58 protein-coding genes and 2 pseudogenes (1 of these 60 cut by a window edge) are annotated in these 55111 nt (G+C 65.2%); 22 read left to right on the forward strand and 38 right to left on the reverse strand.

Going from position 1 to position 55111, the window contains the following annotated elements; translation table 11 throughout:
* From HAPAU_RS03560 to HAPAU_RS22170, 7 genes are all read right to left on the reverse strand, one after another.
* Positions 1–1371, reverse strand: a 1371-nt coding sequence (locus tag HAPAU_RS03560) for a signal recognition particle protein Srp54 (protein WP_066379708.1), incomplete at its 3' end; no start/stop codon positions are given.
* Between the two features lie 46 nt (positions 1372–1417).
* Entirely contained in the window at positions 1418–2989 is a 1572-nt protein-coding gene (locus HAPAU_RS03565; RefSeq protein ID WP_066379712.1) for a Coenzyme F420 hydrogenase/dehydrogenase, beta subunit C-terminal domain, read from the reverse strand.
* The gene (locus tag HAPAU_RS03570; RefSeq protein WP_066380310.1) at positions 2982–4679 is read right to left on the reverse strand and encodes a nitrite/sulfite reductase; all 1698 of its coding nucleotides are present in this window, start codon (positions 4677–4679) and stop codon (positions 2982–2984) included. Before HAPAU_RS03570 ends, HAPAU_RS03565 begins: the two co-directional genes overlap by 8 nt.
* A gap of 188 nt (positions 4680–4867) precedes the next feature.
* Complete coding sequence (locus HAPAU_RS03575; RefSeq protein ID WP_066379716.1) at positions 4868–6790, reverse strand: hypothetical protein; 1923 nt, start codon at positions 6788–6790, stop codon at positions 4868–4870.
* Positions 6791–7028: 238 nt separating this feature from the next.
* Positions 7029–7769 (reverse strand): hypothetical protein, encoded by a 741-nt coding sequence (locus tag HAPAU_RS22160; protein ID WP_084383657.1) that lies wholly within the window; start codon positions 7767–7769, stop codon positions 7029–7031.
* Complete coding sequence (locus tag HAPAU_RS22165) at positions 7730–8104, reverse strand: hypothetical protein (RefSeq protein WP_084383658.1); 375 nt, start codon at positions 8102–8104, stop codon at positions 7730–7732. Before HAPAU_RS22165 ends, HAPAU_RS22160 begins: the two co-directional genes overlap by 40 nt.
* A gap of 29 nt (positions 8105–8133) precedes the next feature.
* Positions 8134–8307 carry a hypothetical protein gene (locus HAPAU_RS22170; protein ID WP_157078413.1) on the reverse strand — a complete coding sequence of 58 codons (174 nt, stop codon included), beginning with the start codon at positions 8305–8307 and terminating at the stop codon, positions 8134–8136.
* Between the two features lie 198 nt (positions 8308–8505).
* Between HAPAU_RS22170 and hpt the strand changes: the two genes are divergently transcribed.
* A complete protein-coding gene (gene hpt, locus HAPAU_RS03585; RefSeq protein WP_066379719.1) occupies positions 8506–9057 on the forward strand; it encodes a hypoxanthine/guanine phosphoribosyltransferase in 552 nt (183 codons plus the stop codon).
* Here hpt and HAPAU_RS03590 read toward each other — a convergent pair.
* The 8 genes from HAPAU_RS03590 to thpR all read right to left on the reverse strand — a co-directional run bounded on the left by HAPAU_RS03590 (position 9054) and on the right by thpR (position 14447).
* Positions 9054–10580 (reverse strand): flippase, encoded by a 1527-nt coding sequence (locus HAPAU_RS03590; protein WP_066379722.1) that lies wholly within the window; start codon positions 10578–10580, stop codon positions 9054–9056. The genes hpt and HAPAU_RS03590 overlap by 4 nt on opposite strands.
* Before the next feature lie 63 nt (positions 10581–10643).
* Positions 10644–11828: a signal recognition particle-docking protein FtsY gene (gene ftsY / locus HAPAU_RS03595; protein WP_066379725.1), complete on the reverse strand. Its 1185-nt coding sequence runs from the start codon at positions 11826–11828 to the stop codon at positions 10644–10646.
* Position 11829: 1 nt separating this feature from the next.
* The gene (gene pfdA / locus HAPAU_RS03600; protein ID WP_066379727.1) at positions 11830–12285 is read right to left on the reverse strand and encodes a prefoldin subunit alpha; all 456 of its coding nucleotides are present in this window, start codon (positions 12283–12285) and stop codon (positions 11830–11832) included.
* Positions 12286–12361: 76 nt separating this feature from the next.
* Positions 12362–13027 carry a translation initiation factor IF-6 gene (locus HAPAU_RS03605; RefSeq protein ID WP_066379728.1) on the reverse strand — a complete coding sequence of 222 codons (666 nt, stop codon included), beginning with the start codon at positions 13025–13027 and terminating at the stop codon, positions 12362–12364.
* Positions 13027–13305, reverse strand: a complete 279-nt coding sequence (locus HAPAU_RS03610) for a 50S ribosomal protein L31e (RefSeq protein WP_066379729.1) — start codon at positions 13303–13305, stop codon at positions 13027–13029. The genes HAPAU_RS03605 and HAPAU_RS03610 overlap by 1 nt, the downstream gene beginning before the upstream one ends.
* Positions 13305–13457: a 50S ribosomal protein L39e gene (locus HAPAU_RS03615; protein ID WP_066379730.1), complete on the reverse strand. Its 153-nt coding sequence runs from the start codon at positions 13455–13457 to the stop codon at positions 13305–13307. Before HAPAU_RS03615 ends, HAPAU_RS03610 begins: the two co-directional genes overlap by 1 nt.
* A gap of 43 nt (positions 13458–13500) precedes the next feature.
* The gene (locus tag HAPAU_RS03620) at positions 13501–13806 is read right to left on the reverse strand and encodes a DUF7563 family protein (RefSeq protein ID WP_066379731.1); all 306 of its coding nucleotides are present in this window, start codon (positions 13804–13806) and stop codon (positions 13501–13503) included.
* 80 nt (positions 13807–13886) lie between these two features.
* The gene (thpR, locus tag HAPAU_RS03625) at positions 13887–14447 is read right to left on the reverse strand and encodes an RNA 2',3'-cyclic phosphodiesterase (protein ID WP_066379734.1); all 561 of its coding nucleotides are present in this window, start codon (positions 14445–14447) and stop codon (positions 13887–13889) included.
* A gap of 330 nt (positions 14448–14777) precedes the next feature.
* On the opposite strand from thpR, the gene HAPAU_RS03630 reads away from it, so the two are divergent.
* Both HAPAU_RS03630 and HAPAU_RS03635 read left to right on the forward strand, forming a co-directional pair.
* Positions 14778–15515 carry a tetratricopeptide repeat protein gene (locus HAPAU_RS03630; RefSeq protein WP_066379737.1) on the forward strand — a complete coding sequence of 246 codons (738 nt, stop codon included), beginning with the start codon at positions 14778–14780 and terminating at the stop codon, positions 15513–15515.
* Positions 15512–15802: a DUF424 domain-containing protein gene (locus tag HAPAU_RS03635; protein ID WP_066379739.1), complete on the forward strand. Its 291-nt coding sequence runs from the start codon at positions 15512–15514 to the stop codon at positions 15800–15802. The genes HAPAU_RS03630 and HAPAU_RS03635 overlap by 4 nt, the downstream gene beginning before the upstream one ends.
* On the opposite strand, the gene HAPAU_RS03640 is transcribed toward HAPAU_RS03635, so the two are convergent.
* Complete coding sequence (locus HAPAU_RS03640; RefSeq protein ID WP_066379741.1) at positions 15803–16771, reverse strand: TatD family hydrolase; 969 nt, start codon at positions 16769–16771, stop codon at positions 15803–15805. It abuts the gene before it with no gap.
* 145 nt (positions 16772–16916) lie between these two features.
* On the opposite strand from HAPAU_RS03640, the gene HAPAU_RS03645 reads away from it, so the two are divergent.
* Positions 16917–18164 (forward strand): aminotransferase class V-fold PLP-dependent enzyme, encoded by a 1248-nt coding sequence (locus HAPAU_RS03645; RefSeq protein ID WP_066379748.1) that lies wholly within the window; start codon positions 16917–16919, stop codon positions 18162–18164.
* Positions 18165–18277: 113 nt separating this feature from the next.
* Here HAPAU_RS03645 and HAPAU_RS03650 read toward each other — a convergent pair whose 3' ends face one another.
* Positions 18278–18472, reverse strand: coding sequence for a hypothetical protein (locus HAPAU_RS03650; protein ID WP_066379750.1), 195 nt, complete (start codon positions 18470–18472; stop codon positions 18278–18280).
* A 96-nt stretch (positions 18473–18568) separates the two neighbouring features.
* Between HAPAU_RS03650 and HAPAU_RS03655 the strand changes: the two genes are divergently transcribed.
* Both HAPAU_RS03655 and HAPAU_RS03660 read left to right on the forward strand, forming a co-directional pair.
* The gene (locus tag HAPAU_RS03655; protein ID WP_066379752.1) at positions 18569–19783 is read left to right on the forward strand and encodes an outer membrane protein assembly factor BamB family protein; all 1215 of its coding nucleotides are present in this window, start codon (positions 18569–18571) and stop codon (positions 19781–19783) included.
* A gap of 45 nt (positions 19784–19828) precedes the next feature.
* Complete coding sequence (locus tag HAPAU_RS03660; protein WP_066379754.1) at positions 19829–20248, forward strand: iron-sulfur cluster assembly scaffold protein; 420 nt, start codon at positions 19829–19831, stop codon at positions 20246–20248.
* Here HAPAU_RS03660 and HAPAU_RS03665 read toward each other — a convergent pair.
* The 4 genes from HAPAU_RS03665 to htpX form a co-directional block, all read right to left on the reverse strand.
* Positions 20245–20562, reverse strand: a complete 318-nt coding sequence (locus HAPAU_RS03665) for a 2Fe-2S iron-sulfur cluster-binding protein (protein ID WP_066379756.1) — start codon at positions 20560–20562, stop codon at positions 20245–20247. The genes HAPAU_RS03660 and HAPAU_RS03665 overlap by 4 nt on opposite strands.
* Before the next feature lie 66 nt (positions 20563–20628).
* The gene (gene radA, locus HAPAU_RS03670) at positions 20629–21663 is read right to left on the reverse strand and encodes a DNA repair and recombination protein RadA (protein WP_066379759.1); all 1035 of its coding nucleotides are present in this window, start codon (positions 21661–21663) and stop codon (positions 20629–20631) included.
* Between the two features lie 109 nt (positions 21664–21772).
* A complete protein-coding gene (pspAB, locus tag HAPAU_RS03675) occupies positions 21773–22378 on the reverse strand; it encodes a PspA-associated protein PspAB (RefSeq protein WP_066379761.1) in 606 nt (201 codons plus the stop codon).
* 60 nt (positions 22379–22438) lie between these two features.
* Entirely contained in the window at positions 22439–23314 is an 876-nt protein-coding gene (gene htpX, locus HAPAU_RS03680; RefSeq protein ID WP_066379763.1) for a zinc metalloprotease HtpX, read from the reverse strand.
* Between the two features lie 121 nt (positions 23315–23435).
* Here htpX and HAPAU_RS03685 point away from each other — a divergent pair, with 121 nt between their 5' ends.
* Positions 23436–24551: a 60S ribosomal export protein NMD3 gene (locus HAPAU_RS03685; RefSeq protein ID WP_066379766.1), complete on the forward strand. Its 1116-nt coding sequence runs from the start codon at positions 23436–23438 to the stop codon at positions 24549–24551.
* Positions 24548–25564 carry a class I SAM-dependent methyltransferase gene (locus tag HAPAU_RS03690; RefSeq protein ID WP_066379769.1) on the forward strand — a complete coding sequence of 339 codons (1017 nt, stop codon included), beginning with the start codon at positions 24548–24550 and terminating at the stop codon, positions 25562–25564. Before HAPAU_RS03685 ends, HAPAU_RS03690 begins: the two co-directional genes overlap by 4 nt.
* 101 nt (positions 25565–25665) lie before the next feature.
* Here the strand turns inward: HAPAU_RS03690 and HAPAU_RS03695 are convergent, their stop codons facing one another.
* Both HAPAU_RS03695 and HAPAU_RS03700 read right to left on the reverse strand, forming a co-directional pair.
* Positions 25666–27447: a helicase C-terminal domain-containing protein gene (locus tag HAPAU_RS03695; RefSeq protein ID WP_066379770.1), complete on the reverse strand. Its 1782-nt coding sequence runs from the start codon at positions 27445–27447 to the stop codon at positions 25666–25668.
* Between the two features lie 39 nt (positions 27448–27486).
* Positions 27487–27690 carry a DUF7561 family protein gene (locus HAPAU_RS03700; RefSeq protein ID WP_066379772.1) on the reverse strand — a complete coding sequence of 68 codons (204 nt, stop codon included), beginning with the start codon at positions 27688–27690 and terminating at the stop codon, positions 27487–27489.
* A gap of 427 nt (positions 27691–28117) precedes the next feature.
* On the opposite strand from HAPAU_RS03700, the gene HAPAU_RS03705 reads away from it, so the two are divergent.
* From HAPAU_RS03705 to HAPAU_RS22730, 5 genes are all read left to right on the forward strand, one after another.
* Positions 28118–29734: an ABC transporter substrate-binding protein gene (locus HAPAU_RS03705; RefSeq protein ID WP_066379774.1), complete on the forward strand. Its 1617-nt coding sequence runs from the start codon at positions 28118–28120 to the stop codon at positions 29732–29734.
* A gap of 117 nt (positions 29735–29851) precedes the next feature.
* On the forward strand, positions 29852–30847 hold the full coding sequence (locus HAPAU_RS03710; RefSeq protein WP_084383659.1) for an ABC transporter permease: 996 nt from the start codon (positions 29852–29854) through the stop codon (positions 30845–30847).
* Positions 30847–31836 carry an ABC transporter permease gene (locus tag HAPAU_RS03715; protein ID WP_066379777.1) on the forward strand — a complete coding sequence of 330 codons (990 nt, stop codon included), beginning with the start codon at positions 30847–30849 and terminating at the stop codon, positions 31834–31836. Before HAPAU_RS03710 ends, HAPAU_RS03715 begins: the two co-directional genes overlap by 1 nt.
* Positions 31837–31838: 2 nt before the next feature.
* Positions 31839–32990, forward strand: coding sequence for an ABC transporter ATP-binding protein (locus HAPAU_RS03720; protein WP_066379780.1), 1152 nt, complete (start codon positions 31839–31841; stop codon positions 32988–32990).
* A complete protein-coding gene (locus tag HAPAU_RS22730) occupies positions 32987–34360 on the forward strand; it encodes an ABC transporter ATP-binding protein (RefSeq protein ID WP_066379784.1) in 1374 nt (457 codons plus the stop codon). The genes HAPAU_RS03720 and HAPAU_RS22730 overlap by 4 nt, the downstream gene beginning before the upstream one ends.
* Before the next feature lie 42 nt (positions 34361–34402).
* Here HAPAU_RS22730 and HAPAU_RS03730 read toward each other — a convergent pair whose 3' ends face one another.
* Both HAPAU_RS03730 and HAPAU_RS03735 read right to left on the reverse strand, forming a co-directional pair.
* Positions 34403–34897 carry a hypothetical protein gene (locus tag HAPAU_RS03730; protein ID WP_066379787.1) on the reverse strand — a complete coding sequence of 165 codons (495 nt, stop codon included), beginning with the start codon at positions 34895–34897 and terminating at the stop codon, positions 34403–34405.
* Positions 34898–35070: 173 nt separating this feature from the next.
* Positions 35071–36831 carry a nitrite/sulfite reductase gene (locus tag HAPAU_RS03735; RefSeq protein WP_066379797.1) on the reverse strand — a complete coding sequence of 587 codons (1761 nt, stop codon included), beginning with the start codon at positions 36829–36831 and terminating at the stop codon, positions 35071–35073.
* Between the two features lie 503 nt (positions 36832–37334).
* Here HAPAU_RS03735 and HAPAU_RS03740 point away from each other — a divergent pair.
* Complete coding sequence (locus tag HAPAU_RS03740) at positions 37335–38657, forward strand: MFS transporter (protein ID WP_066379802.1); 1323 nt, start codon at positions 37335–37337, stop codon at positions 38655–38657.
* Positions 38658–38976: 319 nt separating this feature from the next.
* Here the strand turns inward: HAPAU_RS03740 and nasA are convergent, their stop codons facing one another.
* The 3 genes from nasA to HAPAU_RS03755 all read right to left on the reverse strand — a co-directional run bounded on the left by nasA (position 38977) and on the right by HAPAU_RS03755 (position 42175).
* Positions 38977–41046, reverse strand: coding sequence for an assimilatory nitrate reductase NasA (gene nasA, locus HAPAU_RS03745; RefSeq protein WP_066379805.1), 2070 nt, complete (start codon positions 41044–41046; stop codon positions 38977–38979).
* Positions 41047–41224: 178 nt separating this feature from the next.
* The gene (locus HAPAU_RS03750) at positions 41225–41512 is read right to left on the reverse strand and encodes a hypothetical protein (RefSeq protein ID WP_066379807.1); all 288 of its coding nucleotides are present in this window, start codon (positions 41510–41512) and stop codon (positions 41225–41227) included.
* Between the two features lie 24 nt (positions 41513–41536).
* Complete coding sequence (locus tag HAPAU_RS03755; RefSeq protein WP_066379810.1) at positions 41537–42175, reverse strand: phosphoribosyltransferase; 639 nt, start codon at positions 42173–42175, stop codon at positions 41537–41539.
* 68 nt (positions 42176–42243) lie between these two features.
* Between HAPAU_RS03755 and HAPAU_RS03760 the strand changes: the two genes are divergently transcribed.
* Genes HAPAU_RS03760 through HAPAU_RS03770 form a run of 3 tightly spaced genes read left to right on the forward strand, consistent with a single transcriptional unit; the run spans position 42244 to position 44727 of the window.
* Positions 42244–43095: a YkgJ family cysteine cluster protein gene (locus HAPAU_RS03760; RefSeq protein ID WP_066379812.1), complete on the forward strand. Its 852-nt coding sequence runs from the start codon at positions 42244–42246 to the stop codon at positions 43093–43095.
* A gap of 46 nt (positions 43096–43141) precedes the next feature.
* The gene (locus HAPAU_RS03765) at positions 43142–44026 is read left to right on the forward strand and encodes an NAD(P)H-binding protein (RefSeq protein WP_066379813.1); all 885 of its coding nucleotides are present in this window, start codon (positions 43142–43144) and stop codon (positions 44024–44026) included.
* Positions 44026–44727 carry a DUF7530 family protein gene (locus HAPAU_RS03770; RefSeq protein ID WP_066379814.1) on the forward strand — a complete coding sequence of 234 codons (702 nt, stop codon included), beginning with the start codon at positions 44026–44028 and terminating at the stop codon, positions 44725–44727. Before HAPAU_RS03765 ends, HAPAU_RS03770 begins: the two co-directional genes overlap by 1 nt.
* On the opposite strand, the gene HAPAU_RS21540 is transcribed toward HAPAU_RS03770, so the two are convergent.
* Complete coding sequence (locus tag HAPAU_RS21540; protein ID WP_169802616.1) at positions 44724–44897, reverse strand: DUF5786 family protein; 174 nt, start codon at positions 44895–44897, stop codon at positions 44724–44726. The two genes, HAPAU_RS03770 and HAPAU_RS21540, sit on opposite strands and share 4 nt — an antisense overlap.
* 105 nt (positions 44898–45002) lie before the next feature.
* Here HAPAU_RS21540 and HAPAU_RS03775 point away from each other — a divergent pair, with 105 nt between their 5' ends.
* On the forward strand, positions 45003–46004 hold the full coding sequence (locus HAPAU_RS03775) for a DUF5784 family protein (protein ID WP_066379815.1): 1002 nt from the start codon (positions 45003–45005) through the stop codon (positions 46002–46004).
* Here HAPAU_RS03775 and HAPAU_RS03780 read toward each other — a convergent pair.
* Positions 46001–46285: a DUF5789 family protein gene (locus HAPAU_RS03780; protein ID WP_066379816.1), complete on the reverse strand. Its 285-nt coding sequence runs from the start codon at positions 46283–46285 to the stop codon at positions 46001–46003. The genes HAPAU_RS03775 and HAPAU_RS03780 overlap by 4 nt on opposite strands.
* Before the next feature lie 110 nt (positions 46286–46395).
* Between HAPAU_RS03780 and HAPAU_RS03785 the strand changes: the two genes are divergently transcribed.
* A complete protein-coding gene (locus HAPAU_RS03785; RefSeq protein WP_066379817.1) occupies positions 46396–47175 on the forward strand; it encodes a PHP domain-containing protein in 780 nt (259 codons plus the stop codon).
* 37 nt (positions 47176–47212) lie between these two features.
* Complete coding sequence (locus HAPAU_RS21545; RefSeq protein ID WP_169802617.1) at positions 47213–47377, forward strand: DUF6757 family protein; 165 nt, start codon at positions 47213–47215, stop codon at positions 47375–47377.
* Here the strand turns inward: HAPAU_RS21545 and HAPAU_RS03790 are convergent.
* Positions 47374–47694, reverse strand: a complete 321-nt coding sequence (locus HAPAU_RS03790; protein ID WP_066379820.1) for a 4Fe-4S dicluster domain-containing protein — start codon at positions 47692–47694, stop codon at positions 47374–47376. The genes HAPAU_RS21545 and HAPAU_RS03790 overlap by 4 nt on opposite strands.
* 121 nt (positions 47695–47815) lie before the next feature.
* Between HAPAU_RS03790 and HAPAU_RS03795 the strand changes: the two genes are divergently transcribed.
* The gene (locus tag HAPAU_RS03795) at positions 47816–48181 is read left to right on the forward strand and encodes a DCC1-like thiol-disulfide oxidoreductase family protein (protein WP_066379823.1); all 366 of its coding nucleotides are present in this window, start codon (positions 47816–47818) and stop codon (positions 48179–48181) included.
* On the opposite strand, the gene HAPAU_RS03800 is transcribed toward HAPAU_RS03795, so the two are convergent.
* The 3 genes from HAPAU_RS03800 to HAPAU_RS03810 form a co-directional block, all read right to left on the reverse strand.
* Complete coding sequence (locus HAPAU_RS03800) at positions 48111–48662, reverse strand: DUF6789 family protein (protein WP_245634020.1); 552 nt, start codon at positions 48660–48662, stop codon at positions 48111–48113. The two genes, HAPAU_RS03795 and HAPAU_RS03800, sit on opposite strands and share 71 nt — an antisense overlap.
* A 132-nt stretch (positions 48663–48794) precedes the next feature.
* Positions 48795–49958 (reverse strand): acyl-CoA dehydrogenase family protein, encoded by a 1164-nt coding sequence (locus HAPAU_RS03805; RefSeq protein ID WP_066379825.1) that lies wholly within the window; start codon positions 49956–49958, stop codon positions 48795–48797.
* Positions 49959–50128: 170 nt separating this feature from the next.
* The gene (locus HAPAU_RS03810; RefSeq protein WP_066379827.1) at positions 50129–50827 is read right to left on the reverse strand and encodes a type 1 glutamine amidotransferase; all 699 of its coding nucleotides are present in this window, start codon (positions 50825–50827) and stop codon (positions 50129–50131) included.
* Positions 50828–50926: 99 nt separating this feature from the next.
* On the opposite strand from HAPAU_RS03810, the gene HAPAU_RS03815 reads away from it, so the two are divergent.
* Complete coding sequence (locus tag HAPAU_RS03815; protein WP_066380314.1) at positions 50927–52039, forward strand: serine hydrolase domain-containing protein; 1113 nt, start codon at positions 50927–50929, stop codon at positions 52037–52039.
* 100 nt (positions 52040–52139) lie between these two features.
* Here HAPAU_RS03815 and HAPAU_RS03820 read toward each other — a convergent pair whose 3' ends face one another.
* The 4 genes and pseudogenes from HAPAU_RS03820 to HAPAU_RS03835 form a co-directional block, all read right to left on the reverse strand.
* A complete protein-coding gene (locus HAPAU_RS03820; protein WP_066379830.1) occupies positions 52140–53045 on the reverse strand; it encodes an amino acid ABC transporter permease in 906 nt (301 codons plus the stop codon).
* 36 nt (positions 53046–53081) lie between these two features.
* Positions 53082–53837: pseudogene (locus HAPAU_RS03825) on the reverse strand (amino acid ABC transporter ATP-binding protein).
* On the reverse strand, positions 53834–54526 hold the full coding sequence (locus HAPAU_RS03830) for an amino acid ABC transporter permease (RefSeq protein WP_066379831.1): 693 nt from the start codon (positions 54524–54526) through the stop codon (positions 53834–53836). Before HAPAU_RS03830 ends, HAPAU_RS03825 begins: the two are co-directional and overlap by 4 nt.
* A gap of 6 nt (positions 54527–54532) precedes the next feature.
* Positions 54533–55111, reverse strand: a pseudogene (locus HAPAU_RS03835) (basic amino acid ABC transporter substrate-binding protein) (it continues 197 nt past the right edge of the window).

Genomic DNA, 55111 nt, shown 5'->3' on the forward strand with positions numbered 1-55111 from the left:
CATCCCGCCGCCACCACCGCCCTGGTTCTCCATCTGTTTCATCATCCGCTCCATGTCCATGTTGCCCTGGCCCATGCCCTGGAACTGCTTGAGGGTTCGCTCCATCATCTTGTGCTGTTGGAGCAGTTCACGCACGGTTTCCTCGTCGGTGCCCGACCCGCGGACGATGCGCTCGATCTGGCTCTGACCGATCGCTCGCGGGTGTTCTAGCTCCGCGTCGGTCATCGAGTCCATGACGAACTCGAAGCGGCGCAGTCGCTCCTGGGTGACGTCCATCGCGTCGTCGGGCAACTGGTCCATGAGCCCGCCGCCGAGTCCGGGGATCATGTCCATGATCTGATCCAGCGGGCCCATACGGTTCATCGCGTTCATCTGCTTTCGCATGTCGTGGAGCGTAAAGGTGCCAGACAGCAGGTCCTCGGGGTCCCAGTCCTCCTCTTCCTCCTGGGTTTCTGCCATCGCGCGCTCGACGCGTTCGGTGAGCTGTTTCAGGTCGCCCATGCCCAGTAGGCGAGAAATGAAGCCGTTTGGCTCGAAGCGCTCGATGTCCTCGACCTCCTCGCCGGTTCCCAGGAAGGCGATCGTCGAGTCGGTCTCGTTCACTGCGGTCAGTGCTCCGCCACCCTTCGCGGTCCCGTCGAGTTTCGTGATCGCCACCCCCTGAATGCCGATCGACTCCTCGAACCGGCGGGCCTGTTCTTTCGCCCCCTGCCCGATCGCGGCGTCGAGCACCAGAAGCGAGCGGTCGGGCTCGACCGCCTCGCCGATCGCCTCGATCTCCTCGATCAGTTCGTCCTCCAGGGCGTGACGACCCGCCGTGTCGACGATGTGGACGTCGGCGTCGGCCGTCTCCGCCATCCCATCGCGGGCGATCTGGACGGGATCGTCGGCGTCGGGGTCGCCGTAGAACTCGACCTCGGCGCGTTCGCACATCTGTTTGGCCTGATCGTACGCGCCTGGCCGGAACGTGTCGGTCTGAATCACGGCGGGACGCAGTCCTTTCTTCGAGAACCACCACGCCATCTTCGCGGCGGTCGTGGTCTTCCCCGAGCCCTGCAGGCCCGCGAGCATGATCGTCTGTTCTTCGAGCGGGAGTTCCGTCGAGTCGCCGACGAGCGCGACGAGTTCCTCGTAGACGATCCGCAGGACGTGGTCGCGGGCGGTCGTCCCACCTGGCGGCTCCTCTTCGAGGGCGCGGGTCTTGATCGAATCGGAGAGCTCCATCACCAACGAGACGTCGACGTCGGCCTGTAACAGCGAGCGCTGGATCTCCTTGACGACCGCCTGTACGTCGTCTTCCGTGAGCCGGGACTTCCCTCTGAGGTCCTCCAGGGTCCCCCTGAGGGAGGTTCCGAGATCGTCGAGTACCATTTACCCCGAGTAGACGACCCAGGCGCTAAAGGCTTTGTTCGTCGGGTCAGTGATCGCTCTCGTGGGGATTCACCTGGGTGCCGTAGTTCTCGGCGTGCTCGGTGTACTCGATGAACCGGGGTGCATCGGGGTCGAAGGGGCGCTCGAGGGACTCGAAGGCCTTCCTCTTGTCCCAGCCCTGTAGTTTGCCGACCGCGCTCCTGTCCTCCAGGTCGTGGTAGTCGAGGTCCGGTGCGGTCAGTTCCCAGGCGTCCATCCCGCGCTCGGTGCGGACGATCACACTGGAGTACTCGTCGCTCGATCCCACGGAACCGACGGTGAGGTCCGCACAGAAACCCGTGAAATCGGCACACTCGTTACAGCCCTTGAGGGTGGCGTCGTGGAACTCCGTGACGTCCTCGCGCAGGACCTCCTCGCCCTCGTGGTCGTAGACGATCATGTCGCCGTGAAGCACGTCCATCTTCCCGATCCCCTCGGGGGAAATCCCGCGGCGCTCCTCTAGTTGCTCGCCGATGAGCTTGTGGTAGTTGAAGTTCTTCGTACACATCAGTGCGATCGTATAATCGATCGCGCGGACGCCCGCGTTCTGGCTCCGATAGTCCCACTCGAAGTCCTGGAGCGCGCGGATCCCCTCGACCTCGCAGGGCGTTCCCACGAGCGCGAGGCTCGCCTCCTCGAGGGGGACGTCGAGCTTTCCGGCCCACCGGTCGAGGTCGAGGTTGCCGAGCGCCATCGTCTGGTTGTAGAAACTCCCCGCGTTCGCGACCAGCTCCTCGTGGGTGGTCGCGAGGAAGCTTTCGGCCTTCCACGGTTCGTCCTCCGACTCGGTGGCGATCAGCGCGCCGTCGATCTCGCCGGCTTCGAGCAGGTGGCTGAGCACGCTCGTGACGACGCCGCCGTCCTGTGCATTGCGCTGCCAGGACTCGCCGACCTTCGCGGAGAACTCGGTGATGGGGTCGCCCGCGCCCTTGACGTTGTCCTCGCCGCCCGTAACCACCCACTGGCGCTCGTATCGGAGGCCACCGCGAGGACAGAAGTCCCAGCACAGCGAACAGCCGGTACACATCTTCACCAATTCCGGCAGGTCGTCCTCGCCGATCCCGATCGAGTCGGAGGGACACGCGGCAACACAGGTCCCACACTGGATACAGCGTCCGTCGTCGATGACGGCGGTATCGAGCTCCATGAACCACGTCTTCTCGTCGGGTGTCTCGATGTCGTTCATCTCCGAACGAATCGAATAGGACGGGGTGTCGAGGTCGACACCCTCCGGCGCATTCACGCGCTCTGTCGGATCGCCCTCTAGAGTCTGGCTCGTTCCCTCGGCCGGCGTCGTGAACTGCAGGTCGCCGAGGCTTCCATCGGGGGCGACGTTGACCGCGCCGCCGCTGCCGTCGGCGGCCGCGTTCGAACCGCCGCCACAGCCGCCGTCCCAGCAGCCACACCCGTCGGTGGCGTGATCCGTGGTCGTTTCGCCCCCGTTCCCGTCGGCCCGCCGGTACCGGATCGGCTTCGCGTCCGGATCCGCGTTGGCGGGATCGCGCGCCCCACTCGTCGGCGGGACCCCCGTTCCCGCTCTATCGACATCGGGAACACGGGGGAGCGGCCGATCAGTCATCGGCGGCGATCCCCTTCGAGACGGGCGCGTCGGCCCCCCGCATCACCGTCCGCAGGCGGGCGTTATCGACGCGACGACACCACTCGTAGAAGCGTTCGTCCTCTTGGCGCTCCTCGGCGTACGCCGAAAACAGCTGTTCGAGCGCCGGGATGACCGCGTCGGCGGGAACGGCGGTCTCGACCCAGTCGAGAAACGCATTGTCGGTCCCGAGGCTGCCGCCGAGACCGAAATCCATCCCCTCGACGATGTCGTCGGCATCGCCGTCGCCATCGGTGTCCAGTTGGACCGTCTCGCCGCGGAAGCCGATGTCGGCGATCTGGGGCTGGGCACACGAGGCCGAACAGCCGCTCATGTGCATGCGCACCATCTCGAGGTCCTCGGGGGTCTCGATCCGCTCGTCTAGTTCGCGCGCCCACCGCCTGATGCGGTTCTTCGTCTCGATGATCCCGTAGTTGCAGAACTCGCTGCCGGTGCAGCCGACCGCCCCCCGCGAGAACGGGCCGGGATCGGGCTGGTAGTCGGCGGCGAAGGGCTCGGCGAGGAGGTCCTCGACGCGCTCTTCTGGAACGTGAGTGATCAGGAAGTTCTGATCCGTTGCGAGCCGGATCGAGGCCTCGTCGGTGCCGTACTCGCGGGCGGCGCGGGCGGCTTCGGCGAACTCCTCGCCGCCCATCCGCCCGGCGATCACGTTGAACCCGACGTAGTTCAACCCCTCTTCGCGCTGGTCGTGGACGCCGACGTGATCGCCCCGGTAGCCCTCGGTGAGGCCCTCGCCGCGCGTCGGGAGGTCGACCGAACACCGGTCGCGGACGGCCTCCTCGAAGGCCGCGGGACCCATCTGCTGGACGAGATAGCGCATCCGGCAGACGCCGCGGTTGTGCCGGTCGCCCAACTCCTTGAACGTCTGGGCGATCGCCCGGCAGAACTCGACGGCGTCCTCCGGGCGGACGAAGACGTCGAGTTCGGAGGCCATCCGCGGGCCGTCCGAGAGGCCGCCGCCGACGCGGGCGTGAAATCCGTAGTGGGGTTCGCCCTCGATCCCCTTGCGGGCGGGCACCAGTCCGATGTCGTTGATCTGCGACTGGGCGCAGTCATGCTTGCAGCCCGTGATCGTCATCTTGAATTTTCTGGGCAAGTTCGCGTACTCGCGGTTACCAGTGAAAAAGTCTGAGACCGCCTCGATCACCGGTTGGGCGTCGAAACACTCGTGATCGTCGAGACCCGCAGCTGGACAGCCCAGCACGTTTCGCGCGCCGTCGCCACAGCCCTGGATCGTCGTCAGGCCGACCGCCTCGTACCGATCCCAGATCTCGGGGACGTCCTCGATCTCGATCCAGTGGATCTGAACGTCCTGCCGGGTCGTGATATCGAGGTAGGCGTCACCCCAGAGTTCGTTCTGCTCGCTGCCGCCGTAGGCCTCGGGGGCGGTGGCGAAGTCGCGTGCGACCTCGCCGATCGTTTCGGCCTGTTCAGGCGTGAGATACCCCCCGGGAACCTTCGTGCGCATCATCAAGTAGCCCCGCTGGCGGCCGTGGGTGTACATCCCGGTCCACTTCATGCGCTCCCAGACGCCCTCGCCGCCACGCTCCTCGATCTCGTCGAACGAGAGCCCTTCTTCGGCGTACTCGTAGACGTCCTCGATGGCGTCCAGCGGGTGTTTCTCCTGTTTCCAGCGTTCTACTGCGTTCACGGCGGCCACCCCCTGTAGTCGGTCGACACGGATTGATACTCGGTCACAATTCTCATGCGATGAAATCGGGAGCGCGACCTAAAGGTACCCCTATCAGGGCGAAGACTGTCACGGATACCGATTAGCGGCGAGTACTGCTGCTAGCTGTGACACATGACGGCCAGTTGCCCGGCGACGCCGGGGCGTGATCAGCGCTCACAGAGCGTGACATCCCCGTTGTCGTAGCCGATCGAACGGGTACCACACATCTCCTCGATGGAGGTCTGGCGGACGTGGTTCCGACCGTCGGCGGTGTCGAACTGAGGGGCACCCTCGCGCTGGTAGTCGCGGTAGACGATCGTCTCGTGGTCGGGTGGTTCGCCGTCGACGGTGGCCGAGGTGAAACGCTCTTCGCCCCCGTAGCGGTTCAGAACGCTGGTGTAGGGGCTATCGCTGTAGATGGGGTTCTCGGCGCTACTCTCGGTCGTCTCGACGAGCGTCTCCATCGCCGTCACCTCCGCCTGCGTGTAGCCATAGCGGATGTTCTGCTCGGGGAAGGCGGGAGCGTCCTGTGTCGCGTCGCTATTCAGTACCATGCCGCCGGAGAAGACGAGCGCGAAGACGAGAACGACCGCCGCGAGCAGTTGGGGCGAGCAGTCCCGACGCAGCCGGTCGAACCCGACGGCGGTGAGGATCGCCATCACCGCATAGAGGAACGCGAACCACCGTCCGGGCAGGAAGTTGCGCAGACCAAAGAGCGGCGGAACGACCGTAAAGACCACCATGATCAGCGCGGCGACGATCAGCGTGAGTCCTGACTGGCTCGTGCGCTCTCGCCCGAGGAGATAGAGGCTGCCGACGACGGTCCCGAACAAGAAGAGGAGGAACCCGGTCTGGTCGATCAACGGGATGACGGTCCCCCCGAGGAACGATCCGGGCTCGCCGCCGCCCGCACCCGCGGCCGCGGCACCGCCGCGGTCGAACAGTCCGCTGCCCTCGATCGATCCCCATAGCACCACGAGGACCGCCTCGGTGAACGTCCGATCGCCCCACGGGGTCATGCTCCAGACCAGCATGAGCAACCCGAGTGCGAACGCCGAATACCCGTGGACGCTGTGGATGCGGATCGAGTAGCCGTCCTCGGAGAGGAGCCGTTGTCGGAGTTGGCCGGCGCTCAAGACGATCTGTGCGAGCGACCCGGCACCGAACAGCACGACCATGATGAACGCCGAGACCTGGTGGGTGAGCGCCATCGCGAACATGAACCCGATCAGCAGGGCGACCTCGGCGGGGCGGGGCCCGTGTTGTTGGATCCGGACGAACAGCAACAGGATCGCGAGGAAGACCACCAGTCCCAGACTCGTCGGAATGAGGTGGATCGACCAGACCACGACGAAGTCGCTGATCGAGTAGGCCGCCGTGGCGAAGACCGCCCAGCGCGGGTCGACGAACCGGACGGCCGTCAGGTAGACCAGCAGGCTCACGACGGCCATCACGACGCCGATCGAGCCGAAGAGCGCGAGACGTGGCGTGACACCGGTGAGAAGCGTCGTCGCGGCGACTACGAGGTGGTAGAACGGCGCGGCGCTGTACTTCGTCCGCCCCATTCCCGCGATCGAACCGGTGTCGAGGATCCCCCGGACGTACTGTGGCATATGTACCCAGACGTCGATCCCGACGTAGCCCGCCGATCCTAGGAGTCCGGCGAAACGGACCACGAACCCCAGCGCGACCACCTGTGCCAGCAACAGGCCGACCGAGAAATCACGGTCGGGTGTGAACGCGATCTGGACGAACACCAGCACCGAGAGGGCGATCGTGATCGCATAGAACGCGGGCCCGCGTCCGCCGGTCAGGAGCGACAGGGCTATCAGTCCGGTCGTACCGAGGAAAACGACGCCCGGGAGGGCGTAGACGACCGATCGGGAGACGGTCGCGACCCGATCGACCGACTGGGACCGCGTCGCGACCAGATAGAGCAGACAGGCGACCGCGAGCACCGGCGGGACTGTCCGCACCAGAACGTGGGAGAGGTAGAGGTTGAGCGGGATCAACAGCGCCGCGAGGAGGAGACCCCCAACTGCGCCGAGGGTCCCGAACCCGACCCGGTAGCCCCGGACGGAGAGATGCATCTACGATACCCCCCTTCCGATCGGTCCCGAACTGCGCCGCTGATACCGTCCCCTCCCTCGCATCGCCCGCTCTTTCGGGCCCACCCGCTTTATTATGGCCGGGGTAACATCGCGGCACGGTATATCGGCACACGATCACAGACCGAACTCAATTCGAAATCCGAAATCCGTCGAGAGAGGGTATGATAGGCGGTATATGGGGGAATTAATCTCAACAAGAGTGAAAGAATAGCGTTACTCAGGGACCGAGATCGATTCGGTCGCCGTCGATCGTGGTCTCGACCGGTGCGCTGGTCTCGAAGTCGGTGATCTCGCCCGTGAACGCGTAGGAGTCGGGTTCCCGGGTGGTACGGCCCGTTACCTTCGAGCCGTCGACCGAGTCGTAGTCGTTGATCGTACCCCCGTAGGCGGTGGATTTCTCGACCTCGCCCGAGACGGAAAGCTCGTAGTTCGCGGTCGAGCCACGGCCCGCGACGGTGAGTACGTCCCGGTCGGCGTTGGTATCGCCCGCGTCGTCCGTCTCGCGGGGATGGCCGACGTCCGCAGTCGGTTCGTCGGGTCCGAAGTGGTTGCCCGAGAGCGTGACCTCATCCCACCCGTTGCCGTCCGCGTCGTTGTGGTACTGGACAATGGGCGAGCCGTCGACGTACCGATCCGCGCCGGGATCGGTCGGATTGAAAAACCAGTTGTCGGCCACGCGAGCGCCCGAACCGGGCGTGCCGCGGATGGCGATCGCCGCGGTCGCGTTCCCGCTCCGGTTTTCGACGAGTTCGAACGTGTTGTGGTGGACGTCGATCCGGTCGCCGCCAGGGGCGTGCATCTCGAAGCCGAAGATCAGGCCGTTCGGCCCCTGCAGGTTGTAGCGGGCCTCGTAGCTACAGCCGGCTCGACCGCCACCGGCGATACTGTGGCGGTTGGCGTCGAAGTAGTTGTGCTCGATCAGCGGGTCGCCCCGATAGACGACGACGCCGTAACCCAACCTTCCATCATGTTGTCGTGGATCGAGCAGTGGTGGACGTGGGCCGCGCTGTCCAGCGGATCCGAGCCGTGGCGACCGATCCCGATCGCGGCGTGGGTCCAGCCGTAGAGTTCGCAGTTGTCGATCTCGCAGTCGGCGTACGCCCGCAGCGCCAGCGAGTCGTTGTCCCAGGCGTTCCCCGCGGGATCGTAGTAACCGACGTGGTGGCCCCGAAACCGCAGGCCCGTGATCCGCACGCCCGCCTCGTATATCTGGAAGAGTCGCGAGGCGCGTTCGTCGGCGGTGATCAGCGCGCCCGATAACCCGTTCCGGCCGCGCCCGCTGGCGAGGGTCACATCGCCCGGAATCGTGATCCGATGGACGCTCAGGTCGATGACCGCGTCGTCGCCACGTAGATCGTCTTCGATCCCCCGTCGAGCGCCGAGAGCAGTTCCTCGCGCGTCGAGACGACGACGTCGGCCTCCTCGGGCGAGACCGTCCGGTCATAGCCCTCGCCGCCGCCTACTTCCCCGCTCGGCGCTGGGTCCTCACGTGCCATGACTGGGGTGGACCCACACCGACCGCGCTCGCGGCGGCCGTGAGTCCGAGCGTGAGATAGGCGCGACGCCCCATTGAACTGTCGTCCTGTCCGTGGTGCATGATTTCTAAATATATATTAATAATAAATTTTGTGTAATTAATCATGGATTATACGCACGGCCGGCAGACTTTTCGAGCCGGTCGGTCAGGTTCCGGTATGGACCGGCTCGTTCGCTCGCTCGAGAGCGCGCCCGTCGTCTCACGCGACGGGTACGATTACTTCGTCCATCCCGTGACCGACGCCATCCCGGCGGTCGAGGCGCCGTTGCTCCGGGAGATCGCCGAGGGGATCGCCCGCGTCGCAGATCTGGAGGGGGTCGATCGAATCCTCACCGCCGAGTCGATGGGGATCCACCACGCGACGGCGCTCACCCTCGAAACCGAGATCCCCTTCAGCGTCGCCAGAAAGCGCTCCTACGGGTTCGAGACCGAGGTCGCCGTCCACCAGGAGACGGGCTACTCCGAGGGTGAACTCTACGTCAACGGAATCGAGGCCGGCGACCGCGTCCTGCTCGTCGACGACGTCTGCTCGACCGGCGGCACCCTCCGAGCGCTGTGTGGGGCTCTCGTCGAACTCGGGGCGGAGCCGACGGAGGTCGTGGTTGTGATCCGGCGCGTGGGCGACCCCGTCGATCTCCCGGTGTCGCTCACGTCGCTGGTCGAGGTCGAGATCCGGAACGGGGCCGTCGTCGTCAACGAGACGCCCTAGAGGAGGCGCTTTGCGATCGTTTTGGCCGGGCCGAGATCCACACCTAGCCGTTCTTCGAGGTCGAGGACGAGGACGATCTCCTCGCGTTCGATCCCGCCGAACCGGAGCGTGACGAGGGCATGGATCCCGAGAAAGAGCGCGAACAGCACGAAGAATACCGGGAGCGTGACGGTCACGAGCGAGGTGACGAGGAAGTAGAGCCCGCCGATCGCCACGAGCGCGGCGGTCGCGGGTTTCAACAGCGACGCGCTGAACGGGTGGATCCCGGTGCGGGTGTAGAGTTGGAGCGAGTAGGCGACGTTGAGCAGGAAATACGAGATGACGGTGGCGACCGCAGCGCCGAGATACGAATAGCGAGGAATGAGGACGACGTTGAGCGCGATGTTCAGTCCCGCGGCCCCGATGTTGTCGAGCATGATGAGGCGGGTATGACCCATCGCGGTCAGCGTCTTGTAGTTCGGGCCGACGACCGCGTGGACGAAGAAGCCGACCGCGAGGACCGAGAGGGCGAGCGCACCCTCGGTGTACTGGGGGCCGAACGTCAGACGGATCAGCAGGTCGGGAAACAGCGCGATGACGATGAAGATCGGAAGGGAGGCCATGAAGATCCACTTCGTGACCAGTTGGTAGATGTGGCCCATCTCCTCGGTGTCCCCCTCGGCGTGCAGTTCCGAGAGGATCGGGACGAACAGAAAGCCGAAGGAGGCGAGCACGACCGTCAGCATCGTCGCCAGCGGGTAGAGCACGTTGTAGACGCCGACGTCGGCCGTCGAGACGAAATACCCCAGCAGGAAGGTGTCGATGTCGGCGAGGATCTTTACCATGATCGCCGAGATGATCAACGGGGCCGAAAACGCGAGCAACTCGCGGTGCATCGAGGTCGCCTCGGTTCGCGTAAACAGCGGCGTGTACCGGTACAGGTAGTAGAGCCCGAGTCCCGCCGCGGCGGCGTGCCCGACGACGTAGGCCCACGCGACCCCGGCGGCGCTGTAGCCCAGCCAGAGGATCACTACTGCGAGGAGGAGGCGGGTGACGTGGGCGGTGACGTTCTCGACGAGCACCTTCGGGAACGTGCGTTTCGTCCCTTGAATCCCGCCGATGGCGAGCTTCTCGATCGACGCGAACGGCATCGCGAGCCCGAACACCCGTAACACCGGCACGACGTTCGGATCGCCGAACGCGCGGGTGGCGATCGGCTCGGCGAAGACGATCAACACGCCACCCGCGAGGATCGAGAGGGGCAACACGAGCTGGAACGCCGAGACGAGGACTCCCCGTCGCCGTTCGGGATCGTCGTAGCGCGGAAGGAACCGTCCGACGCCCGTATGCATGCCTAAGAGAACGACCGTCGAGACGGTCGCGAGCGCCGCCGTGCCGAGTGCGATCGCACCGTAGCCCTCGGGGCCGAGTAGTCGGCCGATGACGAGCGCGGAGAGAAACGAGATCCCGAGCCCGAACATCTCGCCGACGAAGACGATGCTCCCGCCGGTGAACAGTTTCTGAAAGGGTTCGGCGTCGGCCATCGAGGAGTTACACCGACCCGTCGAGAAGGTACATTCCGAATGGCGAACGGTGAACGGCCGCCATCACTCGCCCAACAGCTGGTCGACCAGCCAGTCGGGGTCGAACGGTTCGAGGTCGTCGTAGCCCTGACCGGTGCCCAAAAAGAGGATGGGTTTGCCGGTGACGTACGCGATCGAGATCGCCGCCCCGCCGTTGGCGTCGGCGTCGGCCTTCGTGAGGATCGCGCCGTCGATCTCGGCGGCGTCGTTGAACTTCTTCGCGCGCTGGACGGCGTCCTGTCCGGCGACGGCCTCGTCGGTGAACAGGGTCATGTCGGGCCCGACGACACGGTTTATCTTCTCGAGTTGGTCCATCAGCCCCTCGTTGGTGTGAAGGCGTCCCGCGGTGTCGCCGAGCACCACGTCGACCCCGTGGGCCTCGGCGTACTCGACGGCGTCGTAGATCACCGCCGCCGGATCACCGCCCTGTTCGTGGGAGATGAGCTTCGTGCCCAGTCGGTCGGCGTGCTCGCGGACCTGTTCGTTCGCGCCCGCACGGTAGGTATCGCCGTTTGCGATCACCGTGGAGTAGCCCCGCTCCTCGAGATAGCGCGAGAGTTTCGCGATCGAGGTGGTCTTGCCGACGCCGTTGACGCCGGTGAAGATGACGGTGACGGGCTTTTCGGCCGCGGCGATCCGCTCGTCGAAGTCGAACTGCCCGACGCTGATGACCTCCAAGAGAGCCTCGCGAAGCGCCTCGTCGACCCGTTCCTCGACCGTCTGGGTCATTCCACGGGTCGCGTTCTCCAACTCGTCTCGGAGGTTCGCGACGATCTCTTGGGCGACGGTGAACTCGACGTCGCTTTCGAGCAGCGCGAACTCCAGATCGTCCAAGGGTCCTTCGATGACCTCCGGGTCGATGACGATCTGGCCGGTCGCGAGCGACTTCGCCCGGTGCATGAACCCGCTGCCCGAGGAGCGCTCGTCGGCTGTATCCGCGACCTCGGTACCGGCCTCGTCGTCCTCGACGGCGTTTTCGGGCTCGACGGGTTCGCCCGAACCGGCCGGTTCGGGTTCGGCATCCGGCGTCGCTCGGTCGGCCGGCTCCGCCGACGGATCCGATTCCACCGTCGGTTCGGCCGCCTCGGCCTCGGCCGTCTCCGCTTCGGGTTCCGTGGCATCCTCCGGTTCGGTCGATTCGGTCGCTTCGGCCTCCTCCTCGACGTCCTCACGGAAGCGACCGAGCTTCTCTTTCAGCCCGTCGAACATGTCACTGCTCGTCGTTCTGTTGTTGCTGGAGCTGCTGCATCGCCTGCTGTTGGCTCTGCTGTTGGACCTGTTGGGCTCGCTGTTCGACCTCGTCGATCTCGGCCGAGACCTCGTCGATCTCGGCTTCGATCTCGTCGATGCGCTCCGAGAGGGTGTTGCGTTTCGCCTGGAGCGTCTCGGTCGCGTCGTCGCGTTTCTGTTCTGCGGCGAAGCCGCCGCCGACGTCGACGATCACCTCGTCGATATCATCGACCGTCGCGCGGACGTACGCGCCGCCGCCGACCGGGACCTGCACCGTCGAACCGGTCTCGAGCGAATCGAGCGCCGAGACGGCGTCCGTGATCTCGGCCTGTTCGTCCTGCAGGCTCTCGACCTCGTCTTCGAGGGCGTTTTGCTGTGCGTCGAGCTCCTGAAGCTGCTGGGAGAGCTCCTGCAGTTCGGGGCTTGCACCGCCCATGCTCATCGCGCGATCACCGTGTTGAGAGAAACGAACGTCATGCCCACAACTGGGCCCGCGAGCCGGAAGTATCTTCCTAGTCGAGATAGCCAAGCGCGTCCTCGATCCGCCCGAGTTCGGGCCCCGTGGTGTCCCTGCCCGCGACGTAGCCGAAGGCGTTCGCCACCAGGCCGGAGCCGACGAGCGGCCCGCCGTAGTTGATCGTCCCGATGTCGGCGTAGACGTCGAGGAGCTCTTCGAGAAAGTCGAGCTCCCCGTCCGTGGCCTTGGGGTGACAGAGCACGCCGTCGTTCGTCGCCACGGCGGCGGTTCCAACGGTTCTGAGACTCGCGAGTTCGCCCCGTTCGACCGGCACGTCGAGCCCGTCTTCGGCCGCCTGTACGGCCTCCCGTGAGAGGTCGGGATGGACGTACGCGCCGCTGTCGTTGGCGAGCACGACGTTGCCCGCGGCGTTGATCTTCCCCGGCAGTTCGGTGATCGGGAGGTCGACGACGTCGGCGATCGTTTCGCGTTCGGCCTCCGTGATCCGGTTGCTGACGAGCAACCCCCGCGAGTTGCCGACACAGAGCGCACCCACAGTAGAGGAGCCGCCGATCGTCGTCGGGATCACCGGAACGGCGAGTTCGTCCTCCAACACCTCGCGCAGGTCGTCCTCGACGTCGTTGCGCACGAGGACTGCGTCGTCGGTCGCGGCCGCGAAGACGCCGACCGACGACGAGCCGAAGAAGGCGGTGCGAAGCACTATCGAGCGAGCTCGGCTTCGACGAGCGCCTCGCCCTCCTCGGTGAACCGAGCCGCCCGCACGCGGAGCTTGCTCGGGGGCTTTCGCCGGCCCCGTTCCCAGACCGCCTCGTTGATCGAGGGGTCGAGCCGCACGGCGTCCTCGTCGACCTTGAAGTGTTTCGCGAGATGCTCGCGGACGAGCGACATCGCCTTGTCCGCGCGCTCGTGGCTGGCCTGTGCTTTGGCGTCCCGCAGCGGGACCGTCACCACACGCTCCTCGAAGTCGTTGGCGCTCATTATTCGTCGGTGTCGCTACGGCGCCAGTTTCGCCGCTTGGGGTTTCGCGTCACGTCGCGGTCGGTCTTGAGCATCACCCACGCGGGGATGCGCGAGTTCTGGCGATCCAGCTTCGCCAGCCGCTTCTTCTTTGCCTTCGATTTCTTGCCCATAGTACCCGGCAGTACCCCGTCGGCGCATAAAATCCTGTCCTTTTCAGAACAGCCCCGAGACCGCTTTCCCGACCCGACCGAACCGACCGGCGAAAGGTTCGGTCTCGGACCCCTCGCCTTCTTCCGTCGTGAGGGCCTCGCTCCGGCCCGTCGTTGAGGACCCGTCGTCCGTCTCGAACTCGCTCATCTTGAAGGTCAATTTGCGCTCCGGACGCTCCTCGTGTCCGTCCTCGTTCTCGACCCACTCGACGGGGCAGTTCGGGCAGGAGGCGACCTGATCGTCGTTGTCACCGAACACGCGGGCGTAGTCGCGCGAAACGTAGCCATCACAGCGGTTACATCGAACCATGTAAACATATAATATCTAAAGTATAATAATCTTATAGTTACTGGATAGTGACAGGGTGGCCGACTCCGGGGTAAGTACTATCACGTATCGAGCGGATACGATCCGACCGTCGAGTAGACCGGTCCGTCCGGACCGAGTTCGCTCCTCATCAGCGTCACCTCTTCGACGGGGGTTCGGCCGACGGGCGGGTCGCACTCGCGGACGAGCGTCCGGACGAGTTCCTTCCCGCCGGCGTGGTCCATCCGTGCGATGGTCGCGTGGGGCGTAAAGTCGTGGTCCTCGGGGTCGAATCCCAGTTCGACCGTCTCGCGCTCGATGGCCTCGTGGAGTCGAGTCATCTCCGCGGCTCCGTCCCGGACCCCGAGCCAGACGACGCTGATATACTCGAGGGAGGGGAAGACCCCCAGACCGCCGTATTCGGCCTCGAAGGGGCTGACGCCGGCGTCGGCGACGGCGGTTTCCAACCCGGTTTCGAGTTCGGGAACACGGTCTTCGGAAACCTCGCCGAGGAACTTCAGCGTGACGTGGGTCTGGGTCGGGTCGGTGGGTCGGATCCCACCGGCGTCCGAAAGCTCCTCCTGAACGGCGGCGATGCGCTCGGCGAACGCCTCGGGGAGGTCGATGCTGACGAACAGGCGCATGGCGGGTGTTCGACGGCCAGCGAGTAATCGCTGTGGGTCAGTAGTGCGGCGGGTGGTGCTGTAGCGGTGCGGTGGCCGGCGCGAGCGTGGCTGCCATCTCCGGCAGCTACGCGAGCGGGGCGGGGAAGGGCAGGTCCCCTACGCGAGCAGTTCGGAACCGAACTGCTCGCGATGCTGCCTGGCGGTCCTCGGAAATCGGAGATTTCCGGGACCCAGAAAGGCCGCTTTGCGGCCTTTCTTAGGGAAATGAAAAGGGCGAGCAGCAGACGCCAGTCTGCTGCGAGGGCTTTCGTGCGTAGGGCTTAACACCGTACCTCGCCTAGCCGGGTTATGACCGATTCAGAGGACCGAGACCACCGCTTTTCCGAGGGACAGGGCTTCTCCGACGCCTACGAGGAGTTCGATCTCGATCCCCCCGAACTCCGGGTCGATCCCGAGAAGGTCGACCCCGTCGATTCGCGTGTCCTCACCGACCTGCTCGACGAGCACAACGTCTCGCGCGAGGACATCGACGTCGAGTCGCTGATCGAGGTCGGCCTTTCGTACATGGGAATCAATCGTCACGAGCAGGCGACCACGACCTTCGAGCGCGCCGCACGCTTCGCCGAGGAGGACTCGTTGCTCGCCCAAGAAGCGTGGGCGAACAAGGGCGTCGCCCACGCCGAACTCGAGGAATACGACGAGGCGATCGGCGCCTACCGGGAAGCGCTCCGGATCAGCGAGAGCTCGGAACACGCCGCAGTCGCAGAGACCAACCTCGCGTACGCGCTCTGGGAGACGGGAAAAACCGAGCAGGCGTTGGATCACGCCGAACGCGCCGTCGAGATCGATAATCGATCCCCGCACGCCTGGTACAACCGCGGGTTCTTCCTGCTCGAACGTGGGCTCGCCGAAGAGGCGGTCAACTGCTTCGACAACGCGATGCGACTGGGACTCAGAAACGCGGATCTGCTCGCGGAGAAGGCTCGCGCCCACGAAGAACTGGGCGAGGACGAACAGGCCGAGGAACTCGCAGAGGAGGCCGAGGACCTGCGCGCCGAGACGGAACAACAGCTGCTGGAGCGATGATCCTCACGGAGCGGCAAACCCCGAAAGGGCTGTTGGTTTCCGTGTGTGATCGGAACGTCCTCGGAGAGACCTTCGAGAACGGCGACGTCTCCATTACCGTGACCGAGGAGTTCTACGGCGGCGAGGAGGCCGACGAATCCGAGGTCGCGGCGACGCTCGCACGCGCCAGCGTCGCGAACCTCGTGGGCGAGCGGGCGGTCGCGCTCGCGATCGAACGGGGCCACGTCGACGAAACCAACGTTCTCGACATCGACGGGACGCCCCACGCACAGTTCTTGCGGATGTAATCAGTCGATATCGAGGAGTTTCGAGGGGTTTTCGTAGACGACGGTTCGGATGTCTTCGCGGTCGACGCCGAGACGACACAGGTCCATGATCGTCCGCTTCATCGCGAAGGCGTCGTGTTCCATCGCGCCGATGAGATCGGTGTCGAGGACGATCCTATCGCTTCCGTACTCCTCGATCGCGCTCGCGACATCGGCGGGATCGAACCCACGTAGCCACGGCGCGCTGACGCTGAAGCTCAGATAACAATCGGTCGTCTCCAAGACGAGCGGAACGATCTGCGGGCTCGCATGGTCGATCACCACCTGCTCGTCGGGAAGGCCTGCCTCGTCTACGAGTTCGAGGTCGATCTCGACGGCGTCTCGCTTCGCGGTCTCGGGGTCGAGCAATGGGTCGGTAAAACTCTCGTTGGCCTCCTCGTAGCTGTGGCTATATCTCGCGGAAAGGCCGCCTTTGCTCGATCCGGGCGTGTGGATCAGGATGGGGAGACCGGTTTCGTATGCGACGTGCATCTGTTCGCGCACGACGTCGCGCTGTTCGTCGAGTCCCCATCCAACCGTGTGGTGGGTCGACTCGATCCCCGTCTCACCGATTGCGACCACCCGCTCGTCCGCACAGTACTCGGGCAGGGCCGCAAGCAGGTCCTCCGCTCCTTCGACCCCGGCCCACGTGTGGACGCCGACGGCGACGTACTGATCGTAGAAATGGCGGTGGTCGAAACACGCCGCTCGTCTGAGGGCGTCGTCCCAGAGAAATCGGACGTCATCGGCTGAGACGGGGCGATACGGTGCCCAGTAGTAGCCCGCCGCGATCATCACCGCCGCACGAGCACCGCTCAGATCGAATTTCTCGCGGTCGTTCCACGTGAGCGACTGGGTGTGCTGGTGGATGTCGATCCAGGGGATCTCGATCGGATCGGGTGTCTTCCCGTCGGGCGTGTCGCCGAGTGGCCGGTTCGCGAACGAAGCCATGCCGGGCCTACTCCAGGTGGGATAGTAACGGTATGGAAACCCATCGCATGAATCGCGGGCCGGGCGGGTACGTGAAACCGGTTCCAGTTACGTCTCCCCGTGAGGACCGAAGGAATGTTCTCCCTCGAACCCGTCTCCCTCATCAATGGGAGTTCAGGAATCCGCGCCGCTCGACGTCGAACGAATCCGGGAGGATTTCCCGATCCTCGAGCGGGAGTTCGACGGCAACCGGGTGGTGTACCTCGACAACGCCGCCACCACGCAGACGCCGAACCAGGTGATCGACGCGATCAGCGACTACTATCGGACCACCAACGCGAACGTCCACCGAGGGATCCATCACCTCAGCCAGGAGGCCTCCATTCACTACGAGGAGGCCCACGACACACTGGCGGCGTTCGTCGGTGCCTCGGGCGGGCGCGAGGAGATGGTGTTTACGAAGAACACCACCGAGGCCGAGAACCTCGTCGCCTACGCGTGGGGGCTGAACGAGCTCGAAGAGGGCGACGAAGTCGTGCTGACCGAAATGGAACACCACGCGTCGCTGGTGACGTGGCAACAGATAGCGAAGAAGACGGGTGCAACGGTTCGCTACATCCGGATCACCGAGGAGGGGAAGCTGGACATGAACCACGCCCGCGAACTGATCGGCCCGGACACCCGGATGGTCTCCGTAGTCCACGTCTCGAACGCGCTCGGGACGATCAACCCCGTGGGCGAACTCGCGGACCTCGCTCACGAACAGGACGCGCTGATCTTCGTCGACGGCGCACAGGCGGTCCCGAACCGACCGGTGGACGTCGAGTCGATCGACGCCGACTTCTACGCCTTCTCGGGCCACAAGATGGCCGGGCCAACCGGCATCGGCTGTCTGTATGGGAAAAAATCGATCCTCGAGGAAATGGAGCCGTTCCTCTACGGCGGCGAGATGATCCGCAAGGTCGAGTTCGAGGACTCGACATGGAACGACCTACCCTGGAAATACGAGGCCGGCACCCCGCTGATCGCCCAGGGGATCGCCCTCGATCGCGCTGTCGAGTACCTCGAAGGGATCGGCATGGACCGGATCCGCGCCCACGAGGAGTGGCTCACCGAGTACGCCTTGGAGCGATTAGGGGCGTTCGACGACATCGAAATCTACGGACCGCCGGAGGCCGAGAATCGGGGCGGACTCGTCGGCTTCAACCTCGACGGCGTTCACGCCCACGACATGGCCTCGATCATGAACGACCACGCCGTGGCGATCCGGGCGGGCGATCACTGCACCCAGCCGCTGCACGACAAACTCGGCGTCGCGGCCTCCGCGCGGGCCTCCTTTTACCTCTACAACACCCGCGAAGAGGTCGACAAACTGGTCGAGGCGGTCGACGACGCGCGACAGCTGTTCGCGTGAGCGAACGCTGACCGCAAAGGAGATCGCGAGCGGTCGACGTGTTCACGAGCGAAGCGAGTGGACGCTCGGAGCAGCTCTGTTGCTCCGGTGACGCGTGGCAGCTGTTCGCGTAATCATCCGCGAACCAACGAGACGACGGCCGCAACCAGCGCGAGCGGACTCACAGCGACCAGCGTGATCCCGAGGCCGGGGTAGCCGGCGAAGATCAGGCTCGTACCGACGGTCAGGAGGACGACGAACAGTCCGACGAGTCCGAACAGCAGGCGTCTACGGCGGGTAGTACGGGCGAGTGCCCCATCGGAGTCCATACGGGAGGTCCGTGACGGGACGCATTAGTTGTCCACTTTTTGTCGTACTGCGGGTTGAGCGAAACACTCAGGGCGACTCGGCGAGACGGCCTCGCCATGGACGGGAGTCCGGACGCGAGACGACGGCGGCTCCTTCGGGCACTTGGTGTCGGCGTGCTCGGCGGCCTCGCCGGCTGTACCGACACCGGGGACACGGACGCAGAGGACCAACCGGGTGACGGATCCTCGGGCGGCGGAGCCGGCGAGGGCGGTGAGGAGCCCCTCGCAGAGGACGACGGAGCAGCGGGGTCAGAAACGACGGACTGGCCGACCTACCGCGCGGACCCCGCAAACACGGGCCATCGGCCGGATGCGAGCGGCCCCGAGGACCCCGGGATCGCGTGGACGGCTGAAACCGGCGACTCGATCTACGCCTCGCCGACCGTTTTCGATGGCGTGGTCTACGTCGGCAGCTACGACGACAGGCTGTACGCGCTGGGGACGGAATCGGGCGAGGAGACGTGGGCGTTCGAGGCGGGCGGAAACGTCTTCTCGTCGGTGGCGGTCGCGGGCGAGTTCGCCTACGTCGGGAGCTTCGACGACGGGGTCCACGCGATCGACCTCTCGGACGGCACGGAGGCCGAGCGCCTCGAAACCGGTGGGCCGGTAGGCTCCTCGCCGGCGATCGTCGACGGAACCCTGTACGTCGGCTGTGACGACGGGAGCGTCTACGCGCGCGGGAACAGCGAGTGGGGGGCCGAAACCGGCGCGGAGGTCGTCGCCAGTCCGGCCGTCTCCGGGGGAACGGTCTTCGTCGGGAGCTTCGACGAGGTCTTCTACGCGCTCGACGCCGCGACCGGCGAGGAACTGTGGACGGTCGAGGGGGCAGGGGAGTTCGAGGGACCCGCCGCTGTCTCCGAGGGGACGGTCTTCGTCGGCGACAGGGGAGGGGTTTTCTACGCGCTGGAGGCCGAGACCGGTGAGGAGCGCTGGCGACTCGAGACCGGTGACTGGACCGGGTCGGGGCCGGCGATCGCGAACGACACCGTCTACACCGCCAACCGCGACGGCAACGTCTACGCGCTCGACGCCGCGACCGGCGAGGAGCGCTGGCGCTTTCGGACTGGCGGGGAGGTCTGGTCCTCGCCGACGGTCGCGGGCGATCGGGTCTACGTCGCAAATCGTGCGGGCAGCGTCTATGCACTCGACGCCGCCGAGGGAACCAACCAGTGGAGCCGTTCGATCGGCGAGGTGGTCTTCTCCTCGCCAGCAGTGGTCGGCGGGACGCTCTACGTCGGCAGTACGGACGGGAGCCTCTACGCGCTCAGATAGCCCTGCGGAACCCTTTTGGCTGCCACTCCCGTACTCGATTTCACTATGAGCATGGGATCGGACATGTATCGCGAGCAGATCCTCGATCACTACAAGAACCCGCGGAACTACGGCGAACTCGAGGATCCCACCTTCTCGCACGTCGGCGAGAATCCGATGTGTGGCGACGAGATCACGGTCGACGTACTCCTCGAAGACGACGGCGAGACCATCGAATACGTCGCCTTCTCGGGGGATGGCTGTGCGATCAGCCAAGCCAGTGCGAGCCTGCTGACCCAGGAGCTACCAGGGATGAGTCTCGACGAGCTCGACGAGATGGATCGGGACGACATCACCGAGATGCTCGGCATCGAGATCAGCCCGATGCGCATCAAGTGTGCGGTACTCGCCGAAAAGGTTGCTCAGGACGGCGCCGAGATCTATCGGGGCGAGAAGAACCTCGACAAAACGACGACCGAAGACTAACCCCACGGGCTCGACCCGAGTTCGGCCGTGAGCCGCGACCCCGTCCGGATCCGACAGTCCTCCCGTGGAACTGCGATACACAGCAGTGCGTAGCCTTCCGTTCTATCTGACTCTTCAAGCGCGCGTGGCATCCGCCGGTGTTCGATACTTCCCTTCAGAACCTGCCCGACACATTCGGCGCAAGTACCGCTCCGACAGTCGTAGGGAAGCCGGATCCCCGCCCGGGCGGCGGCCTCGAGGACCGTTTCGTTTTCCTCCGCGGAGAACGTCTCCTCGCGGTCGTCGGGCCATTCGAGGGTGATCTCGTGGGTCATACTCGATGGGAGGGGCTGTAGGCTCACATACCCGTCGACGAGGAAGAAAACGAAAGGAGGTGAGGCTTACTCTGGTTTCAGGCCGGCACCCTCGACGCGCATAACCGACTCGCCGTCGGGGAGGTTCGGTGCGTCGACGAGGCGAACGATCCGCTTGTTACCCTTCGATTTCCGCAGATACATCCGAAAGGTGGACTTGTGCCCGAGGATGTTCCCGCCGATGGGCTGGGTCGGATCCCCGAAGAAGGAATCGGGGTTCGAGGCGACCTGGTTGGTCACGAGGATCGCGGTGTTGTAGAGGTCGGCGATCCGCGAGAGGTCGTGGAGGTGCTTGTTGAGCTTCTGCTGGCGTTCTGCGAGCTGGCCACGCCCGACGTACTCCGCACGGAAGTGCGCGGTGAGCGAGTCGACACAGACCAGTCGGACCGGCCACTCGCTCTCTTCGTTGTCGGCGACGAGCTCCTTTGCCTTCTCGGCCAGCAGCATCTGGTGGTTGGAGTTGAACGCCTTTGCGACGTGGATCTTGTCCAGCACGTCCTCGACGAGCGCATCGAGTGCGACCTCGTCTTCGGGTCCGCCGTCGATCTCGCGGTCTGCGAGCATCGCTTTGAGGACGTCGTCCTCCAGTCCGCGGACCATGTCGTCGATCCGTTCGGGACGGAAGGTGTCCTCCGAATCGATGAAGATCGCACTCCCCTCCAATCCGCCCTGCTCACTGGGGAGCTGGACGTTGACTGCGAGCTGGTGGGTGACCTGCGATTTTCCGGCCCCGAACTCGCCGTAGACCTCGGTGATCGACTGGGTCTCGACGCCACCGCCGAGCATCTCGTCGACCTCGGGGATCTGCCACGAGAGCTTCCCGATGCGCTCGCGACGCTCTAGCACTGTCGATCCGGTCTCGAAGCCGCCGACGTCGGCGGCCTTGCGGGCGGCACGGATGATATCGGCGGCGCTCGACTCGCCGACGTCAGCGGTGTTCGAGAGTTCAGCGGGGCTCGCTACTGCGAGTCCGGTGTAGGAGTCGTAGCCGTTGTCGATGAGCTTCTCGGCGGTTGCCGGGCCGACGCCGGGGAGGTCTTCGAGGTCTGATTCTGCTGCCATACCCATCCCTTGTTCCCAGATCCGTATAAACGCTCGTTAACAGGAAGGTGAAAGTATAATTGACCGACGGAAGGGGGAACGGATCACAGCGGTCCGAACGTTTACCCGGCTAGTCCCACGGGTGATTGCCTGGGGACTCGGGCCACAGAGGATACCAGTAGTCGGTATCGTCCTCGACGCCGAGTTCCCCGTCCAGAACGCTCTGAAGTTTGAACTCGACCGACTGATCGCGTTCGCGGCCTCGCGTCGGCGCGAAGGGATAGTAGGCGCCCCGGCGGAACGAGTAGACCCAGTAGACGTAGTTCGAGTCCTTTTCGAAGGTAAAGAGCGCCGCCAACAGTCTGGATCCGTAGCCTCGCTCGATGAACGTGTCGGCCGCGAAGTGGATGCTGGTGACGAGGTCCTCGGGGTCCGAGTCGGTGAGGACGACCCAGTGGTATCCCTGCTGATCCATCCGAATCGAAGCGCTGGTTCCGGTCTCGGCCTCGCCGGCTTCGAGGATGTCCCGGACCTCCCGGAGGGTGTCCTCGAAGTCCGTGCTGTCGACGCTCGAAAAGCAGAGCGCCGCGGTGCCCTCGTTGGGGAAGTCGAGATCGGCCTCCATGGTCATGTAGGCCGTACTCATCCCGAAGAGGTCCTCGGGATCGGCCTCGCGGGTGGCGTCGTGCTCCGCGCTGTTACCCAAGACCGCACGAATAGTATCCATGATGCCCATATCCCACGATGGGACACCGGAAGTAAAGGTGTTGTAGGTCGCGGCCTCGTCCGGTCGGTTTCAGGCCGTTTCGAGTTCGCGTTCGAGGTCGCGGAGCTTCTCGATCCGACGCTCGGTCGGGGGATGGGTACTCGCGATCCTACCGATGAAACCCGAGCGAATCGGGATGATGAAAAACGCGTTCATCTCGGCCTGCTCGCGGAGGTCCTCCTTCGGGACGCTGTCCATCCGTCCGGAGATCTTCATCAGCGCGCTCGCGAGCGCGGAGGGTTTGCCGGTGATGGTCGCCGCGCCGCGGTCGGCGCTGTACTCGCGATAGCGCGAGAGCGCCCGGATGAGTAGGAAACTGATCGCCCAGACGACCAGCGAGACGAGGATCGCGACCCAGATCGGCGCTTGGTTCCTGCTGTCGCCACCGCCGCTGAACAGCCAGCCCCAGCGAACGATGATGAAGGCGATCGTCGAGAGAAACGACGCGATGGTCATCACCATCACGTCACGGTTCTTGATGTGGGCGAGTTCGTGAGCGAGCACGCCCTCTAGCTCCTCGCGATCGAGCGTGTTCATGATGCCCGTCGTCACGCAGACGGTCGCGTTCTTCTGGTTTCGCCCCGTCGCGAAGGCGTTGGGAACCCGCGAGTCGGCGACCGCCACCTTCGGCTTGGGGAGGTCGGCCTGTCGCGAGAGCCGGGTAACCATATCGTGAAGCGCCGGCTGTTCGTCCTCGCTGACCTCGTGTGCGCCCATGCTTTTGAGCGCGAGCGTGTCGCTGAAGTAGTACTGGAGGAGCGAGAACCCCCCGAGCATGATCAGCATGGGGATGACGTTCCCGAAGTACGCGACCAGTAGCCCGGCGAAGACGATATAGAGGGCGAACAGGAGGAACCCGGTCAGGGCCATCCGGCCACGTAGCCCCCAGTCCGTTTGCCACTGCATACCCGGGATACGGTCCCGAACATCTAAAGGGTTGAGTATTTCCCGTGGGACGGGGGGCGGGTTCGGTCTCGCTGCGCTAGCGGAGCGCGACGCTTAACCGAATCAAGCCGATAGCTCGGGTATGAGCCGATCCGCCTTCTGCCCTCGCTGTGGAGAGCCCGTCGAGGGCGGCGATCGCCCGGAGCTACCGGGTGCGCCCGCTGCCGCCGAAACGGGGCTCTGTGACGCCTGTTACTTCGAGGACTTCGAACTCGTCTCCGCACCCGAGAAGCTCACTATTCGCGTGTGTGCCCAGTGTGGGGCCGTCCACCGCGGGAACCGTTGGGTCGATGTCGGCGCCGAGGATTATACCGACGTGGCGATCGATGCCGTGGCCGAGTCGCTGGGCGTGCATCTGGACGCGGCGGAGGTCGCCTGGCAGGTCGAACCCGAGCAGGTCGATCAGAACACGATCCGGATGCACTGTCTGTTCACCGGTGTGGTCCGCGGTGAGGCGATCGAGGAGGAGGTCGTCGTCCCGGTGACGATCTCCCGGGAGACCTGCACGCGCTGTGGCCGGATCGCGGGCAGTTACTACGCGAGCGTCGTCCAACTGCGTGCGAGAGAGCGGACGCCAACCAAAGAGGAGCGCGAGGCGGCGAAGGAGATCTCACACGAGATCGTCGAGGAGATGGAGGCGACGGGGGATCGAAACGCGTTCGTCACCGAGATCGACGACACCGCGGACGGCGTCGACGTCAAAGTGTCGACCACGAACATCGGCAAGAAGATCTCCCAGCGTCTCGTGAACCGCTTCGGCGGCTCGTTCAGCGATTCGGAGACGCTCGTTACTGAGGACGAGGACGGAAACGAGGTCTACAGAGTCACCTACGCGGTGCGACTGCCGCCGTTTACGAAAGGGGACGTCATCGACCCCGAGGACGGCGAGGGACCGGTGCTCGTGGGGAGCGCGCGGGGCACCGTCAAGGGCCGGCGCCTCGCGACCGGCGAGCGCTACGAGTCGGGTTTCGAGGAGGGCGACGCGCCCGAGGCTCGCCGGCTCGGACGGCGCGAGGACGCCCAGCAGACGACGCTCGTCTCCGTCGAGGACGAGCGGGCGGTCCAGGTGCTCGACCCCGAGACCTACGAGTCGAAGACCATCCCTCGACCCGACTTCCTCGACACCGAGTCGGGAACCGTTTCGGTGTTGAAGAGCCGCGCCGGATTGCACGCCGTCCCCGAGGACGGGCCGGAATGAGCGACGATCCGCTCGCGGCGATCGTCCCGAAGAAGGAGGGGGAGGAGGCGATCGCCGCGCTCCGCGAGGAGGGCGTCTACGACGATTCGAGGAGCGTACGCGAGGCGGGCAGCGACGCGCTCGCACTGCCCGTGATTCGTCCCCCGAAAGGGACCGAGGTCCACGAGGTGATCCGCCAGCCCGATCCCGAGCCACGGGCCCCCGGCCTGGCGGACCTGCTGGCCGAGCGGGGCTGGGACGACGCGGAGATCGAACGCGCGCCCAAATCGTGGGCGGTCATCGGGAGCGTGATCCTCGCGGACTTCGGGGGCTGTCCCCGCGAGCGAGAGATCGGCGAGGCACTGCTGGAACTCCACGGCGGCGCGGATACGGTCCTCGCACGCGAGGGGATCTCCGGCGAGCACCGCGAGCCGTCCGTGAGAGCCGTTGCGGGCGCGGGCGACACCGAGACGGTCCACACCGAACACGGGACGGAATACGCGCTGGACCTATCGAAGGTGATGTTCTCGCCGGGCAACAAGGCGGAACGCGCGCGGATGGGCGAGGTCGTAGAACAGGGCGAACGCGTACTTGACATGTTCGCCGGGATCGGCTACTTCACCCTGCCGATGGCGCGCGCCGGCGCGGGCGTGACGGCCGTCGAACGGAACCCCGTCGCGTTCCGATACCTGCTCGAGAACGCGGTACTGAACGGCGTCGAGGAACGTATCGACGCCTACCGGGCGGACTGCCGGGACGTCGAGGTGCAGGGGATCGACCGCGTGGTGATGGGCTACTACGAGGCCCACGACTACCTCCCAGCGGCGTTGGAGGCGCTGGGGGACGGCAGCGTCCTCCACATGCACGAGGCGACCCCTGAAGCCGAACTGTGGGAACGACCCGTCTCGCGGCTCCGGGAGGCCGGGAAAACCGCCGGTAGGGACGTCGAGGTCCTCGACGAACGGCGAGTGAAGAGCCACAGCGCGGGGGTCGCCCACGTCGTCGTCGACGCCCGGATCGGCCGGAGCCGTTAATTGGGTCGAACGGGTTTCGGGGACATGGACAGACAACAGGTCATCGCGCTCGTTCTCGTGGCCCTGATGGTCGGCTCGATGATCGGTAGCCTCGCGCTGATCTAGCCGTCGCCCCAGACGTCGTTCAGCGGGTGGTTCGCACGTCCGTTCGAGCGCGAGGACGCCGAGGAACCGTCGGGAGAGCGGGTCGACCGGGACCCGGATACCTGCCGGGAACGTGACTGATCGGGCCGCGTCCGCGAGCGGTCCCCGCCCGCCCCCGTACTCGCCTCGAAGGCCGGCAACTCGGGCGGGACCATCCGCTCGACCTGCGCTTCGAACCACGGCGGCATCTCCCCTCGCGTGCGCTCAAAGAGGTCGAGCAGGCTCGAATCCGCCAGATAGGTCGCTCCCTGATCCTCGGGCGAACGGACGACCCGTCCGCAGGCCTGGATCACGGTGCGGAGCGCCGCCCGGTGATACCACGCCCACTGGCCGCGTTCGAGGCGGTGGGCCACCCGCGAGTCGTTCGTGTTCAGGTAGGGCGCCTTACAGAGCACCTGCCAGCGCGCGAGATCCCCCTCTAGATCGAGCGCCTCCTCCATCTTCACCGAGAGGAAGACGTCCGCGCCCCCGCTCGCCTTCCACGCTTCGAGGGCCGCGTTGCGGTCCTCGCGGTCGTGGGTCCGCACCCGGTCGCCGACGCCGAAATCGGCGAGGAGGTCGGCGAGGCGCTCCTGGATCGCGTACGAGTGGGCGTGGACGATCCCCTTGTGATCGCTGTGCTCGGCCATGATCCGGACGAGGACGCGCGCGACCCTCGGGATCGTCTCCTCTCGTTCATCGTAGGTCATCTTCCCCTGCGTGACGTCGTATAGGGGGCGGTTCTCGACGGGAAACGTATGCCCGACGTCGACGAGCGCGACCCGGTCGGGATCGAGGCCGACCCCCCGACAAAACGCCTCCTTGTTCAGGATCGTCGCCGAAAGCAGGGCAAAGCGGTTCGCTCGCTCCCAGACGGTATGCGAGAGGTAGCGCTCGGGGTTCATCGGCTTGATCGACAGCGAGCCCTCTTCGCCCCGGTCGACAGCCCACGTCGTCGGGCTCTCGGGGTCCCGGTAGTCCGTGACGAACCAGTCGAGTTCCGAGATCAGCTCCTGCAGACGGTCGCGTTCGGCGGCCTCGTTGGGGGTGAGTTCCTCGCGTGCGAGCAGGTCGTCCTTCCGGCGGGCGCAGGTCTGAGACAGGGAATCGGCGTAGCGGGCCGCCCGAGAAACCGAGGCGATCTCGGGTACGGAAAGGTCCTCCCACATCGGCACGGTTCGCGGACCGAGGTCGATGGTCGCGTACATCTCGGCCCAGTCGGCGAGCCCGTGGGCCTCGTCGATCACACAGACGTCCCGCGTGCGGAAGACCTCCGAGCCGGCGGTCTGCATGAAGTAGGCGAGCGTCATCGCCGCGATCGCCCGGTTGGAGGCGATCGCCCGATCCGAGAAGTACGGACAGCGGTGTTTCACTGCACAGTCGTAGCCCCGTTCCCGCACGCAGGGCGCGCGGTTCACTTTCGTGTCCTCCTCGCCGGGCAGGAGACACGTGTAATTGCCCTTCCCGCGGATGACCTGAAGGTCCGAAAGCAGCGGGTCGCTCGCCACGTCGTCCAGTTGCGACACCTGCGGCGTAGTGTAGTACGCGCCGGTCGCCTGTTTGGGTTCGGCCTCCTCGGGAGTCCTCGCGGCCCCGCAGATCGCGCGGGCCAGTAGCGACTTGCCGCTGCCGGTGGGCGCACGCACCAGTACCACGTCGTTTCCGGCCTCGAACGCTTGGCGGATATCGGACAGAGCCTCGCGCTGGTTGCCCCGGTAGGAGGGCGCGGGGAACTCGCTCTCGATGCGGGCGGACTGCACTACCGGAGACGGGGCCGGGACGGCCCTAAAGGTAGCGCCTCACTCCGAGAGCGCCCCGACGTCCCCGGCGTTCGGATGGTCGGGCAGGCGCTCGATACACTCGTAGCAGAGGAAGTGTTCTGTGTCGTCCCCGAACTCGAGGATCATCCCGCCAGTGGACTCCTGAGAGAACGACCACATGTCCGCGACGCCGCCCGCGATGTGGACGTCCGCACCACAGCCGTCACACGGTTCGGAAGCCATACCCGTAGCTGGCACGCGCGGATTAAACGCCTGTCGCGTCCACTCGGGGCCGATAGGGCAGCCGTTTCGGACAGTCCCTCTAAACGACAGATAGGACGATCGAGGGACGGTACGAACAGTCCGGTACGACGACAGGTTCGAGGATCGACCGCCGACCATGCCCATCGATAGCCAGTGACGGGTATCGGTTCCGCCCTCGAGAGCCGTAAAGCGGGCCCCGAACCCCTCCCGAAGACTGTTCGAACTTCAAGATGATTAATAGGTATAGATATTTTTTTCTTAAAATAGACTAAAATGAATACTAATAGCTCTGTATTTCGATTGTTTTCACAGTTTTGTCTTCTTTTACTCGCTAGAGGTGCCCATCTTTTCGACAAGTTTTTATTCAACTATCTGAAATAGGGAGTATCGCGGCAGAACACGAATCATGAAAGACACTATTCGAAACCACGATACTCTCGATCGTCGGAGCCTTCTGAAGTACGTCGGTGCCGCTGGCGCCGTCGGTCTGGCCGGCTGTGCCGGCGGCGGGACCGGCGAGGACGGTTCGGGCGGCGGTGGCGGCACCTCGGGCGAACTCTACTTCGCACAGGTAAAGGGCGCGCTCGATTTCGATCCGATCGTCCTCAACGACGTCCCCTCCCAGCAGATCGTCGGCCAGATGTTCGAGGGGCTGTACACGTACAATGAGGACGCGACCGGCATCGAACCCGCGCTCGCCGCGGGCGAACCCGAAGTCGAAAACAACGGTCAGCGATACATCGTCGAACTCAACGAGGACGCGACGTTCCACAACGGCGATCCCGTGACCGCCGAGGACGCCGCCTACTCCTATATCGCTCCCTTCGAGGAGGAAACGGAGAACGCCGGCGAGGTCGACATGATCGACTCGGCCGAAGCCATCGACGAGCAGACCGTCCAGTTCGATCTGTCCTACCCCTACGGCGCGTTCGACTACACGCTGATCCGCGAGGTCGTCCCGCAGGCCGTCCGCGAGGAGGACCCCAACGCGTTCAACCAGGAAAACCCGATCGGCTCGGGCCCCTTCCAGTTCAGCGAGTGGCAGGAAGGCGAGTACGTCCGCATCGAGAGCTACGACGACTACTGGGGCGAGAACGCCGCCGAGCTCGATTTCGTCGAGTTCAGCGGCGTCGAGGAACAGTCCACCCGGGTGACGTCGCTACAGACCGGCGAGAACGATGTCATCGAGACCATCCCCCCGCAGTTGTACGACCAGGTCGAGGGGATGGGCGACGTGACCATCGACGAGACGCCCGGCATCGGGTACTTCTATCTGGCCTTCAACTGCGGCGAGGGGCCGACCTCGGACCCGCTGGTCCGCGAGGCCATTGACTACTGCTTCTCGATGGACCAGGAGGTCGCGAACTACGTCGAACCCGCGGGCGTACGCCAGTACAGCCCGTTTCCCGACTCCATCATCGAGGCCTGGGACTTCCCGACCGACCAGTGGGCCGAGATTCCCCATGACCCGGACATCGAGCAGGCCCAGCAGCTCTTCGAGGAAGCCGGCGTTCCGTCAGACTACAACTGGCGGATCATCGTCCCGCCGGACGACATGCGCGAGCAGATCGGCGTCGGCGTGGGCAACGGCCTGCAGGAGGCCGGCTTCGAGAACGTCGAGGTCCAGCGCCTCGATTGGGGAGCCTTCACCGACGCCTACACTTCCGGGGCCGAGGACGACTTCAACATGTACTCGCTCGGGTGGTCCGGATCGCCGGACCCCGAGGCCTTTACCTACTACATGTTCGCCCAGGAGAACGAAGGCGTCACGCAGGGGGTCTTCTACGACAACGACGAGGTCGACCAGCAGATCATCGACGCACGACAGTCGACCGACCGGGAGGAACGCCGTCAGCTCTACATCGAGTCGACAACGACGATCCTCGAGGACCGCGTCCACCTGCCCGCGTACAACCTGCTCAACAGCTACGCGTTCAAGGACTATGTCTCGGGCTACCAGTCGCACCCGGTGTCGGGTACTATCCCGTTGGCGGAGTCGTTCGCGACGACGTCAGTCGAGTAGACGAACGGTCACAATTCGGAGAGATTCGTTTTCGGATCGACGCGGTTATAACCGTGGCTCGGTTGAATCGAATTCATAGCACGCGAACGTTCATAAAAATACCAACAGAACAACCACATGGGACTCCTCCGATACACGGTCTGGCGGTGTCTGCAAGCGATCCCCGTCCTCGTCGGCATCCTGACGATCACCTTCTTCCTCACCAATGCGATCCCGGGTGATCCCGTCAGCATCATGCTCGGGCCGACCCCGAGCGCCGAGATGGTCGAACAGATACAGGCTCGCTACGGACTCGACAGACCGCTTCACGAACGGTACTTCAGCTACTTGGCCGGCGTCGCACAGGGCGATCTCGGTCACAGCATCTACTACGACGTGCCCGTCCTGACGAAGATCATCGAGCGCCTGCCGGTGACGGCGTATCTCGTCTTCTCGGCGTTCGGATTCGCTTTGCTAACGGCGATCCCGCTGGGCGTGATCTCCGCGAAGCGGCGCAACGAGCCGGTCGATCACGTCTCGCGAATCGTCGCACTGATCGGCGTCTCGACGCCCTCCTTCTGGATCGGGCTGCTTCTGATCATCGTCTTCTCGTTCCAGTTGGGGCTGTTGCCCGCGACGGGGTTGTTCCTCCCGTGGGCCGACCCTGCGAACGTCCGGGGAGCGGCGACCCAATTCGACGTCGTCGTCGAGTCGTTCAAACGGCTGTTGATGCCGATGGTCGCGCTCGGAACGCTCCAGATGGCCTCGATCACCCGCATCGAGCGCTCATCGATGGTCGACTCGCTGCAAAACGAGTACGTGAAACTCGCACGCGCCTACGGCGTCGACGAACGCGGCGTGATCTGGAAACACGCGTTCAAGCCGGCCCAGCTCCCGGTGATTACCATCGTCGGGCTCGGCCTGAGTACGGCCCTCGGCGGCGCGGTGCTGATCGAGACCGTCTTCGAGATCAACGGGATGGGGCGGCTCATCATCCAGGCGATCAACAATCAGGACTACCCGCTAGTGATGGGGACGACGTTCATGCTCGGCGCGCTGTATCTCGTCGGCGTCATCATCACGGACATCTCGTATGCGTACATCGACCCGCGGGTCAGCTACGGTGAGAAATGATGGCGGTACACGAAACCCAAGGAGAGGAGGAGTTCGCCGACGAACCAACCGAAGGCGGCGTCGACGAGGTCGAAGCCCGTGTCGGGCTGGCATACACGCTCAAACAAGTCAAACGGGACTCGACAGCCCGGATGGGCTTTTACATCATCGCGTTCATCACGGCCATCGCGGCCTTCGTGAGCATCGATTACTACCTGCTCGATTACGCGATGGCGAAGGCGATCCCCTTCCTCCACCACCCCGAGCGTGATCCCGAGGTGATCAACACGCTCTTGCCGCCGGTCGGGATGGAAAACGGACTCGGCTCGGGTACGTGGGAGCACCCGCTTGGCACCGACCATCGCGGTCGGGACATCCTCACCCGGCTGATCTACGGGACCCGCATCGCGATGACCGTCGGCTTCATGGCGACGGCGATCGGTCTCGTCGGAGGCACCCTCGTCGGCGCGGTCTCGGGCTATTATGGAGGATGGGTCGACGACGTCCTCCAGCGGATCACCGACACCATCTACGCCATCCCGTTTCTCGTGCTGGTCATCGCGTTCATGTCGGCGTTCGGCCGCGACATCAGCTACGCGATGGTCGGCGTCGGCATCGCCTCGATCCCGGTGTTCAACCGGCTGATCCGCTCGCGGGTCGTGAGTATCCGCGAGGAAGAGTACATCGAGGCGGCCAAAGCCGCCGGGGTGAAAGACCGGAACATCATCCTGCGCCACGTCATTCCCAACAGCTTCGCGCCGGTGTTGGTCCAGGCGACCCTGCAGGTCGGGGTGAGCATCCTCATCGTCGCGGGGCTGTCCTTCCTGGGCTTCGGCGCACAACCGCCGACCCCGTCGTGGGGACAGATGCTCGCGGCATCGCGAAACTACATGCTGCCGGCGCCGACGTTCAGCATCTGGCCGGGTATCGCCATCCTCGTCACCGTGGTCGCCTTTAACCTCCTCGGCGACGGGCTGCAAGACGCGCTCGATCCGCGGATCAACAACTGACCATGAGCGAAGAACCACTGCTGAAAGTCGAGAACCTGAAGACCCAGTTCTTCACCGAGGACGGAACCGTTCGGGCCGTCGACGGCATCTCCTTCGAGGTCTACGAGGGCGAACTCGTCGGCCTCGTCGGCGAATCGGGGGCCGGAAAGAGCGTCGCCGCGCTGAGCGTCATGCGGCTGATCGACAGTCCCGGCGTCATCGTCGACGGCGAGGTGACGTTCAAAGGAAAGACCCTCGTCGGCTACGAGGAGACCACTGGAGAGCCGGGCGAACCGCCCGAACTGGTCGAGCGCGAGGAGATGCTCACCGAAGAGGAGATGCGGACGCAGATCCGCGGCCGAGAGATCGCCATCATCTTCCAAGACCCGATGGAGAGCCTGAATCCGGTGTTTACCGTCGGCTCGCAGCTCCGGGAGTTCATCGAGCTCAATCGCGACCTCTCGGGTACGGAGGCGAGAGCGGAAGCCGTTCAGATGCTTCGGGAGGTCGGTATCCCCGAACCCGAGAAGCGCTACGAGCAGTACCCCCACCAGTTCTCGGGCGGGATGCGCCAGCGCGTCCTGATCGCGATGGCGCTCGCCTGCGAACCCAGCCTGATCATCGCCGACGAGCCGACGACGGCGCTTGACGTCACCGTCGAGGGACAGATCCTCGATCTCGTCGAGGAGCTCCAACGGAAGTACGACACCGCCTTCGTCTGGGTGACCCACGACATGGGCGTCGTCGCCGAGATCTGTGACCGGGTCAACGTGATGTATCTGGGCGAGGTGATCGAGCAAGCCAACGTCGAGGAGCTGTTCTACGACACCAAACACCCCTACACCGAGGCGCTTTTGGCCTCGATGCCCCGACCCGACCGGACGACCGGGGAGTTGAACCCCATTCGCGGGGTGATGCCCGAGGCGATCAACCCGCCCTCGGGCTGTCGGTTCCACTCGCGGTGTCCCGACGCCCGCGAGGTCTGCCGGCGCGTCCACCCCGACCTCCGAGCGATCGAAAACGGGGACCACGACGGTGACGAGAACGGGCGCGTCCACCGGGCGGCCTGCGTCAAACACGACGCCTTCGACGTGGGCTACCCCGAGAGCGAGCCGCTCGAAAACGAGGCGACCGGCGGGTTCGAGGTCGGCCTCACGCAGGAGGGAAGCCGATGAGCGGAACCGACGAACCCCTCCTCCGCGTCGAGGGGCTGACCAAGCACTTCTCGAACGACGAGGGGCTGTTCGGCGGGTTCAAGCGGAATCCCGATGGAATGGTACCGCCCGTGGTCCACGAACCGGAGCTGGTTCGTGCCGTCGAGGACGTCTCCTTCGACATCCGGAAGGGCGAGACCCTCGGGCTGGTCGGCGAGTCGGGCTGTGGGAAGTCGACCCTCGCACGGAACATCCTCCAACTGATCAAGCCGACCGACGGTACCGTCTACTTCAAGGGCGAGGACATCACCGCGATGGGCGGCGAGAGCCTGCGGAAGAAACGCCGGGAGATGCAGCTCATCTTTCAGGACCCCCAGTCCTCGCTCGACCCGCGGATGAAGGTCGGCCAGATCGTCGAGGAGCCCATGGAGGCCCACGGCATGCTCGACGACGAGGGACGGGAGGTCCGTGCGAAGGAACTGCTCGCGAAGGTCGGACTCGATCCCCAACACTACAACCGCTACCCCCACGCCTTTTCGGGGGGCCAGCGCCAGCGCGTCAACCTCGCGCGTGCGCTGTCGGTCAACCCGGATTTCATCGTTTGTGACGAGCCGGTGAGCGCGCTCGACGTCTCGATCCAGGCGCAGGTCTTGAACACGATGAAGGAGCTTCAGGAGGAGTTCGACCTGACATACCTCTTTATCGCCCACGACCTCTCCGTGATTCGTCACATCTCGGATCGGGTAGCGGTGATGTATCTCGGACAGCTCGTCGAACTCGCGGACAAGGAGGAACTCTACGAGAACCCCCAACACCCCTACACGCGGGCGCTTCTGGATTCGATTCCTGTTCCCGACCCGCGCTCGTCCGGGGTTCGTGGCGTCCTCGAAGGCGACGTTCCGAGTCCGATCGACCCACCCTCGGGCTGTCGCTTTCGCACGCGCTGTCCCGAACTCATCGCACCGGAGGAGTACGACCTCTCGGCGACCGAGTGGGAGGAGACGCGCGCGTTCATGCGCGCGATCGACCGCCGGACCGTCGAGACGAACGACCCCGAGGAACTCCGGCGGCGATTCTTCGGGCAGGTACCCTCGGGCGAGGCGGGCACCGTCGTCGAGACGGCCCTCGACCACCTCGAACGCGAGGAGTGGGAGGAAGCCGCCGACCTGCTCGTCGCGGAGTTCGCAGAGAAGAGCATCTGTGCGCGGGAGGTCCCGGCCTACGAGATCACACCGGAGTACGGCAGCGACACCCATTATGCGGCCTGTCACCTCCATCGCGACGAAGGGATTCGCCTCGATCCGAAAACGGGAGAGCGGGCGGACGGCGTGAGAACGGCCGATTCCGGGACCGAAGCGTCGGAATCGGCCTCGGCCGTCTCGGACGACTGAGCCGGCCGTCACACCGTCGCCGCACGAGCCGTCGAGCGACCACTACTCGATGCTGACGGTAGTGGAATCGGCGGGCCGATCGGCGTCCGTCGAAAGCGAGACGCTGATGGTGTGTTCACCGGGGGTGGCAGGCTCGAACGCGGGAAGGCCATCGACTCCCTCCGCCCGTCGGAAGTGACCGTTCCACCGGTTGACGACGCGCTTTCGCTCGCCCCCACGAAACGCGATGGAGCCGGGCGATCGGTCCACGTACCGAGGCTCGTCGGTCGCCTCCAGTACGCCGTCGACGCGCCACTCCCAAAGACGGCGCTCGGCGGTCGGCACGGCGATCGGGAGCGGGAGGCGGTTTTTGAACTCGACGACGATCTCGACGGGTTCGCCCCGCCGGTAGCTGTCCTTCGGGGTATCGACCGAGACGCTCACGGCGCGGCGGGCGAGCCAGTTGGGGACGAGTTTCGAGAGCGCGCTCGTGAGGTAGTTGGTGGTCTCGTCGAAGCCGTATCGGTCGTCCTCCGAGCGGTGGCGCGGTTGGGGCATTCGCGGTTAGCGGTCGCGGTCGGTGTCGTTCGTGGACGATGCGTCGCTCATGGGAGCGATTGGGTGGCGAGGATCTTTTCGGTGTCGGTCCCACGAGCCAGTAGAGCAGCGTCTCGGCCGTCTCGACGGAGGAGGTCGAAAGGAGTACGCCAGCGGGAGACGCGGGATACGGATCAGTCGTCGGCCGACAGCGGCGTTCCGTCCGCGGTCGTCGGTGCGGGACTTTCCCCCTCCGCGAAGGGGTACCACGAGCCCTTCGCGTCGTACATCCACGGATCTTCATAACTACTCTCCTCGGGGTCGGCGAGTTCGACGAGCGTCTCGGTTCCGGTTTCCTCGACCCACGCGCGGAACGACTGGCCCGGAGAGCGATGGGCCGCGTAGCCCTCAACGAGCTTCTTGATCACTGCGGGCGCCTCATCGGCGGGCACGCGCTGGTGGACCCACTCGATAAAGGAGGGGGTTTCACCTATGCCGCCGCCGACGCCGATGTCGAGCGCCTCGACCATCTCGCCGTTCTTCCGGGCGCGCATCCCCTGTAGGCCGATGTCGGCGGTCAGCGCCTGCCCGCAGTCGGCCGTACAGCCCGAGTAGTGGATGTGGATGTCCTCGACGTCGTCGGGCAGCTCGCAGTTGTCGCGCAGCCAGCGGATGGTTCGAGCGAGGCGGGCCTTCGTCTCTGTCAGCGCCAGCGGGCAGAACTCCGTCCCCGTGCACGCGATCGAACCCCGCTGGAACGGGTGGGGTTCGGGGGTGTGCGTCTCCAATACGGGTTCGGAAAGGAGCGGATCGAGGTCTGCCTCGGGGACGTCCATGATCAGGGGGTTCTGCCGGCGGCTCAGGCGCACCTCCCCGCTCCCGTACTCGCTCGCGCAGTTCGCGATCGCGATCGCCTCCTTGGCGCGAAGCCTCCCCACCGGGACGCTCAGGCCCACGTAGTACTTCCCGTCGTGCTGTTCGTGGACACCGACGTGGTCGCCGCCACGACAGGTCCCGGCGTTGTACGTGTACTCCTCGCGGAGGTCCGCGCCCGCCCCGCGGAGCTCGAAGTCGACGTACTCCTCCTGGAGGAGCTCGCGGATCTCCTCGACGCCCCAGTCGTCGACGAAGAAGCGCGACCGGGACTTCTGGCGGTTCTCGCGTTCGCCGTGGTCTTGATACAGTTCGACGAAGCCCCGGACGACGTCGTAGGCTTCCGCTTCGGTGACGAAGACGTCGAGCGGACGGGCCTCTCGGGGCTGTCTCCCTCCGAGACCGCCACCGATCCGGACGTTATACCCCTTCGTCAGCTCGCCCTCGGTCGGTTTCTCGGCGGGTTCGAGCCCGATGTCGTTGATCGAGTCCTGTGCACAGCCCTCCCGACAGCCCGTCACCGAGACGTTGAACTTCCGGGGGAGGTCCGCGAGCGAGTCGTCCTCGCGCAACTCAGAGTTCAGCCGTTCGAGCAGGTCCGGCGAGTCGATAAATTCTCGCCTATCGCGCCCGGCGACGGGACAACCGGCCATGTTGCGCATCGAATCCCCGCCGGAGGAGCGACTGGAGACCCCCACGGATTCGAGCTTCTCCCAGATCTCGGGAATGTCCTCGAGCTTGAGCCAGTGCAGTTGGATCGACTGGCGCGTCGTCAGGTCGAGAAAGCCGTTGCCGAACTCCGGGTTCTCTGCGGGTCCGGTCGCGTAGTCGCGCGCGACCTCGCCGATGGCCCGGAGTTGGCCCGGCCGGAGGACGCCCCCGGCGTTCTGCAGACGCATCATGAAGTAGCTCTCCTGGCCGTCGCGCTGGTGGAAGACCCCCCAGTGTTTGAACAGCGAGAACCACTTCTTTCGCTCCCCCTCGGGGATCGACTCCCAACCGCCCTCGGCGAACTCGAGGAGCCTCTCGCGGAGCTCCTCGCCGTAGCACTCGTCTTTCCACTGCTCGATCTCAGGCGCCACGCCCGACCACCTCGTTTGAATGAATGTTCGATAGTTTGGCCATGCGGATCACGTTGATAGGTTCTTACGCGAAATACTGCTCGAATCGGACTAATAACGCTGTCCACTAGATAATTCAGACACTTCTATAGCCTACGGTACGCCTCCTATTCCCCGTATTTGACTTAGTACATATAAGGTAGAATCGGAGTAAAAGTAGAAGAACTCAGTTATCCTATAGATTTATGTCTGAAAACAAAATTTTTGGTCCTATTTCGAAAAGTCATCGAAAAGCATCTCGAATTACCAGTTGAATCGTCCTTATATCCCCTAAGCGTCTCCCCATCCCGTCCGGGGTCACCCCATACAAACCCACATTTATTAATACTACTATCGGAGAGATTATTACGGATACTCGGTCAGGTTCGGTCGAGATTCAGGATGAATTCGGTGAAAATCGGAATTAAGATGGATGTTTGTAAACAAAGTCCGTTCGGTCACGGTGGTCCGGGAGGTGAGGAGGAGTGATCGACGGGAAGTGGAAGAACCTGCTCCTCGCGACGGTCATGTTCAACCTCGGGTTCGTCATCTGGTTCTCCTTTGCCCCCTTTACCGGCGGGATCGCCGAGGAGTTCGACCTCTCGGTCGCAGAGTTAGGAATCGTCTCGAGCGCCGCGGTCATCGCCGTGCCGCTGGGACGGATCGTCATCGGGCCGCTCACCGATCGCTTCGGCGCGCCCGTCACCGCGGGCTGTACGATGGTGCTCGTGGGTACGTTCTCGATCATCAGCGCGTTCGCGGGGAGCTACGAGATCTTTACGGCCTCGCGGATCGTCGCCTCGCTCGCGGGGATCACCTTCGTCATCGGGATCCAACACGTTGCCGAGTGGTTCGAGGAGGAGAACCTCGGGCTCGCAGAAGGTATCTTCGCCGGGATCGGCAACGCCGGCGCGGGCCTCGGCGCGTACTTCACGCTCCCGCGGATCTTCGGCGAGGGCTACGCCGGGCCGTTGTTCTCGACAAACTGGCGGGCCGCCTTCTTCTACACCGGCGTACTGGCGATCGGCGTGGGAGTGGTCTACTTCCTCATGGGCGATGCGGCCAAAAGCGAGGCCAAGCGCCGGGCCACGAGGGAGAGCACGAGCGTAGACCAGTGGCTCTACATCGCGACCCGTTACGGCGCGGTGGTCCTCGCGGCCGCCTACGTCATGACCTTCGGGCTCGAACTCGCGATGAACGGGTGGCTCGGCACCTACTACCGCGAGGCGTTCGGCCGGAGCGACATCGTGATCGCGGCGACGTTCGCGGCGACGTTCTCGGTCGCCGCCGGCCTCCTCCGGCCGATCGGCGGCTACGTCAGCGACCTCGTGGCACGGAAGGAGATCGAGCTCCTGCCGTGGTTCGACGGGCGCTACCGCGAGCAGTGGACCTTCTCGACGCTGGTGTTCGTCACGGTGGCGATGGTCGGCATGACCGCGGCGGGACTGACCGGCAGCATCTACGTCGCCGTAGTGGCCGGCTTCCTCGTCGGCCTGGGCTGTGCCTTCGCCGAAGGAGCGATTTTCGCACAGGTCCCGGCGATGTTTCCCGATAATTCGGGTAGCGTCACCGGTATCGTCGGCGGGATCGGCTCCTCGGGCGGGTCGATCTACCCGCTCGTGTTCTCGGCGGCGTTCCTCCCGAACCTCCACACCGGCTACGCCGTCGTCGCCGCGACGATGATCCCGATTCTGGCACTGTGTGCGTGGGTATTCCAACCACATATCGCAGAGCAGGCCACGACGGGCGGCTGGTTCGTCGAGAAGCCGGACGCGGGCGCTACTCCGGTCGCGAGCGGCGACGACTGAAGAACGGATCGCGATTTCCGCCCCAGTTTTCCTGCCGCAGCGGTCGGGATGACGCGATCGAGGACAGTTTTGGGTGGGTTCGAAGCTCCGGCGTACTATCGTGGACGTTCGTCTCGTTCGATAAGAGGCATCGGAGTGATCGTGAATTAGTGCCACGATAACTATACATACATGGATAGTATGTGGAGAGTATGGCGACGAAATCGCAAGTGTCGGCGGCAACCCTGTACGGATGTGGAACCTTCACGTTAGAACAGGCGGCCCGGGCGGCGGGAGTGTCGAGCGAGCGAATGCGGGCGTGCGCTCGCAGCCTCGGGTTCTAGTCGTCGCCGACGGCCACCGGCCGATCGACCGGTTCGGACGGTGCGAGTAGATCGACCGCACACTGTTTGTAGTTCGGTTCGTCCGAGCGAGGATCGGTTTCGGGAAGTGTAAGTTCGTTGACCTCCGGATGGTGGATCGGCAGCCAGACCATCCCCTCCGGGATCCGGTCGTCGGCCTCGACGCGTGCGGTGATCGATCCTCGACGCGAGCGCACGAGGAGGCGGCCGTCGCGAACACGCCCCTCGGCGTCGCTCAGGGTGTCGGGATGGAGGCGGGCGGTCGGCGGTTCGAGCGACCCGTTCCGGGTCCGCACCCCGGTGTTGTACTCGTCGGCCTTCCGGGCCGTGGTCAGCGTCAGCGGGTACTCCTCGTCCGTGGGTTCGGGAACTTTTCCACGAGTGCCCGTCGAGAAACGAGCCCTCCCCGATGGCGTCTCGAAGGCCCAACCGTCGTCGGTGCGATAGCGGTAGCCGCCCGCGCTCGTGGCGTCGGGTGCGGGCCAGCGGATCGCGAGTTCCGCGTCCAACCGGTCGTAGCTGATCCCCGAGAGGTCGGCGGGCGTCCCACGGGTCAACTCACGGAGTTCGTCGAACACGTTCTCGGAATCGAGCGGCGGTCGATTGAACGCCTGTGGAGCGATTTCCCGCCCGATCGCGCCGATGATGTCGAGGTCGGATCGGACCCCGCTGGGCAGGTCGGTGGCGGCGCGCACTCTCGATACCGTTCGCTCCATGTTCGTCGTCGTCCCCGCCGACTCGCCCCACGTCGCCGCCGGCAGGATCACGTCCGCGAGTCCGGTGGTCTCGGTCTCGAAGGCGTCCTGAGCGATCAGAAACGTATCGGAGAAGGCCTCGCGGGCGCTCGTGGCGTCGGGCAGGCCGGCGACCGGGTTGGTCGCAACCGTATAACACACCTCCACGTCCCCGTCGGCCATCGCCTCCCCGATCCCGACGGGCCCCGGTCCGGCGTCCGCCGGCAGTCGTTTTTCGGGGATTCCCCACGTTTCTGCGACCCGCTCGCGGCCCTCGGGATCGGTAAACTCCCGATGGCCGGGCCAGGTCCCCTTCGAGGAGCAGACCCGCGTGCCCATCGAGTTCGCCTGTCCGGTCAACGAGAACGGGCCCGCGCCCTCGCCCATGTTACCCGAGGCGAGACACAGGTCGATCAGCGCACCCGCCATCTGGGTCCCCTGCGTGCTCTGGTTGACACCCATCCCCCAGTAAACGAGCGTACGCTCCTCGAAGGCCGCCGCGAGCGTCTCGCAGTCCTCGGGGGGGACCCCGGCGCTCGCGGCCGCCTCGCGAGGGTCCGGGAGGTCGGTCGTAAGTCCGTCGAACCCCTCGGTGTACTCGTCGATGAACGTTCGGTCGATCCGCCCGGTCTCGACCAAGTGGGCCAGAACGGCCCGCGCGAGCGCGAGGTCGGTACCTGGTTCCGGGGCGACGTGGGCGTCAGCGTGATCCGCGCTCTCGCTTTCGACCGGATCGACGACGATCAGTCGCCCCTCGGAATTCCGGAGCCACCGAAAGAGCACGGGATGGGCCACCGCGGGGTTGGCCCCCCAGAGCAGATGCACGTCGGCGTGGGGGACGTCGTCGTAGGTCGGCGGCGGGGCGTCGCTGCCGAAGGCGTCGTAGTAGGCGGTGACGGCGCTTGCCATACACAGCGTGGTGTTGGCGTCGTAATGGCGGGTGCCGATCGCGCCGCGGGCGAGTTTTCCCAAGAGATAGGCCGCCTCGTTGGTCTGCTGGCCGCTTCCCAGCACCGCGATCCGGTCGGGATCGCGCGCCCGGACCTCGGCGAGCCGGTCCGTGACGACTCCGAGGGCCGTGTCCCAACTCGTCGACATCAGTTCGCCGTCCTTCCTGATGAGCGGTCGGGTAAGCCACTCGCCGTCGGGTTCTGTGGTCTCGCGCAGTCCGCGCCCGCAGGCAAGCCCCTGACTCACCGGATAGGCGGGATCGCCGCTGATCCCCGCGAGGCCATAGCCCCTGTCCGCGCCGTGCTGGAGGTGGCCACAGCCGACCGCACACCGCATACAGGTCGTCGGAATCGGCTCGCTCATCGGTATCTCACAGACCGATCGTCCAGTTCTCTTTCGAAAGTTCTGATATTCATCGTTCCTGATCGTAAAGAGCGACCGATCAACGGAAAAGGATAGCCCTTCAACGATGCGAGTGTCCTAGAACGCCCTAAAATACCGGATGTTCCGATCCGAACGTGCAGTGGGACCGCCGGATCGACTACGCGGGCTCGATCGCGACCATGTTGTCGTGTGAGACGTAGGCGACCTGCTCACCTTCGTCGTCGTAGAGCGCAATGCCGTAGACGAGTTCCTCGAAGCCGTAGCACTCGAGGCGTTCGACCGCCTCGCCGTCGGGGTCCGTCGCGTAGCTGGCGACCAGCGGCGTCTCCGAGAGGGTCGGCCCGCTCTCCCTGAGCGCCGCCAGTTCCCGCTCGATGTCCTGAATCCGGGTCTGGTATCGCTTGCCCCGCCCGCTCCGTTCACGGCCGCGTTTCGTGTCGGGCATACCCTCAGTAGGGGTTCCGAGGGCTTAACCGACGAGGTAGGTCATCGCCACCTCGTCGGGCACCTGCTCGAACGACCGGTAGAAGCGCCCGACCGCCCCGAAGTTCGCCGGGGTCGAAAGCGCGATCACGCCGTCGGCTTCGGTTTCGAGGTCGGCGAGCGCCTCGGGCGGGGCGACCGGCACCGCGACGATGACCCGGTCGGCACCCGCCGCGCGGGCCTGCCGGACGCAGGCGACGGTGGTCGCGCCGGTCGCGATCCCGTCGTCGACGATCAGGACCGCCTTTCCGACGAGGTTGAGCGGATCGCGACCGCCTCGATACCGGTCGCGCTTCTCGCGGGCGGCTTCCGCCTCGCGGGCGGCCTGTGAGTCGACGTATCCCTCCGAAACGCCCAGTCGAGCGATCAGGTCGTCGTTGCGCCAGAGCGAGCCGTCCGCACCCACAGCCCCGACCGCGAGTTCGGGGTTTCCCGGCGCGCCGACCTTGCGCGCGACAGTCACGTCGAGGGGCACCGAGAGCGCGTCGGCGACGGCACGCCCGACCGGGAGACCCCCCCGTGGGATCGCGAGCACCAGATCGGCGCTCACCTCGCGGTCGTCGAGGAGGGCCGCGAGACGCTCGCCGGCGTCGGTTCGGTCAGCGAAGGGAAGGGATTCAGTCATGGGCCCCATAGGACCGGCGGGCTATTCAATGGGGTCGTGTTTTTGACTCCCTGTCACGTTTCGTCGGTATGGAGGTGAACTGTGCGGGCTGTGCCGGGTGTTGTATCGACTGGCGCGCACTGGCACCGGGCGACAGCGACCACGAGCGCCGGGGTCCCCGCGAACCGATCGACGACGCCTACAACCTCGTCCCGCTGACCCGCGACGACGTTCGGAACTTCGTCGAAAGCGGGCTGGGAGACGCCATGACCCCGCGACTCTGGGAGACCGACGAGGGTGTCGAGGTCGACGGGACGACGCTCGCGGCAATCGATGGCGAGCCCGCCTTCTTCGTCGGCCTCCGTAAACCGCCCAAGCCCGTCGGGCCGTTCGAGCGGCGCCCGGAGTGGCTCCCGACCTGCGTGTTCCTCGATCCCACGACGCTGCAGTGTCGGATCCACAGCAGTGAGATCTACCCCGAGGAGTGTGCAGAGTACCCCGGTCACAACCTCGCACTGGAGGCGGAAACCGAATGCGAGCGCGTCGAGACGGCCTTCGGCGGCGAGCGACTGCTTGAGAGGGAGGTCCCCGAGGGACTGTCGGGACTCCTGCTGGGCCCCCAGGCGATCGGCCAGAAGGTGTTCGTCCACCCCGACCCCGACGGACTGGAAGGGGTGATCGACCGCCTGCGTACGGGTCGAGCCACGGACGCCGACCGCGCGGAGTTCGTCGCGTGGGCGATGGCGTCCGCACCCGGGACGACGGGACACGACCGGAGGACCTACGAGCGGGCCAGAGAGCGAGTGCTGGAGACGACCTCGTGGGTCGGGGAGTCGATCGCCGCGTGGGAGCGCCGGGCGGGGAGCGAGGCGGACCCGGCGGTTGCCCGCGAACTCGAAGAGGCACGCGGCGCGCCGGAAACGCCCGGCTGGGACGAGTAACGATATCCGGGCCACAGTATAAGGACCGCCCGCCCTAGTTTCGGGCATGCACGTGCTGGTGACGGGCGCGACCGGGTTCGTCGGCGAGCGACTGGTAGACCCCCTTCTGGAGGCGGGCCACGAGGTCCGGGTGTTCGTCCGCGACGCCGCCGACTATCGCGGGCCCCGAGGGGTCGACGTCTACGAGGGCGACCTCCTCGAACCCGAGACGATCCCGCCCGCCCTCGAGGGGATCGATGCGGTCTACTACCTCGTCCACTCGATGGGCGGCGGGGGCGAGTTCGAGGAGATGGACCGCAAACTCGCGGCGAACGTCCGGGATGCGGTGAGCGACGCCGGGATCGAGCGGGTGATCTACCTCGGCGGGCTGGGCGACGAGCACGACGAACTCTCGGGCCATCTCCGGTCGCGCCGGGAGGTCGAGTACGTTCTCGAGGAGGGCGAGTACGACCTGACGGCGCTTCGGGCCGCGGTCATCATCGGTGACGAGAGCGCGAGCTTCGAGCTGATCGAACAGCTCGCGAGCCGACTGCCGGTGATGATCACCCCCCGGTGGGTTCGCACCGACTGCCAGCCCATCGCCATCGACGACGTGATCGCGTATCTCGTGGGCGTTCTCGACGAACCCGAAACGGCCGGGAAGACCTTCGAGATCGGCGGTCCCGATGTGTTGAGCTACCAAGAGATGCTCCACGTGGTGTCCGGGCGGCTCGGAAAGCGCCTCTACATCCTGCCGGTTCCCGTGTTGACGCCGACGCTGTCGGCGTACTGGGTCAGCCTCGTCACCAACGTCGACCGGAACGTCGCCCACGCGCTCGCGGCCGGGTTGAAAAACCCCGTCGTCGTCACCGACGACCGGATCCGCGAGTACCTCCCCATCGATCTCACTCCCTTCGAGACCGCGGTGTCGCGGGCGCTGGGGAGCGAGTGATGGCATCGGAGCCCGACTTCGGCGAGGCGTGGACCTACGAGAGCATCGTCAGTGCGCTCCCGGGGATCGACCTTTCCGACCGGGTGGCAGTCGCGTTCCAGCTCGCGCTGTTTCAGGTCGGTGTGATCCTCTTCGCGGCGATCTACGACGCCTGGACGGCGTTTCTCGCCGGGACGGCCGCCGTCGTCGTCGCCGCCGGCGGCAGCGTGATGATGCTGCGGATGGGGGCGCTCGTCCGATCAGTATCGGTCTCGTCGGCCTACCGGCGGATGCTCTTCGGCTCGAACATCGAGGTCGTCCTCAGCGTGCTCGCCTTCATCGCGTTCGTAACCTACCTGTTCGTGGTCGATCCCGCACAGTCGGAGACGCCTCTATTGAACGAACTGTTCGGCCCCGAGCCGTCGATGGTGCTCGTCTATTTCGCGCTGCTGGTCTGTTGGGACCTCTGTTATCGGATCGGCGTGAGCTGGTGGATCGGCGTCGTCTCGCTGTGGCGCGCCCTCCGGTATCCGGTCGATCCCGAGACGGCAGCGACGCTCGGGCGCGTCGACCGGCTCAACGTTGGCTTCGGCCTGCTACAGGTGATCCTGATCCCCTTCGTCATCGCCCACCCGTCGCTGGTCGTGGCGCTGGGTGGTCACATCCTCGCGGTGACGACTTTCTCCGGACTGTCGTACCTGATCGCTAAAAGTCGGCGTTAGCTCGATTTGATCCGCCGGAACTGATCGAGGAGGGCTTCGGCCGAGTCACCGGAGTCGAACTCGAGCTTTCCTCGGTACTCCGACCGGTCGTCGTCGAAGTCCGTGTCGACGGTCGTGTTCTTCTGCTCGCGGCGCTCGTGTTCGTCGTCGTCGTAGGCACCCATTGACATTGCGAACCACACCCAATGTTTGGAAACCCCGGATTATCAATGTAACGGATAATCACACGGTCGTGGGTCGGAACGCTAAACCGGTCCGGTCCCCTGAGAGGAAGCGTGGCCCGCCCGCTTCGCTTTCGACGCTCCCCCCAGTCGTGGTCCGAAGACCGCCTCCAACGCGACCTGTTTCGTTCGCTCGACGACGCCATCGGCGCGCGCTGCTCGACCCCATGGTTCAGCCCGGGCGGGGGGTACGAGGCCCGTCGGTTCGACATGGATAACGGCGATACGGCCCTCTTTATCTGGGACGACGACGAGGCCTACTGGCTCGGCAACACCCAGACGCCGAGTACCCTCTGGCGAACCGAGAAGTACACGTTCGACGAGGTTCCCTACCCCGTCGCGCGGTGGGCCCAGCGCGAACTACTCGCGGAACTCCACGAGGCCGAGCCGTGGCTCGCGGCCTATCCGCACCTCTCGTGGTTCTTCCTGCCCGTGTTCTGCTCGAAGGACGGCCGCGAGACCACCCGCGAGTTCTTCCGCGAGCACACCGCGGGCTTTCCCGACACCACCCGAGCGGACGCCTGTGGGTTCTATGAGTCGGTCCTCCACTCGGGCGTCCTCGACGAGTATCGATACGTCATGGCGAGCAAACTCGGGACCAGCGACCGCCTCGACCCCGTCCGCATGAGCGCGACGATGAGCGAGTTCACCGTCGCCCACCTCCTGACACGGGCGGGCTACGAGATCACCCCCGAGATCGAGGTGACGACCGGCCACTCGATCGACTTTCGAGCCGAGAAGACGGGGACCAGTACGCTCGTCGAGGTGACGAGACCCCTGCCGCCGACGCGACGGGCGGCGAACACGGCGGTCGCCGCCGTCACGGAGACGGCCAAAACGAAGACCTCCGGCCAACTCAGCGAACACGGCGGCGGGATCTCCCTGTTCGTCGACTGTTCGTCGTTTCGCGACGACGAGTGGGCTCGAGTCAGGGGCGAGCAGCCCTCGGTCGGCCACCGCCCGGCGGTGGTCTTTCGGGCCCGCCCGTCGGGTCGGATCGAGGCCTACAGCAAGGGATCGGTACCGCTCGACCTCGGAAACGTCGAGTGGTTCTAGAAGGAGACCGGAACGTGACCGTTGGTTCCCGGCGGCTCGGGGTCGCGGTCGGTGTAGCCCACCCGACCGATCGCCTCGCTACCGAGGCCGGCATAGATCGCGTATCGAGCCTCTTCTGCGCTCTCAAAGGTCTCGTCGCCGGCCACGCTCAGGACCTCGCCGACCGTCTGTGAGCCGCCGGCCAGTTCGAGGGTCTGCTCGCCGTAGCGATCGATCAGATCGCTAGTGGTGGCCGGATAGCTCTCGTCTTCGAACAGCGCGCCGGTGCTGGTGTAACACATCGTACCCCTATCTGGATGAACGATGATTATAACGATTGTCCATAAAGGTCCTTTGACTCCTCTAGGCGTATAATGCACAACGACTTCGGCGGTCGGGTAGTAGGGGGGGTATGGTGTATGCGGATCTGCACGTTCATACGACCGCATCCGACGGCACGATGGCCCTGGCGGAGGTCCCCGTCGCCGCGCGAGCGGCCGGCGTGCAGGTCGTCGCGATCACCGACCACGACCGCCCGCACCCAGATTTCGATAGTCCAATCGACGAACACGGCGGCGTGACCCTCGTGCGCGGGATCGAACTCCGGATCGACTCGCCGAAGGGAGCGGTCGACCTGCTGGGATACGGCGTTCGGGAGACCGAGGGGTTGAACGCGCTCGTCGAGCGAATCCAGCGAAGCAGGGTCGAACGCGGGGGCGAGATCATCCGTCGCGTCGAAAACGAGTTGCAAATCGAACTCGACCTCGAACCCGTCGCCGGATTGGGGCGACCGCACATCGCCCGCGCGATCGACGACCATCCCGAATCGGGGTACGACTACGAGGGGGCGTTCGCCGAGTTGATCGGGGCGGACTGTCCGTGTTACGTCCCGCGGGATATCCCCGACTTCGAGCGGGGTCTCGCGGCGCTTCGCGAGTCGTGTGCGCTCGTCGGCCTCGCACACCCGTTTCGGTACCGCGATCCCGAGAGCGCCCTCACGCTCACGCGCTATCTGGACTGTGTCGAGCGGTGGTACCCCTACGGGCGGCCCGTCGACACCGGCCTTCTAGAGCGGGTTATCGAGGAGAACGAACTGCTTCCGATGGGGGGAAGCGACGCCCACGACGACCGACTGGGGCGGGCAGGGTTGGACGAGTCCGCCTATCGGGCGGTCGAAGCCCGACTGCCGTAAACGGTGCCTTCAACCGTGTGCGAGCCCTACTAGGGGTATGCGCTGTCACTACTGTGACCGTGAGGCGGCCGTCAGCGCGGAGTCGGACGGGGTTCGGGTCGGTCTCTGTGAAGAGCACTTTCAAGAGCGACTCGAGGAACTGGCTGAATCCGAGGAGCTCGCGGACCTCCAACAGCGACTGGACGTCGATCGGGAGAGCTAAACTCGGCCGGAATCGACGTCGATGGCGTCGACCGGACAGACGTCGACACACAGCATACAGTCGATACACTGGGCCTCGTTGGCGGGGTCGGCCTTGATCTCGCTTTCCGGATGACCAGGGGTATCGACCCACTCGAAGACGTCGACTGGACAGTCCTTCAGACACGCGCCGTCGGCCAGACAGATGTCGAAGTCGACGGCGACGTGGGTGCCGTGGATTCCCAGTTGCTCGGGTTCCTCGACCGGTCCCCACACGTCGTGACCCTCGTGGGTCCCCGCTTTCTCCCTGTTTTGATCGAACTGCGGATCGATCGCCATGCCCGATGCAGGTTCGAGGGGGAGATAAAGCCCGCGACGTGATTCCGCAGGCCTATGTCCGATGGCGTCTCAGAGGGGATATGGCGCTTTCGTCCGCACCGATTCGGGGCAGGGTGAGATCGTGGTAGTCGCGGTCCGCGCACCGCCCAGACTCGTCTACGACGACGACTGCGGGTTCTGCACGTGGTGTGCCGAGTACGCCGATTCGAGGGGCGTGTTCGAACTCGTGGGCTTTTCTGAGCTCTCGCCCGACCAGCGCGCACGGCTCCCTCCCGGGTACGAGAACTGCGTCCACCTGCTGACCGACGACGCCGTCTTCTCGTGTGGGCAGGCGGTCGAGGAGATCGGCGCGCGCCTGGGCCCCCGCGAACGCACCGCGATCAAGTTCTTCCGGATGATACCGGGCCACGAACGGCTCAGGGAACCGTTCTATCGATCCCTCGCCGATCGGCGGGTGCTCTGGGGTCGGTTCGTCCGTCGTGGTTAGTCCACGGGCGACCCCAAGAACGTTCGATGGCCAGCGAGACGATCGTAGACGCCGCCGAGAACGAGCCCGTAGCGAGGTACGCGCTCAACATGACGACCAAAAGCGGGAGGCTCGCCACGAGCGTCTCCCCGCCGATTCCGATCCCGTAGAGAACGGTCCCGACGTATCCCGTCCAGAGAACGAGCCCGAATATCACCCCGTGAGTGAGGCCGGACTTCCCCGGGAGGCCCCACGTGAATCCAGCAAAGAGGAGCGGCCACGCGAGGGTGAACAGTGCGAGAAACGAGACGAACGTCAGTGCGGCCGCCATCAGACCACCCGGCTCACAGTACGGGGGGCCGCCGATGGCACACAGGCTCATGAACGTGGCAAGGACGAAGAGGTTGGTTCCGGCGAGGAGAGAATCGGCGACGAGTAGAAAGACCGTCAAAACTCCTGTAGCGGCGATTCCACCGACGATACTGCTTCGGACGATCTCCATCCCTATCGGATACGACGGGTAGGGGCATATAGACCATAGACAGTTGACAGCTATCGCCCATAAACACGTTTCGAGGTGACAGTCCTTACAGTCGGCGGACGGGGCGAAAGCCACAGCGGGATTACGACAGTATCACTCGAAGGCCGCGATACCGGTGAGATCCTGTCCCAGTATGAGGGTGTGGATGTCGTGGGTGCCCTCGTAGGTGTAGACCGTCTCCATGTTCGCCATGTGGCGCATCGGCGAGTAGTCAGTAGTGATGCCGTTGCCCCCGAGCATCTCCCTCGCGATTCGGGCCTGATCGCGCGCCATGCGCACGTTGTTCCGTTTCGCCATCGAGACGTGCTGGGGGCGCAGGTCGCCCCGTTCTTTGAGGTCGGCCAGTCGGTGGACGAGCAGCTGGCTCGTCGTGATCTGCGTCGCCATCTCCGCGAGTTTCTGCTGTTGGATCTGGAAACCCCCGATGGGCTTGCCGAACTGCTCGCGGTCGCTCGCGTACGCGCGTGCGGTTTCGAAGCAGTCACGGGCCGCCCCGACCGCGCCCCACGCGATGCCGTAGCGCGCCTGCGTGAGACACGACAGCGGCCCCTTCATGCCCGATACGTTCGGAAGAACGTTCTCCTCGGGGATCCGGACGTCCGAGAGGCCGATCTCGCCGGTGATGGAGGCGCGCATCGAGAGCTTCTCGTCGATCTTGTTCGTACTGACGCCGTCGTGATCCGTCTCGACGAGAAAGCCCCGGACGGGCGACTCGTCGGCGGAGGTATCGCGCGCCCAGACGACCGCCACGTCCGCGACCGGGGAGTTCGTGATCCACGTCTTCGACCCCGAGAGGACGTACTCGTCGCCGTCCTTCTCCGCACGCGTCTCCATGCTCGCCGGGTCAGAACCGTGTTCGGGTTCGGTCAGGCCGAAACAGCCGACCGCCTCGCCCGTCCCGAGTTTCGGGAGCCACTCCTCCTTCTGTTCGTCGCTCCCGAAGGCATAGATTGGGTACATCACCAGCGCCCCCTGAACGCTCGCCGCAGAGCGGATCCCCGAGTCGCCGGCTTCGAGTTCCTGCATCAGTAGTCCGTAGGCGGTCTCGCTCACTCCCGGCAGACCGTATCCCTCGAGGTTGGGCGCGAAAAACCCCAGTTCGCCCATTTCGGCCATCAACCCCTCGGGGAAGGTCCCCTCCTCGAAGTGGGTTCCGATGTCGGGTCTGATGCGGTCGTCGACGAACTCGCGGGCCGTATCGCGGATCATCCGCTCCTCGCTGTCGAGATCGGCCTCCAGTGCCACGTAATCGAGCATGGGAGAGAGTCGTTCCCACCCGTGAAAAGGACTCCTATCCGGCGGGGTTTCGAGCACCATCGGTAACGATAGGAGGACGCAGGATACCGCTCGAAAATCGGCTATCGAAAAGGGTACCAAACGTAGAAGCGACAGCGCGGATCGGGAAATAGGCGCAGGGAGAGCGGTCGTCAGTCGGCGGCGATGGGCTGTTCGGTGCGATCGGCGACGAACTCGACGAAGTTATCGAAGACGCGTTTCGCCTCACAGGCGGCGGCGTAGTTCTCCTCGGTGATGCCCGCGAGTACCTCCTCGCGGCGCTCCTCGGTGAGGTCCTTGCGGCGGGTGAGCTGTGCTGCGGTGTCCATGTCGTACTCGGGATGGAACTGGACGCCGAAGACCTGCCCCTTCCGGAAGCCGTGGTTCGAGTATTCGTTCTCCGCGAGCGCCTCGGCGCCCGGCGGGAGGTCGACGACGGCGTCCGAGTGGGTCGTAAACGCGAGGAAGTCCTCGCCGATCCCGTCGAGGATCCGGCTCTCGCCCGTGCGGGTAATCTCGTTGTAACCGATCTCGTAGACGCCCATCCCCTCGACGGTGCCCCCGAGGACGTCGGCCAGAAGCTGATGACCGTAACAGACCCCGAGAAACGGGACCTCGTGGTCGATGGCCTCGTCGACCCACTCCTTTGTGGGGTCGATCCACGGTTCGTCCCAGTAGACCGACGAGCGCGAGCCCGTGACGATCGCGCCGTCGAAGGCGAACGTGTCGGGAAGCTGGCCGGCCGTGACGTCGAACTCCGTCAGGGAGGCGTCGAGTTCGCGTCGGAAGTTCCGTTTCGTGTTTCTATCTCCGTGGGAGGCGTCGAGAACCGCAATGCGGGGGGGACTCACTATCGTATCCACGGAGTCGATGCCAAAGACGGTTACGGATCGAATCGATTTCGCCGGATCGACGGTGAACCTTTGGAGACGGCCCTCGTTTTCGGGAACATGGACACGATCGAACAGGTCGAGGCGGCCTTCGAGACGCATCTCGAGGCGGGGCTGCACCACGGCGCACAGCTCGCGGTCTACCACGAGGGCGACCTCGTACTGGATCTCGCGGGCGGGACGACCGGGCCGGACGGCGAAGAGACCACCTCCGATCGGAAGCACGTCCTCTTTTCGTGTACCAAACCGTACGCCGGGGTCGCACTCCACCGGTGTGTCGAGGGCGGTCTCCTGAGCTACGACGACCCCGTCGTCGAGCACTGGCCCGAGTTCGCCTCGGGCGGGGAGAAGAGCGAAATTACCGTCCGGCAGGTCCTCTCACACCAGGCGGGGCTCCACGAGACCGCCTTCGACACCGAGTTCGAACGGTGGAGCGACTGGGAGGCCGCAGTCGAGGCGATGGAAGCGGCCGAGACGACGTTCTCGCCCGGCGAGACGGCGGCGTACCACTCTCTTTCCTACGGATTTCTGGTCGGTGAACTCGTCCGGCGGGCGAGCGGGACGCCGGTCGAGGAGTTCCTCGACGAGCGCGTCTTTGCCCCCTTGGGAATGGCCGACACCGACTTGGGGATCCCCGAGGGCGAACCCGACACGACCGCGAGCCTCGCGGGCTTTGCGCCCGGCGAGCGCGCCCGTGAGACCGACGCGGGTCTCGACGCCTTCTCGAACGCCGAGGCCGCGGCGCTGTTCGGCGAGGAGTGGCTCCACCGTGCGGTGGTCCCCGCGGCCTCCGCGACGGGCACTGCGAGGGACATGGCGCGATTCTATAGCTGTCTCGCAAAGGGCGGCGAGCTGGACGGGACGAGGGTTCTGGCGGAGGAGACGGTACAGGAGATGGCCACCGAGCAGGTCGCAGTCGAGCGCGACGATACCCTCGGGGTTCCCCGGCGCTACGGGCTGGGCGTCGTCCTCGGGGGCACCCCGTGGAACAAGTTCGGGACGATATCCCCAGGACGGGTCTTCGGACACGGCGGACTCGGCAGCATCGTCGGCTGGGCCGACCCCGAGGCGGATCTGGCCTTCTCCTACGTCACCAACGGGATCCGCGAGGAGACCGAACACGCCCTCCGGGTGAACGCGCTTTCGGATGCGGTGCGAATCGCGTTCGCGTGACGGCCGTCCGGCTTTCCGAGGACGATACGGTCGGTTCGACCGCGGATCCCCTGTTCCGAGACGACGAGGGTCGGCGGGTTGTCGCCCCGAGGACCGACCGCTATTGTCGGTCCTCGATCTGTCCGAGTCCCGGAATGGCGACGCGCCGCTCGACGTAGTTCATCGCGCTCGACGCGCTCAACACCAGACAGAGGTAGATCGCGCCCACGGTGATGAACACCGCCGTGTACCGGAAGTTCGAGGAGGCGATCGACTGGGCCCGCCTGAACAGTTCGGGAACGGTGATGAACGCGGCGAGCGAGGAGTACTTGATCAGGTAGACCAGTTCGTTCGTCCAACCGGGGATCGCGTATCGAAGCCCCTGCGGGAGCACCACGTATCGGATTCCCTCCAGTTTCGAGAGCCCGATCGAGCGGGCGGCGGTCAGCTGGCCGGCCTCGACGCTCTGGAGGGCCGCCCGGATGTACTCGCCCTGATAGGCCGCGCTGTTGATCGTAAATCCGATGATCGCGACCCAGACGGCCTGACCGGGGATCGCCCCGTAGCCGATGTAGGGCAGTTCGCGGATCCAACTCGAGAGGCCGAGCCCGTAGTACAGCACGAACAGCTGAGCCAGAAGGGGCGTCCCGCGGATCAACTCGGTGTAGACGAGCGCCACGCGACTCGACCAGCGCCCGTAGACCCGCGCGACGCTCAGCGGGACGGCGATGAGAAAGCCAAGAACCATCCCGCCGACCGTCAGCCAGATCCCGCTCGCGAAGGTCGGAAGCAGGGAGAGGGCGAAGCCGATCGGTTCGAGCGCGCCCCCGAGGACCCCGCTCGATTCGAGCCACGCCAGCGGCGGCAGGGGCTCGCCCCGCGGGACGCCCGCGCCCACCCGGACGAGCACCCAGTCGTTGAACCAGCGCACGAGCAAACAGCCCCAGAACAGGACCGCGCCACAGAGGAGCACTAGCCGGCGAACCGGGTAGCGACCGTCGGGCGCGTGGGGCGCGTCGTCGCTCACCGACCTACCCTCCCGAACCGGATTGACGCCCCCACGTCAGGCCTCCGGTCCGTCGTCGGTGAGCCGACCGAGAAACGCCTTCGTCCGGTCGTGCTCGGGGCGATCGAAGAGCCGTTTCGGTGGAGCGGTCTCGACGACCCGTCCCTCGTCGAGAAATGTCACCTGCGAGGCGACCGAGCGGGCAAAGCCCATCTCGTGGGTCGCGACGAGCATCGTCATGCCCTCGTCGGCGAGCCGGCGCATAACGCTCAGGACCTCCCCGACGAGTTCGGGGTCGAGCGCGCTGGTGGGTTCGTCGAACAGCATGAGCTCGGGTTCCATCGCCAGCGCGCGGGCGATCCCTACACGCTGTTGTTAACCACCCGAGAGCTCGGCGGGATAGGAGTCGGCCTGTCGTGCGATGCTGACCTGTTCGAGTTGCTCGTCGGCGACCCGGCGGGCGTCCTCCTTGCTCATCCCGCGGACCCGTCGCAGCCCCAACTCGATGTTTCCCCGGGCGGTCAGGTGCGAAAAGAGGTTGAAGTCCTGAAACACCATGCCGACCTGCCGGCGCAGTTCGTCCACGTCGGTGTCGGGACCCGAAACGAGGTCGCCATCGAGGTAGATCTCCCCGCCGTCGATCTCGGTGAGCCGGTTGACACACCGCAGCAGCGTGGACTTGCCGCTTCCGCTGGGCCCAATCAGCACGCCGACGTCGCCCCGGTCCATCGTCAGACTCACGCCGTCGAGGGCGGTCTCCTCGTCGTAGCGTTTGACCACGTCCTCGATTCGGAGGAGCGGCTCGTGGCTCACGCGGTCTCACCCCCGGGAATCGCGTATGCCTCGGCCAGCCGGTCGAGCGCGCGGTTCGTCGAGAACGTGAGCACGAAGTAGATCGCGCTCGCGAAGAGGACGATCTCCAGGACGGCGGTCGTCTGCTGAACGAACAGGTCGTAGGAGCGACTCAGCAGTTCGGCCAGCCCGATCGCGAAGGCGATGCTCGTGTCCTTCAGGACGATGGTGAACTCGTTTTGAAAGCCCGGCACGCTCCGGCGCAGTGACTGGGGGACGACGACGTGCCTGATCGCTTTCAGTTGGCTCATCCCCACGGATCGGGCGGCCTCGATCTGGCCCGAATCGACGCTCTGGATCGCACCCCGGAAGATCTGTGACTGGTAGGCCGCACTCCGGAGCCCGAGCCCGAGGATCGCGGCGAGAAACGCGCTGTCGATCGAGACGACGAAGAACAGCACGATGAGGATGACGAGGATCGGCGTTCCCCGAAGCACGACGCCCGCGGTCGAGACGACGCCCGCGGAGTAGCGCCCGCCGTAGACCTCGATCGCGCCCGCCGGAAACCCCAACAGGAAGCCGAGCAGGACGCTCGCGACCGTCAGGACGATCGTGATCGCGGTCCCGCCGAGCAGGTAGCCCGCGTTCTCGAAGACGAACGCCCAGTCGCCGGCCTGGAGGGGCGTCGCCGCGAATGAGAGCCGTTCCATCCGCGATCAGTTGCCGAACCACTCGTTGACGAGTTCGTCGTACCGACCGCTGTCCCGAACGGCCGCCAACCCGTCGTTGAGCGCGGTCTGGAGCTCCTCTTCGCCCTGACGCAGCCCGAAGCCGTACTGTTCGTCGGTCTCGTGGGTAAAGGCGACCGTGACCGCCCGCTCGCTCGCGAACGTCTCCGCGACGGGGACGTCCAGCACGAGCGCGTCGACGTTGCCGTTTTCCAGGTCCTCGACCCCGAGGACGTAGTTGTCGTAGGTGTTGTAATCGCCCTGTGCGATGATACCCGGCTCGATCAGTTCGCTCTCGACAACGGACTCGCCGGTGGTGCCGCTCTGTGCGCCGACGGTCGCGCCCTCGAGGTCCTCGAGGGACTGCCAGTCGACGGTCGCGTCCTCGCTGACCAGCACCGACTGGTTGGCGTCGTAGTAGGGGTCCGAGAAGGCGATCGTCTCCTCGCGGCCGGGCTCGATCGTCATCGCCGCCGCGATCACGTCGATCCGGTCGTTCTGGAGCGCGGGGATGAGCGAATCGAACTCGAACTCCTCCCACTCGTCGGCGAGCGTGTAGTCGGTCTC

It is taken from the genome of Halalkalicoccus paucihalophilus, from assembly GCF_001593955.1.
GTDB lineage: Archaea > Halobacteriota > Halobacteria > Halobacteriales > Halalkalicoccaceae > Halalkalicoccus > Halalkalicoccus paucihalophilus.

Bases quoted from the DNA above. Each gene is read 5' to 3' on its own strand.
- HAPAU_RS03830 (WP_066379831.1), bottom strand. From the start codon at position 54,526: ATGGAACGGCTCTCATTCGCGGCGACGCCCCTCCAGGCCGGCGACTGG.
- HAPAU_RS22170 (WP_157078413.1), bottom strand. From the start codon at position 8,307: ATGGCACGTGAGGACCCAGCGCCGAGCGGGGAAGTAGGCGGCGGCGAG.
- HAPAU_RS03690 (WP_066379769.1), top strand. From the start codon at position 24,548: ATGAGCGACGATCCGCTCGCGGCGATCGTCCCGAAGAAGGAGGGGGAG.
- HAPAU_RS03660 (WP_066379754.1), top strand. From the start codon at position 19,829: ATGAGCATGGGATCGGACATGTATCGCGAGCAGATCCTCGATCACTAC.
- HAPAU_RS03800 (WP_245634020.1), bottom strand. From the start codon at position 48,662: ATGGAGATCGTCCGAAGCAGTATCGTCGGTGGAATCGCCGCTACAGGA.
- HAPAU_RS03620 (WP_066379731.1), bottom strand. From the start codon at position 13,806: ATGGTTCGATGTAACCGCTGTGATGGCTACGTTTCGCGCGACTACGCC.
- HAPAU_RS03640 (WP_066379741.1), bottom strand. From the start codon at position 16,771: ATGGCTTCGTTCGCGAACCGGCCACTCGGCGACACGCCCGACGGGAAG.
- HAPAU_RS03730 (WP_066379787.1), bottom strand. From the start codon at position 34,897: ATGCCCCAACCGCGCCACCGCTCGGAGGACGACCGATACGGCTTCGAC.
- HAPAU_RS03565 (WP_066379712.1), bottom strand. From the start codon at position 2,989: ATGACTGATCGGCCGCTCCCCCGTGTTCCCGATGTCGATAGAGCGGGA.
- HAPAU_RS21540 (WP_169802616.1), bottom strand. From the start codon at position 44,897: ATGTCAATGGGTGCCTACGACGACGACGAACACGAGCGCCGCGAGCAG.
- HAPAU_RS03575 (WP_066379716.1), bottom strand. From the start codon at position 6,790: ATGCATCTCTCCGTCCGGGGCTACCGGGTCGGGTTCGGGACCCTCGGC.
- HAPAU_RS03790 (WP_066379820.1), bottom strand. From the start codon at position 47,694: ATGGCGATCGATCCGCAGTTCGATCAAAACAGGGAGAAAGCGGGGACC.
- ftsY (WP_066379725.1), bottom strand. From the start codon at position 11,828: ATGTTCGACGGGCTGAAAGAGAAGCTCGGTCGCTTCCGTGAGGACGTC.
- HAPAU_RS03765 (WP_066379813.1), top strand. From the start codon at position 43,142: ATGCACGTGCTGGTGACGGGCGCGACCGGGTTCGTCGGCGAGCGACTG.
- HAPAU_RS03750 (WP_066379807.1), bottom strand. From the start codon at position 41,512: ATGCCCGACACGAAACGCGGCCGTGAACGGAGCGGGCGGGGCAAGCGA.
- thpR (WP_066379734.1), bottom strand. From the start codon at position 14,447: ATGCGCCTGTTCGTCAGCATCGACCTCCCCGAGGCGTTCGCCGAGCGC.
- HAPAU_RS03720 (WP_066379780.1), top strand. From the start codon at position 31,839: ATGAGCGAAGAACCACTGCTGAAAGTCGAGAACCTGAAGACCCAGTTC.
- HAPAU_RS03615 (WP_066379730.1), bottom strand. From the start codon at position 13,457: ATGGGCAAGAAATCGAAGGCAAAGAAGAAGCGGCTGGCGAAGCTGGAT.
- HAPAU_RS03655 (WP_066379752.1), top strand. From the start codon at position 18,569: ATGGACGGGAGTCCGGACGCGAGACGACGGCGGCTCCTTCGGGCACTT.
- hpt (WP_066379719.1), top strand. From the start codon at position 8,506: ATGGACCGGCTCGTTCGCTCGCTCGAGAGCGCGCCCGTCGTCTCACGC.
- HAPAU_RS03760 (WP_066379812.1), top strand. From the start codon at position 42,244: ATGGAGGTGAACTGTGCGGGCTGTGCCGGGTGTTGTATCGACTGGCGC.
- HAPAU_RS03700 (WP_066379772.1), bottom strand. From the start codon at position 27,690: ATGGCTTCCGAACCGTGTGACGGCTGTGGTGCGGACGTCCACATCGCG.
- HAPAU_RS03705 (WP_066379774.1), top strand. From the start codon at position 28,118: ATGAAAGACACTATTCGAAACCACGATACTCTCGATCGTCGGAGCCTT.
- HAPAU_RS03685 (WP_066379766.1), top strand. From the start codon at position 23,436: ATGAGCCGATCCGCCTTCTGCCCTCGCTGTGGAGAGCCCGTCGAGGGC.
- HAPAU_RS03770 (WP_066379814.1), top strand. From the start codon at position 44,026: ATGGCATCGGAGCCCGACTTCGGCGAGGCGTGGACCTACGAGAGCATC.
- HAPAU_RS03650 (WP_066379750.1), bottom strand. From the start codon at position 18,472: ATGGACTCCGATGGGGCACTCGCCCGTACTACCCGCCGTAGACGCCTG.
- HAPAU_RS03780 (WP_066379816.1), bottom strand. From the start codon at position 46,285: ATGTGTTACACCAGCACCGGCGCGCTGTTCGAAGACGAGAGCTATCCG.
- HAPAU_RS03645 (WP_066379748.1), top strand. From the start codon at position 16,917: ATGGGAGTTCAGGAATCCGCGCCGCTCGACGTCGAACGAATCCGGGAG.
- pfdA (WP_066379727.1), bottom strand. From the start codon at position 12,285: ATGGGCGGTGCAAGCCCCGAACTGCAGGAGCTCTCCCAGCAGCTTCAG.
- pspAB (WP_066379761.1), bottom strand. From the start codon at position 22,378: ATGGGCATCATGGATACTATTCGTGCGGTCTTGGGTAACAGCGCGGAG.
- HAPAU_RS03715 (WP_066379777.1), top strand. From the start codon at position 30,847: ATGGCGGTACACGAAACCCAAGGAGAGGAGGAGTTCGCCGACGAACCA.
- HAPAU_RS03610 (WP_066379729.1), bottom strand. From the start codon at position 13,305: ATGAGCGCCAACGACTTCGAGGAGCGTGTGGTGACGGTCCCGCTGCGG.
- HAPAU_RS03815 (WP_066380314.1), top strand. From the start codon at position 50,927: ATGGACACGATCGAACAGGTCGAGGCGGCCTTCGAGACGCATCTCGAG.
- HAPAU_RS03710 (WP_084383659.1), top strand. From the start codon at position 29,852: ATGGGACTCCTCCGATACACGGTCTGGCGGTGTCTGCAAGCGATCCCC.
- radA (WP_066379759.1), bottom strand. From the start codon at position 21,663: ATGGCAGCAGAATCAGACCTCGAAGACCTCCCCGGCGTCGGCCCGGCA.
- HAPAU_RS03635 (WP_066379739.1), top strand. From the start codon at position 15,512: ATGATCCTCACGGAGCGGCAAACCCCGAAAGGGCTGTTGGTTTCCGTG.
- HAPAU_RS21545 (WP_169802617.1), top strand. From the start codon at position 47,213: ATGCGCTGTCACTACTGTGACCGTGAGGCGGCCGTCAGCGCGGAGTCG.
- HAPAU_RS22730 (WP_066379784.1), top strand. From the start codon at position 32,987: ATGAGCGGAACCGACGAACCCCTCCTCCGCGTCGAGGGGCTGACCAAG.
- HAPAU_RS03805 (WP_066379825.1), bottom strand. From the start codon at position 49,958: ATGCTCGATTACGTGGCACTGGAGGCCGATCTCGACAGCGAGGAGCGG.
- HAPAU_RS03755 (WP_066379810.1), bottom strand. From the start codon at position 42,175: ATGACTGAATCCCTTCCCTTCGCTGACCGAACCGACGCCGGCGAGCGT.
- htpX (WP_066379763.1), bottom strand. From the start codon at position 23,314: ATGCAGTGGCAAACGGACTGGGGGCTACGTGGCCGGATGGCCCTGACC.
- HAPAU_RS03785 (WP_066379817.1), top strand. From the start codon at position 46,396: ATGGTGTATGCGGATCTGCACGTTCATACGACCGCATCCGACGGCACG.
- HAPAU_RS03590 (WP_066379722.1), bottom strand. From the start codon at position 10,580: ATGGCCGACGCCGAACCCTTTCAGAAACTGTTCACCGGCGGGAGCATC.
- HAPAU_RS03630 (WP_066379737.1), top strand. From the start codon at position 14,778: ATGACCGATTCAGAGGACCGAGACCACCGCTTTTCCGAGGGACAGGGC.
- nasA (WP_066379805.1), bottom strand. From the start codon at position 41,046: ATGAGCGAGCCGATTCCGACGACCTGTATGCGGTGTGCGGTCGGCTGT.
- HAPAU_RS03665 (WP_066379756.1), bottom strand. From the start codon at position 20,562: ATGACCCACGAGATCACCCTCGAATGGCCCGACGACCGCGAGGAGACG.